The following is a 57113-nucleotide window of genomic DNA, read 5'->3' on the forward strand; positions in this document are numbered from 1 at the left end:
CGCGTTGGATGAGGCGATTGCCCTGCCGACAGATTTCTCGGCGCGCATCGCGCGAAACACACAACTCTATCTGCAGGATGAAACGGGTATTTGCAACGTCGTGGATCCATGGGCTGGATCTTATTATGTGGAGTCTTTAACGGCTGAGCTTGTTCGCAGGGCGTGGAAGCATATTCAAGAAGTTGAATCGCTCGGCGGGATGGCGAAGGCGATCGAAACAGGTTTGCCAAAGATGAGAATCGAAGAGGCGGCTGCCCGTCGTCAGGCTCATATTGACTCGGGAAAGGAAGCAATCATCGGTGTCAATAAATTCCGTTTGGAAAAAGAAGATCCGCTGGACATTCTCGAGGTTGATAACTCAGCGGTGCGCGAGGCGCAAATCAAGCGATTAAAGGAGCTTCGTGCGAACAGAGATAAGGCAAGAGTTCAGGCAGCCTTACATGCGATCACCAAATCAGCGGAAACGGGAGAAGGCAACCTGTTGGAACTTGCGGTTGAGGCAGCCCGGGCCAGAGCCTCCCTTGGCGAGATATCTGATGCTTATGAGAAGGCCGTTGGTCGCCATAAAGCCATGATTCGTTCGATCATTGGCGTGTATAGTTCGGAATATGGAGACGAAGAAGAAGTGGCAGCCGTGCGCAAAATGGCCGATGACTTCGAGAAATGGGAGGGTCGTCGCCCGCGCATCATGATCGCCAAGATGGGACAGGACGGACATGACCGTGGGGCCAAAGTCATCGCCACCGCCTTTGCCGATTTGGGCTTTGATGTTGATATTGGACCGCTTTTCCAAACTCCGGAAGAAACCGCCCTGCAGGCCGTCGAAAATGATGTTCACGTCATCGGGATGAGTTCCCTTGCAGCCGGACATAAAACTCTGCTGCCACAGCTGGTAGAAGAGCTGAAAAAACTCGGTCGCGAGGATATTATCGTCGTGGTTGGCGGAGTCATTCCGGCACAGGATTATCAGTTTTTAAAGCAAAACGGAGCTGCAGCGATCTTTGGGCCCGGAACGGTGATTCCTGTAGCGGCACAAAAAGTAATCCAAGAGATTATACGCCGCTTAGAGGGTGTCAATTAAATGAAGGATCGGGATCAAGAGAAAGAAAAGCAGCGACCGGAATGGGTACCGAACGGGGTTCGTCGACCCCGACTTTCTGTAGATGAATATGTGCAAGGGGTGCTTCAAAATAACCGTACGATCCTGGCCCAGACGATCACCCTGATCGAGAGCCATTCTCCTATCCATATGGAGGTTGCCCAAGAGGTTCTCAAGAAGCTGCTGCCTTATACGGGCCAATCGATTCGTGTCGGGATCACGGGGGTTCCCGGAGCCGGGAAAAGTACGACCATTGAAGCGTTAGGGAATATGCTCTGTGAAAAAGGTCATCGGGTTGCGGTGTTGGCGGTGGATCCAAGCAGTACGGTGACTAGAGGCAGTATCTTGGGAGACAAAACACGGATGGAACTCCTTTCCCGGAATCCGCAAGCCTTCATCCGCCCGTCCGCTTCTGGAGGAACCTTAGGCGGAGTCAGCAGAAAAACCCGGGAGACGATGCTGGTCTGTGAAGCCGCCGGGTATGATGTCATTCTTGTGGAGACGGTTGGCGTCGGACAAAGTGAGATTGCGGTCCGCTCGATGGTTGATTTCTTTTTATTGCTGATGTTAACGGGAGCAGGAGATGAGCTTCAGGGAATCAAGAAGGGGGTCATCGAAATTGCAGACGCGCTTCTGATTAACAAAGCGGAAGGCGACAACAAACACCGAGCGATGGCCGCGAAGGCCGAGTTTAATCGCATTTTGCATTACCTTCAACCTGCCACTGAGGGATGGGAGACAAAAGCATACACCTGCTCGGCCCTTACTGGAGAAGGGATAGAAGAGATTTGGTCGGTTGTTGAGAAATTCCGTCAGATCACGACGCAATCCGGAGTTCTGCAAGACCGTCGGCGAACCCAAACGTTGGAATGGGTCTATAACATGGTCCAAGATTATCTCCGTACGAGCTTCTTCTGCCATCCAGGCGTGGTTCAGATCATGCCGCAAATTGAGAAAGAAGTTGTCAGTGGACAGCTTTCCCCTGCCATGGCTGTCCAGCAATTGCTCCAATCGTATGAAGCGGGAACGAGATAGGAATAGGGAGAGAAACATTAATGAATATATACGATAAAATTAATGATTTAATGGATCGGAAATTTAAGATTCAGTTGGGCGGGGGAGACGAACGGATTGATGCCCAACATGATCGCGGAAAGCTGACCGCAAGAGAACGAATCGATTTGCTTCTGGATAAAGACACATTTGTGGAATTAAATACCTTCATCGAACACCGTTCAACCCATTTTGGTATGGATGAGATGGAGGCGCCTGGCGAGGGTGTGGTAACCGGTTACGGAAAAATACATGGTCGCCTCGTATATGTGTTTGCCCAGGATTTCACCGTATTTGGCGGTGCACTCGGGGAAATGCATGCCTTAAAGATTGCTAAGATTATGGATCTGGCTGCCAAAAATGGCGCTCCGGTTATTGGATTAAATGATTCAGGTGGCGCCCGCATTCAAGAAGGAGTCAGTTCTCTTGACGGTTACGGGACGATCTTCTATCGCAACGCGATTTATTCCGGTGTGATCCCGCAGATTTCTGTTATTCTTGGGCCTTGTGCCGGTGGAGCTGTGTATTCTCCGGCAATTACGGATTTTGTTTTCATGGCAGAATATACGAGCCAAATGTTTATAACCGGACCAAAGGTGATTGAGACGGTAACAGGGGAGAAAATTAGTGCAGAAAACCTGGGCGGGGCGAAGGTTCATTCCGGGATTAGCGGAAACGCTCACTTTACCGCGGAATCAGAACAGCAAGTGCTGGAAGATGTAAGAAGATTATTAAGTTTTCTGCCGCAGAACAACATGGAAAAACCACCTGTGTATGAAACGGAAAGGGATGACGGCTGGCGGGATGAACTCATCGAGTTGGTTCCGGTAGAAAGCACCAGGGTTTATGATGTACGCAAGGTCATTGAAAGCATTGTCGATCATGGCGACTTCATGGAGGTACAACCCAATTTTGCAAAAAACATTGTGATCGGGTTTGCCCGGATGGATGGTCATAGCGTGGGGATCATCGCAAATCAACCAAAAGTGATGGCCGGAGGCTTGGATATTAATTCTTCCGATAAACTGGCTCGTTTCATTCGATTCTGCGATTGCTTTAATATCCCCCTCCTGACCTTCGAGGATGTGTCAGGCTTCTTCCCGGGTGTTAATCAAGAGCATGGTGGAATCATTCGCCATGGAGCCAAGATTCTGTATGCCTACTCCGAGGCTACCGTACCGAAAATAACGGTGATTTTGCGCAAAGCCTACGGTGGCGCCTACGTTGCCTTGAACTCCAAATCCATCGGTGCCGATGTCGTTTTTGCTTGGCCGAATGCGGAAATTGCAGTGATGGGACCCGAGGGGGCGGCAAATATCATTTTCGCCAAGGAAATTGAGCAAAGTGAGGACCCCGCAGCAACGAGAGCGCAAAAGATTGCGGAATATCGTGAAAAGTTTGCAAATCCCTATGTTGCTGCAGGTAAAGGAATGGTTGATGATGTCATTGATCCAAGAGAAACTCGAAAAAAACTACTTGAGTCTTTAGAAATGCTGCGTAATAAGAAAGAAAGCCGTCCTTTTAAAAAACATGGAAATATACCTTTATAAGAGGTGAGAAACTTGAAGAATCAAAATAATGAAATCTTGATGTTAGACCCTCAAGCCAATTTAACAGATTATGATAAAATCTATCAAACCTTTGATTGGAAAGAAGTCGAGCAGGTATTCAGCTGGAGCAAAACAGGCAAAATCAATATGGTCTATGAGACGATCGATCGGCATGTCGAGGAAGGACGTGGCGAAAATGTCGCCCTGCTCTATACGGACGGAGAAAGAACAGAAAGCTACACTTTTGCCGCTCTATCCACTCTATCCAATCGTTTTGCCCAGGGACTTGTCTCACTTGGAGTGACAAAGGGGGAGCGCGTTTTTATCTTCATGCCCAGAAGTCCGGAACTTATTGTGGCTATGCTTGGGATTATCCGGATTGGGGCTATCGCCGGTCCTTTATTTGAGGCGTTTATGGAGGAAGCGGTCAAAGATCGTCTCGCTGACAGTGGAGCGGTTGCGGTCGTGACGACTCCGCACTTGCTTTCCCGTATCCCGGTTTCGTCACTGCCTGAGCTTAAGCATGTGATCCTCGTCGGCGCTAATGAGTCACACGGGCTTAAGCCGGGTGAGGCTCGCTACGAGACATTGATGGATCAATCAAATGAACCGATTATCGAGTGGGTAGAGCGTGACCATGGCATGCTTCTCCACTATACTTCCGGTTCCACCGGGAAACCAAAAGGTGTTCTTCAGGTTCATGAGGCAATGATTCATCAATATGTGTCGGGGAAATACGTGTATGATTTAAAACCTGGTGATATTTACTGGTGTACAGCCGATCCAGGGTGGGTTACAGGCACTTCTGCCGGAATGTGGGCACCGTGGCTAAATGGGGTGACGATTGTTATGAGAGGAGGAAGATTTAAGCCTGCGGATTGGTTTAAAACGTTGGAGCAATTTAAGGTCAATGTATGGTTTAGTGCACCAACCGCTTTCCGTATGCTTATGGGCGAAGGCAACCAGCTTCCCAAGCAATTCGACCTTTCCTCCGTCCGACACGTGCTTTCGGCAGGTGAACCGTTAAATCCTGAGGTCATTCGTTGGGGATTGGAAGTACTCGGCCTGCGAATTCATGACAACTGGTGGATGACGGAAACGGGTTCGACCATCTGTGCCAATTATCGTTCGCTTCCCATTCGACCAGGCTCCATGGGCAAGCCGCTTCCTGGTATTGGATTAGCAATTGTCGATGATGAAGGAAATGAACTGCCTGCCAATACGATGGGAAATTTGGCGATTCGTGCCCCTTGGCCGGCGATGATGCGTCAAATTTGGAAGAATCCAACCAAGTATCAGGAATATTTTAAAAATGGTTGGTACATCTCTGGAGACAGCGCTTATAAAGATGAAGACGGATACTTTTGGTTTGAGGGCCGTGTCGATGATGTGATTAATACGGCCGGAGAACGCGTCGGTCCGTTTGAGGTGGAAAGCAAGCTGCTGGAGCATCCGGCTGTAGCTGAAGCAGGTGTTATTGGGGTCCCTGATCCGGTCCGTGGACAAATTATTAAAGCCTTTATTACTTTGCGTGCAGGGTATGAGCCTAGCGAGGAACTGATTGAGGATATCAAGTTTTATGTTAAACAGAAGCTTGCTGCTCATGCTGCACCTCGTCTGGTCGAGTTCAGAGATAAAATACCGAAAACAAGAAGCGGGAAAATTATGCGCCGTGTCTTAAAAGCTTGGGAATTGGGACTCCCAACCGGTGATTTATCCACAATGGAAGATTAAAGGAGTGAACTTCCCATGAAAATTCTTGATATACGGGAAATGATTAAGCTGGTCAATCAATATTCGGTTGACGAACTGGAGTGGGAATATGAAGAAACCAGGATTTTTATTAAAAAATTTGCGCCTGTCGATTCCGTTCCAGCAGAGTTTTCCGCTCCCGTTTTTGAAATAGAAAGAGGCTCTCAACAGGCAGCCGTTGCTTTAATTGAGGAACAGACAAGAAAGTCGGTTGAAACCGTCACGGACGTTAAAGATCAAAGTGTCTCAGAGACCCGACATATAATCGCTTCCCCCACGGTGGGCCTGTTTCAGTCCGTTCTGAAGCAAGATGAACAAGTCAAATCAGGTTATATCATAGGGAACTGCGTGGTAGAATCTTTACAAATTTCCCACGAGATCAGATCCGAAGTCGAAGGGAAGATCGTCGAGGTTCTTGCCGAAGATGGACAGTTGGTTGGATATGGAGAACCTCTGTTTATAATCAAAACTATGTAAAGGGGAGCCCGAAATGTTTAAAAAAATACTTATTGCCAATAGAGGGGAAATCGCCGTACGAGTGATTCGCGCTTGTCGGGAATTGGGCATATCAACAGTCGCTGTTTATTCGGAGGCAGATAAGGACGCTTTGCATGTCAAAATGGCAGATGAAGCCTATTGTGTCGGACCAACCGCCTCGAAGGAAAGCTATTTAAATATGGTTCATTTAATGAGTGTCGCCGTTCTTACCAAATCCGATGCCATCCATCCTGGATATGGATTTTTGGCTGAAAACACATCGTTTGCCCAATTATGTCGAGATTGCAATATTACCTTCATCGGTCCGGACCCGGAAGCCATTCGAAAAATGGGCGACAAGTCGGTGGCGAAGAATACCATGAAGCAGGCAAATGTACCAACGGTTCCTGGTACTGAAGGATTAATAGAAAATGTTGAGGAAGCTCTGATCGTTGCGAAGAATATCGGGTATCCAGTTATTGTAAAGGCAACCGCAGGCGGCGGCGGAAAGGGAATGAGGGTTGCGATTGATGATCAGGAATTAATCAAGGCGATTCGACAAGCTCAAAAGGAAGCGGAGACGGCGTTTGGAAATGCCGGAGTCTACCTGGAGAAATATTTAGAAGAGCCACGCCACGTGGAAATTCAGATTATCGGGGATAAGCACGGAAATGTGGTGCATCTGGGAGAACGCGATTGCTCTATCCAGCGGCGCCACCAAAAGTTGGTCGAGGAAGCCCCATCACCAGCCCTTGACGCTGCTTTGCGCGAAAAAATGGGGGATGCAGCAGTGGCAGCAGCAAAAGCCGTAGACTATCATGGTGCCGGTACGGTGGAATTTCTTTTGGATAAGCATGGACAGTTCTATTTCATGGAGATGAATACACGGATTCAAGTGGAGCATCCGGTGTCCGAAATGATCACGGGAATTGACCTGATTAAGGAACAGATTTCTGTTGCGGCCGGTTACCCGCTTTCATTTTCGCAGGATGATGTTCAAATCAATGGCTGGTCCATTGAGTGCCGAATCAACGCCGAGAACCCGGCGAATAACTTCATGCCGTCCCCAGGGAAGGTGGATAGTTACTTTCCTCCAGGTGGCTTTGGGGTTCGAGTAGACAGTGCAGTATATCCCGGCTATCAAATTTCTCCTTTTTATGACTCAATGGTTGCCAAGCTCATCGTTTGGGGTAAAGACCGGGGGGAAGCGATTGACCGGATGAAACGCGCCCTAAGCGAATTTGTGATTAGCGGAATAAACACAACCATTCCGTTCCATCTTAAACTTCTTGAGCATCCCTCCTTTGTTGAAGGGAATTTTAATACGAAGTTTTTAGAAACAAACACATTAGAAATAAAATAAATCTGAGCGCATTTATTGGCGGGACAGTCCCTAATGGGATGCGGCGCAACCCCGCCATCTAAGAAGTCGTCTTCCGTCTTCGCCGTTTCGGGCGTTCCGGAACTGCGGTTGCCCCCGCATCCGGCTCGGTCCCCGTGGCAGCAACCGCAACCGGTTCCCCCTCATTGGCGGCAGCCGGTTCCGGCTGTTTCTCCGGCCGTTTTTCTTTGGTGGCATTGAGGCTTCGCTTGAGAGCTTCCATCAGGTCTACTACATTATCGGCGCGTGGAGCAGCGGCCGGCTGTTCCACTTCCTCATTTTGCACCTTCGCTTCGATAAGCTCTTTGAGTGCAGCCTCATAATTGCTTCTGTAATCGTCCCGGAAAGCTCCGCTGATCTCTTGAATCAATTTGGTCGCCATCTGCAGCTCCGCATCACTGACTTGAATAGCCGCAACACCTTCAAGGCCCGGAACTCCTTCTACAGCTCTGACCTCGGCCGGATAGTGGATCATGTTCATCACCAGGCATCTGTCATGCAAGCGGATGATTGCCAAATGCTCGCTTGTGCGAAAAGCCACCTTTGCTACTGCTACCTTGCCCGTTTGATTCATCGCTTCATGCAACAGCTTGTAGGGCTTGCCTCCATATTCTCCCGGCCCCAAGTAATACGCTTTCTCGTAATAGATCGGATCAATGCTGTCTTTATCAGTAAAGTGAAGAATTTCAATGGTTCGCAGAGTTGGCAGGGGAAGATTGTCGAGATCATCATCTGTGATGATGATATAGTTCCCTGGAGCATACTCATATCCTCGAATGATCTCTTTCTGCTCCACTTCCCGGTTGCAGACGGGACACCATTTTTTATATTGGATCGGATGCTTGCAATCTTCATGCAAACTGCGAAAGCTCGTCTTATGATCTTCAGTTGCTTTATACAGGCTGACAGGAATATTCACCAATCCGAAACTGATACTTCCCTTCCACATTGAACGCATCGGTTGAACTCCTTTGCTGTTTTTTCTTATAGTTTCCCAAAATGGCATGATATACTGTTGAAAATAGACCCTGTCTGGCAAGGGGAGAGTACATGAGCGAGATCAATCGAATGGAACGGTTGGAAAAACTGGTGGAGGAGCAAGGCGAGGAAATCCGGTTGTTGCGGCAGCAAGTCGAGTTATTGCAACAAAGTTTGAATCCGGTACCCACTATAAAGCGCGATGTGCAGCAACCAGCCGTTAGAGAAGTTCCTGTAAAACCTGCCCGGGTGCAACAAGAACCAAACAAAGAGGTAGAGCCAAAAAAAGAACCGGAGAAGGTTGATTGGGAACACTTCATTGGAAGAGTTTGGCTTCCCCGTATTTTTATTCTTGTTCTTCTGCTAGGGGTGATCTGGGGATTTAAGGCCGCGATTAACGCAGGGCTGTTAACTGAACCGGTGCGATGTGGTATGGGTCTTGCAGCTTCAATTGTGCTGCTCTATCTCGGAGAAAGACAAATGCGGCTTAACCGGGATGCTCTGGGGCAGGTCCTGTTGGGCGGGGCCGTATCTTTACTCATGCTTACCACTTTTGCGGCTCATATTTTATACGGGTTAATTCCGGCAGTACCGGCTTTTCTATTAAATGTTGGATTCATCGCGGGCGGAATCTTCCTTTCTGTTCGTCACCGGTCCGAGGCTTTGGCGATACTTTCAAGCATTGGCGGCTATATGGTGCCGTTCCTGATTAAAAGCACAGCGCCCAGTACAGTCTTCTTCGTTGGCTACGAGGTGCTCCTTTCAGCAACGTTTCTTGTTTTGTCAGTCCGGAAAGGATATGAGAAACTGTATTACGCTTCGCTCGGATTGTTTCACTTGACTCTGCTTGTATTCGCAGGTTTTGTCCACATCGCGGACGAACACGTTCTTGCGATAGGAGTGTTGGCTCAACATGTGGTGATACTGGCACTGCTGTTTCTAAGATGGAAAATGGGAGAGACCCAGTCGATCACTTTATTCACGAGTGCTGCAGTCACAACCGCATGGTGGTATGGATTGCTGGGAAATACTGACTCCCGTTTTTACGAAGGCTTCCTGCTTGTCCTTGCCATTTTTTATGGTGGTGTTGCGTTATGGCGGCGGAAAGACTCAGAGGACCAAGTGGCTGCCTATGTTTCGATCTCCGCCTTTTCCTTGATGATTTACCTGATCCACGTTTTTCAGGGTTCCAGTGAGGCTGTGGCATTGCTTGCTGAGGGAACCGGTGTCTTGATCTTGGCTTTGCTCGTCCGATCCGGCTTGCAGTTGGCGACCGGTACGGTGGTCTATCTTTTGGGATTGCTGCTGACTCTGAAAGAACCGATTGGAAAAATTGTCTCCGGTCCCACGCTGGCTTGGGTGGTTTTGTTGGGGACATTGACGCTGTTATTCCGGCAAATTCGCAAAAGTACCGAAGGAGAAAACGAGTTGCAGATCCCACTGCAGCTGCCGAAAGGGATTGCTCTGTCCGGAGCGGTGCTGCTGTTGGTTTTCCTAACCCAAATAACAGATGTACTCGCGGAGCCGCTTAGCCGCGATGGAAAGCACATGGCAATCTCGTTCACGTGGGCGTTCTCTGCAATCGCGGTCATCCTATTCGGAATCATCAAGAGGATCAAACTGGCACGCTTGTTTGGAGTGATCCTGCTCTTCGTAACATTGCTAAAGCTGATCCTTATTGATCTTCCGAGTGTTTCTGTGCTCGTTCGGGCTGTTTTGTTTATCGGATTAGGTGCGATAGGGGTCGCGATTTCCCGTTTCTTCTATCAAAAGAAAGAGTGAGTTCTATCAATTTGGGCCTTCTACCCTTGTGGGAGAGGGCTTCTTTATCGTATACCTGAAGAGAAGTCATCTATGATGAGCATCAAAGGGAGAGGTTGAGTTGAGGAAGACGGCATTAGGCATTTTGCTTCTAAGCAGTATGTTGTCATCAGGATGCAGCGAACTAACGAAGCCCACTCAGGGTTCCAGTCAAATGTCAACGGGCCGTACGCTTTCTGAAAGTATTTATTTTACGCAGGCAGACGAACATCCGGAAAGAGCGATACGATCCGTGATTCAAAACGCAAAGTCGACACTGGATATTGCGATCTATTCCATCACGGAAGACAGCATAGTGAAAGAGATTGTGAATGCGAAAAGAAGAGGGGTTAAAGTTCGGGTCATTACCGATGACCAGCAAGTACAAAATAAATACCAAAATGAAGATATTCGTAAACTTTTGTCCGAGGGGATCCCCGTGAAGGTCAACTCTCATAGCGGACTGATGCATTTAAAAATGACCGTGGCCGACCGCCAAGTCTTTGCTGTTGGATCTTTTAACTATACCAAGGCGGCCAGCACAACCAATGATGAGGTGCTGATTGTACTTAATGATCCACAAGGCGCGGAAAAATGCGGACGGGAATTTGAACGGATGTGGAATGATTCAAAAGAGTTTCGGGATTTTCGTTAAAGCGATGCCCGACACAATAAAAAGCCTTGAACTCTTTAGTTTAAGGCTTTTTTACTTGCCCGATTTATTCGACAGAGATATCGCTTTTGTCTTTGCTGTGTTCCAGCCATTCGTCAAGCACTTGTTTGTCGAGCACTCCATTCGTAATCATGGACAGCTGCTCAAGAAAACTAACAGAAAAAATATATTGACTCAAAAATGATATTGATAATATACTAATTACAATAACAACGTGAAAATAACGTTATATAAAAATAATGTTATACGTTTGCGCGGTTCTCACGTTGAACTTGTGATAAAAGGGAGGATCCTAATATGGTCAAATTGGTGGCAATCTATCGCAAACCGGAAAATGTGGAAGAGTTCGATCAGCATTATAACAACGTCCATGCACCACTCGCGGCAAAGATGCCAGGTCTCATCAAGCTGGAGGTCAATAAAATCTACGGAGCTCCAATGGGAGAAAGCGATCTTCATTTAATCGCAGAAATGTATTTCGAAAATAAAGAAGATTTGACCAACTCCCTCTCTTCCCCAGAAGGACGTGCTGCAGGGAAAGATTTGATGGGGTTTGCCGGTAAACTGGTATCCATGCACTTTGCGGAAGTACTGTAGGTGACCATAGTGAAGAGTCCCCTCGATGATGAAACCGTTCACAAACAATACTTTGAACAAATCTATGAAAAATTGAAGCAGGATCGATTCAGCCAATTTCTCGGAATGACATTGGTTGAAGTCGGTGAGGGAACGGCGACTGCCGAATTGGAAGTGACGGAGGATATGTTGAATGCCCATGGCACTACGCATGGTGCCGTTATCTTCGCATTGGCCGATTTTGTCTTCGCGGTTGCCTGTAACTCCTATGGAAAAACGTCGGTTGCTTTGTCCATGAATATCGGGTACCTGGCCGCAAGTCAAAAAGGAACCCGTTTACGAGCGACCGCTATTGAGGAAAACCGGACGAACCGAACTGCATGGTATCGCATTCGGGTGGAGAACGAGCAGGGAACTGTTGCGATTCTTGATGCTTTGGCATATCGGAAGAATGACTATTTTGTTCCGATCGAATAATGAGCTTGAAAACGCTTCCTAATAAGGGGATGCGTATGGAAAGTGCAGGTGGTAACGTGATGAACTATGAGACAAAGAATCGCTTCAATCACTACCTTGGGATTGAGATCGAGCGAATTGATGATGAAGGTTGCCGGGCAACATTGAAGATTCGCCCGGAATTCTATAACAGCATCGATGGAGTGGTACATGGCGGGGTAACCGGCACATTAGCCGATGTTGCAATGGGGCATGCGGCTGCTCCCCATATAAATGGAGTACAGCAGTCGGTAACGGTGGAAAGCAAGGTCAGTTATCTCTCGCCGGCCAAAGGGGATTTGTTGATTGCAGAGTCAAAGGTTGTAAAAAGGGGTTCCAAAATAATTGTAATGGAAGCCCGAATAACAACAGGTGAGGGCAAACTGGTGGCAGTGGCTTTAGGAACCTATGCACGTGTGAAACCTAAGGAATTCTGACAGATACTAGTAACCGAGGAGCAAAAACAGCATGGAACGAGAGACAGTATTGTTGGAACGGCAGGGTTATTTAGGAATTATCAAGTTAAACAGACCTGATGAACTGAATGCATTGAATTACCCGACACTCGTCCGATTGGGTGAAATCATTGATGAACTGCAGCAGGACATAAAGGGAACGAGAGCGGTAATCGTAACGGCTTCAGGCAAGGCGTTCTGTGCGGGGGCTGATTTGAAAGAGCGAAGAACGCTCAATGAGCAGCAGGTGCGACGCAACGTGCGAAAAATCAGGGACGTATTTTCTGCTTTGGAGAGACTCCCCCAACCAACGATTGCAGCAATCAACGGGTATGCATTCGGAGGAGGATTTGAATTGGCTCTTGCGTGCGATTTCAGATTTGCTGTTCAGGAAGCCAAACTGGGTCTTACCGAAGTAAGCTTGGGCATTATTCCGGGAGCAGGCGGCACCCAACGTCTGCCGAGGCTGATTGGCCCTTCTAAAGCAAAGGAATTGATAATGACGGCCAGGAAGATTTCGGCGGAAGAAGCTAAGGCGTATGGAATTCTAAACGGCGTGGCAGGAAATGTACTGCATTTATCCGATATGTGTCATTCCTTGGCTGACGAAATTGTTTCCAATGCTCCACTAGCTGTTTATCAGGCTAAATACGCAATCGACAGGGGATTCGGTTCCGATCTGCAAACCGGATTGGATCTGGAATCAAAAGCATACGAGGTGATTATTCCAACGAAAGATCGCCTTGAAGCACTCGAAGCATTTCGTGAAAAAAGGAAGCCCGTTTTTCTTGGGGAGTAACAGGTAGGCTCGTAAAAAAGGGGGTACGAGAAGTGGTATTCAATATTGAAATGGAAACCATGTCACGCGAAGAGATCCAAAAAATCCAACTCGCACGACTGAAAGAGACTGTAAAGCGTTGTTATGAGAATGTTCCTTTTCATAAACAAAATTTTGATGATGCTGGAATTAAGCCGGAGGATATCCAGAGCTTAGAAGATTTGCAGCGTCTTCCGTTCATGAAGAAAACAGATCTGCGTGAGAACTATCCGTTTAACCTGTTTGCAGTCGACATGAAAGAAGTAGTTCGGATTCACGGTTCTTCCGGAACGAAAGGGAAACCAACTGTTGTAGGGTATACGAAAAAGGATATTGAAAATTGGTCTGAGATTGTTGCCAGAGCGATCTGTTGTGCAGGCGGTCGACCGGGAGATATTTTCCATAACGCGTACGGTTATGGATTATTCACAGGTGGACTTGGATTGCATTATGGAATCGAATATCTCGGAGCTGCAGCAGTTCCTATTTCCGGAGGGAATACACCCCGGCAAATCACCTTGATTGAGGATTTTAAACCCCGCGGGATAGCAGCTACTCCATCTTATGTCCTTAACATTGTCGAAGAGATGGAACGGATGGGGATAGACCCAAGACAAACGAGCCTGGAATATGGAATTTTTGGAGCCGAGCCTTGGTCAGAAGAAATGCGCGAACAACTGGAAGAAAAGCTCAGTATTAAAGCAGTTGATATTTACGGTTTGAGCGAAGTGATGGGACCAGGGGTGTCCATTGAATGTTATGAAGCACAAGATGGGCTTCATATCGCGGAAGATCATTTCCTGGCAGAGATTATTGATCCGAATACCAGCGAAGTTCTTCCATACGGAGCAGAAGGGGAACTTGTATTTACTTCCTTAACCAAAGAAGCATTCCCGGTGATCCGATACCGGACAGGCGACATTGCGTCTCTTAATCCGGAAAAGTGTAAATGCGGACGCACTACCATTCGAATGTCACGTATCAAAGGGCGCGCCGATGATATGTTGATTATTCGCGGTGTAAATGTATTTCCGACAGAAATTGAGTCCGTTCTGCTGAGCTTTAAACAATTGGCTCCCTACTATCAGGTAGTGGTGGAACGGGATGGTGCATTGGACCGTTTTGAAGTGCACTGCGAATTGACGTCAGAGTTTATGCACAAGATACAAGATCTTGAGAACAGCGAAGATGTGCTTAAATTGGTGAAAGATATCGGTCAAGCGATGAAGAATGCGCTGGGTGTCTCTGTTTTATTGAGAATCAACCAGCCAAATACGATTCCTCGCAGCGAAGGCAAGGCGATTCGGATCGTTGATAACCGAAATAAAGTGTTAATGGGCAAATAGGATCATACAGCCGAAAGTGAGGAAAGCAGATGGGATACGAGTTCATTCAAGTTTCGGCAGATCAATCAGTGGGGATTCTTACTCTGCACCGCCCAGCGGTTCTGAATGCATTAAATCTGAAGATGGTAGATGAAATTGTTGAAGAATTGGAGCGGATGGATCGGGATGATTCGATTCGAGCCATTGTGCTTACCGGGAATGACAAAGCGTTTGCGGCCGGAGCGGACATTGATGAGATGGCGGACGAATCGGTGATCCCGATGTTACTGAAAGATCAGTTTGCGGTATGGGATCGGATTGCCAAAGTTTCGAAGCCGATCATTGCGGCAGTAAGCGGATTTGTCCTTGGCGGCGGTTGCGAACTGATGATGAATTGTGACATCATCATTGCTTCTGAAACAACCAAGATTGGCCAGCCGGAAGTTAAACTGGGTGTGATGCCGGGGGCCGGGGGCACCCAACGTTTGACAAAAGCGGTGGGGAAAGTCAAGGCAATGGAGATGTTGCTGAGCGGCGAACCGATTACAGCGGACGAAGCGCTCCGTTACGGCTTGATTAACAAGGTAGTTCCGGTAGAGCTGTATTTGCATGAAGCGGTCAAACTCGCCAAGCAAATCGCGGCTCAGCCGCCGGTGGCCGTACGCTTGATCAAGAAATCTGTTCTCAAAGCAATCGACATCCCGTTGGATGAAGGACTGGATTATGAACGCAATTGTTTTTATCTGTTGTTTGCCAGTGAAGACAAAGCCGAAGGAATGAGGGCTTTTATAGAGAAACGCAAACCGGACTTCACGGGGCGATAGGGGATGATAGGAATGTACGAAACAATTTTATATGAAGTACTTGAAGGTATCGGGCGGATTACACTGAACCGCCCGGAGAAATTCAACGCTTTCACAGAGCAGATGCATCGGGAAATCATTGAGGCACTAAAGCGTGCGGACAGGGATCCGGAGGTTCGCTGCATCGTGTTGACAGGTGCGGGAAAAGCGTTTAACGCGGGTCAAGATTTAGGCGATGTTCAGGGAACAGAAATCGATTTTGGCGAATTTCTGCGCAAGCGCTACAATCCAATGATCACCCAAATGCAAAAAACGGAGAAACCGATTATAGCCGCAGTGAACGGAGTGGCCGCAGGGGCCGGAATGAGTTTGGCTTTAGCGTGTGATATTCGGCTCGCGTCCGAGAAGGCGTCTTTTGTGAATGTATTTGTTAACATCGGATTGATCCCGGATTCCGGCGGGTGTTATTTCTTGCCGCGGGTTGTGGGGATCGGGAAGGCATTGGAACTGGCCATTACCGGTGACAAGGTATCGGCGGAAGAAGCGTATCGCATCGGATTGGTCAGTCAAGTGTACCCCGCCGAAACGTTCGAGTCTGATGTCATGGAATATGCCCGTAAGTTGGCGAAACTGCCGACCAAAGGAATCGGTTTGATTAAACGGGCCATGTACAAGGGGCTTCACATGAGTTTGGAAGAAACTTTGGAATATGAAGCATTCACACAGGCAATTGCAGGGAGTACGGAGGATCATAAGGAAGGCGTAGCCGCATTTTTTGAGAAACGTCAGCCGGTATTTAAAGGGAAATAGGCTTATGACAGAGGAGGAAAGCTCGTGGCTGCTTATCAGATCGGCGTGATTGGGGCCGGAACAATGGGGGCGGGAATAGCCCTGGTCTGTGGAAGAAAAGGGCACAGTGTTCTGTTGCTGGATTCCAATCAAGCCATATTAGAGAAAGCTCAATCCTATCTGCTGTCGACTTTGGCCAAGGATGTGGAGAAAGGCAGGATCAGCGAACGGGAAAAAGAGGCTGTCTACCAGTCAGTAAAACCGGTACAAGACATCCAACAGCTCGCCGGTTGCGACATTGTGATTGAAGCAGTTTCGGAGCGGATGGATCTGAAAAAATCAATCTTCAAATCCTTAACGGAGATCTGCCGATCAGATGCACTGCTTTTGACGAACACCTCTTCTCTTTCCATCACTGAAATTGCAGGAGGATTGGACAATCCGGAACGGATTCTGGGAATGCATTTCTTCAATCCGGCTCCTGTCATGCCGCTGGTAGAAGTGATCCGAGGAAAGAAATCAGGTGCCGAGCAGGCGGAGTTTGTCTATCAATTTGCACAGGATCTCGGGAAGGTACCGGTTTATGCGAACGATACTCCAGGATTTATCGTCAATCGTGTAGCCCGGCCGTATTATAACGAATCCCTGCGGATTCTGGGAGACCGGGTTGCCAGTGTCGAGCAAATTGATCAGATTCTCACACAAGCGGGGGGATTTAAAATGGGCCCGTTCGAACTCCAAGATTTGATTGGAATCGATGTGAACTTTGCGGTGACTGAGTCAGTTTATGAAAACTTTTTCCATGAAGGTCGATTTAAGCCAAGTCGTATTCAGCAGCGGATGGTTCAGGCAGGAACTTTAGGCAGAAAGTCCGGTGAGGGATACTATGACTACAACAAATAAGTGGATTTTGCTGGCTGGCAAGGGCCCTCTGTTTACCGAATTAAAAGAGCTCTTTGAGAGCAAGAGCTATGGAGTAGTGTCCCAGGAAAGAATAGAGGAATATCCGAACAGCATTCAATTCGCGGTAGAAGTATCAAATTATGACCTCGATGTGAAGAAGGCTGTGGTACAAAGCCTGGATCATGTCTTGGCTCCGGATATTCCAATCATCACCACTTCCCTAGCGATTACGGCTACTGAAGTTGCCTCATGGACACGCCATCCGGAACGAATCTGTGGTTTTGGCACATTCGTTCCGGTAGCTGAGCGAAACGTATTGGAGATTGCTCCAGCTTTGCAGACGTCGATTGAAACGCTCGAACAGACAGAGAAGTTCTTTCAATCTCTCGGCAAAAACACAGCTGTGGTAGAGGATGAGGTTGGATTAGTGTTTCCGAGAGTACTGTCGCTCATTATCAATGAAGCTGTTTTTACCGTGATGGAGGGAACCGCTACACCCGAGGATATTGATATTGCAATGAAGAAAGGCACCAACTACCCCTATGGTCCGCTCGAATGGGCCGATCAAGTCGGATTGGACGAAGTATATTCGGTGATCCGCGGGCTGCATCGCGATTTGGCTGAGGAACGATACAGACCGGCCCCGTTGCTCCGCAAGATGGTGTTGGCAGGCAGGCTGGGAAGTCGCAGCGGCCAGGGTTTTTATTCCTATCAAAATGAACTGGCAACCAGCAAATAAGGGGGATGGCAGAGATGAGAACACCGGTTATTGTTGATGCGGTAAGAACCGCCGTGGGCCGATACGGCGGTGCCTTAAAAGACGTCCGTCCTGATGACTTAGGCGCGGTTGTAATTCGCAAACTGTTGGAACGCAATCCAATTGACCCTGAATTCATTGACGACGTGATTTATGGGTGTGCCAATCAGGCTGGTGAAGACAACAGAGATGTAGCGAGAATGTCAGTGTTGTTGGCGGGACTGCCTGTAACGGTTCCTGGTGTAACCGTGAATCGTTTGTGCGGTTCCGGTCTTGAAGCTGTCAATCAGTGTGCGAATGCAATCGAGGCGGGCCGCGGGAACGTGTATATCGCCGGAGGCACGGAAAGCATGACACGAGCTCCGTTTGTCATGCTGAAATCCGAAAGTGCATATGCGCGCGGGAATCAACAGATGTTTGACACTACGATTGGCTGGCGATTTATTAATGAAAAGTTGGCAGCAATGCACTACCCTTACAGCATGGGTGAAACGGCTGAAAATGTGGCCGAACAATACGGCATTAGCCGGGAAGATCAGGACCAATTTGCTTTATCCAGCCAGCAGAAGTATGCAAAAGCACTGGCCGAAGGCAAATTCAAGAATGAGATTGTTCCTGTTGAAATTACCGGACGTAAGGGTGAGATTACAATTTTTGATCAGGATGAACATCCTCGTCCAAACACAACGATTGAACAACTTGCCAAGTTGAAACCTGCCTTCCGTCAAGGGGGAACAGTAACCGCGGGCAACTCTTCAGGTGTAAATGATGGTGCAGCCGCTCTGTTGTTGATGGAACAAGAAACGGCAGCTCAATTGGGTCTAAAACCAAGAGCGCGTGTTGCAGCTTCTGCCGTTGCAGGCGTAGAACCGTCGATTATGGGAATCGGCCCTGTTCCGGCCACTCGCAAAGCTCTGAAACAGGCAGGGTTGACCATCGATGATATTGATCTGATCGAAATAAATGAAGCTTTTGCGGCTCAATCTTTGGCCTGTATTCGAGAGTTGAATGTGAATACGGAACGGCTGAATGTGAACGGTGGTGCAATTGCGATCGGGCATCCGCTGGGATGCAGCGGTGCGCGCATCCTGACAACATTACTGAATGAAATGGAGCGGCGGGATGCTCGCTATGGATTAGCCACCATGTGTATTGGAGTCGGACAGGGGATTGCCACGATTATCGAACGTGATCGTCCCTGATTCGAGAATTTTTTGACATGTAATGGCTCTCGTTCACTCCGTTCTACATTCGATATATTTGCTGGTATAATAAGCGAGTATATAAAAGAAGTTCGAAATTGTTGAATGGAGTTGAACCAAGTTGAAACCACAATCGATGCTTTTCACCATATATGGCGAATATGTTCGCCATCACGGGGGTGAAATCTGGGTAGGCAGCTTAACCCGTTTAATGGGCGAGTTCGGAATGTCTGAACAGGCTGTGCGTGTGGCAATTTCCCGTACTGTTAGCCAAGGATGGCTGAAAGCTCGCAAAATCGGCAACCGATCCTATTATTCCATGACTCCGCGAGGCAAGAAACGGCTTGACGAGGCTGGAGCCCGGATTTATAAACAAACGTCCGCAAAATGGGATGGCAAGTGGTGCATAACCACCTATAACATTCCGGAAAAGCAGCGAGCGATGCGGGATCAATTCAGGAAGGAACTGTCGTGGATGGGGTTTGGTATGCTGGCCAACAGTGTGTGGATCAGTCCGAATGATTTGGCTGATCGAGTAAAAGAAATCGCTGAATCCTACAATATCACCGACTGCATCGAGATTTTCACGTCCGAGCATATAGGAATAAGCACGGATAAGCAGTTGGTGGAGAAGTGCTGGAATCTCGACGAGATTAATAAAGCCTACCAAGAATTCATCGACCAGTACCGGCCGCAATATGAAAAACTGCGGGAGCAGGTGGAGAAGAAACAGGAGATTTCGGACGGCGAATGTTTCGTCGAGAAGACCAAGTTGGTTCACGAGTACCGCAAGTTTCTGTTTATTGATCCGAGCCTTCCGGAAGAGCTGTTGCCCAATTTTTGGGTAGGACGGGATGCGGATGATTTATTCCGTAACTACTACGCGTTACTGGATCCCGGTGCTGTCCGTTTCTTTCTCAGTGTATTTGAAAGCGCACCTGATAAAGATTTAGCTCTTTCTTAAGCACAGCATAGGAGGTCGATCCCAAGCGATTCCCTAACGGCCTCCTTCTCATTTTTCAAAAATAGAACATCGAAGAGGAACAGGAGGGGGTTTTTGTGACTGAATTTTTGCAATATATAGCCAACGGTCTGGTTATCGGGGGAGTCTATGCAATTGTCGCTGTTGGATTTGTCATGATTTACAACGTCAGCAAAGTGATCAATCTGGCTCAAGGCGAGTTCCTGATGCTGGGCAGCATGCTGACTGTTTCGTTGATCAGCATGGATATTCCTTACGCAGCGGCAATCGTGCTGGCGATTCTGCTCGTCACGGGGATCGGAGTCCTGATGCAGAAATACATTATCGGATTGGCCAAAAAAGCGACGCCGTTAAGTCTGATCATCTTGACGATTGGTGTATCCATTTTGATTCGCGGGATCGCAAGTCAGATCTGGGGAAAAGACTCTTATACTCTTAAGCCGTTGACCGGCAATGATCCGATATCGGCGGCCGGAGTCAGTGTTGCAAAGCAAAGTGTTTGGGTTGTGGCGGCCGTACTGATTATCTTGATCGCACTGTGGTACCTCATGGAAAAAACCGTAACCGGGAAAAAGATTAAAGCTTGCTCAGTCAACACACTGGCCGCCAGGTTAATGGGTGTAAGTCCGTCGAAGATGGCCATGTTAGCATTTGGAATCAGTGCAGCTGCAGGCGCCATAGCAGGGATTGTGATCGCTCCCTTAAATGTGACTTCCTATGATGTCGGTACCCTGCTTGGAATTAAAGGTTTCTCCGCGGCGATTTTGGGCGGATTGGGAAGTCCGTTAGGAGCCACGGTTGCAGGGTTGCTGCTTGGTTTATTGGAATCTTTGGGTGCCGGTTTGATCAGTTCAGGTGTCAAAGATGCAATTGCATTCTTGGTTTTGATTGCGGTTCTGTTGATAAAGCCAACAGGACTGTTCGGAGAGCGAAGTGTCGGGAAAGGAGGCTTATAACATGCTGCCAAAAGTCAAAACATTGCGAAAAGGGGTTGTGGTCTACCTCTTGCTCGTCATTCTTTTCCCACTCTTGTTAGCAGATAGCTACTATCACTCAGTTGGTGTAATTGTCGGGTTGCATGCGATTGTAGCCATAGGTTTGGGCCTCGTAATGGGGTTGGCTGGGCAGATCTCACTCGGTCAAGCGGGTTTCTGGGGAATCGGAGCTTATACATCGGCCGTATTGGCTGCAAAATACGGAGTGCCCCCTGTACTCGGAGTAATGATTGGTGCCATAGTTCCTGGGATCGTTGCTTTTATCGTGGCCCGTGCGATTGCCGGACTCCAGGGATATTATCTTGCAATGGCCACTCTGGCTTTCGGTTATATCGTACAGATTGGGATTGCCGAGTGGGAATCGGTTACAGGCGGTGCCAATGGGATGATCAGCATTCCGCCACTCGACATCTTCGGGATTGGTTCAAGTGAAGTCAGCATGTATTACCTGGTCTGGGGAGTCGTGACTCTGGTTCTGCTGTTTTCCCTAAACATTATGAACTCACGTGTGGGCCGTGCATACCGTGCGATACACAAGAGTGAGATTGCCGCTACCTCAATGGGAGTCGACGTTGCCCAATTCAAATTGAGCGCCTTTGTCGTAAGCGGAATGTTTGCCGGTTTATCCGGAGCTCTGTACGCCCATTACATGGGAATTCTTGATCCGCAGCCTTTTGGGCTGCACGAATCGATCAAGTTTCTGACCATAGTTGTGGTGGGAGGGATGACGAGTATTTGGGGAGCGTTGATTGGTGCCGTGGTGATCAATGCAATAGGTGAGATTCTGATTGTACTGGGTGAGCATTTGCCATGGTTAAAAGGGGATATCGACACAATTGTGTTTGGCGCGATCCTCGTCGCGATCATCATGTTCATGCCGGAAGGTCTGGTGCCTCGTGTAAGATCTTGGTTGATGAAATCCAAAGGAGACACCCGGAGCGAAATTCGATCTGAAAAAGTGGAAATGGAGACGGTGTCATGATGGACAGATTGCTGCATGTCAATACAATTTCAAAGTCGTTTGGCGGAGTGCAAGCGGTCAATAACGTCGAGTTTCATGTGCATGCAGGGGAAATTGTCGCTTTGATCGGGCCGAATGGGGCCGGTAAGAGTACCGTGTTGAATATGGTATCCGGGGTATTCCCGCCTTCGAGCGGTGAAATCCGCTTCGACAATCGATTCATGTCTACGGTTAGGGGACACCAGTATGCGGCGGCAGGAATCTCGCGGACATTTCAAAACCTGCAAGTTTTTGATGATATGACCGTTCTTGAAAATGTGATGGTGGGATTTCATTCGAGAACAAGGTCCGGTTTGTTCGGATGCGGTTTGGGAAGCGGGAGATCCCGGAGAGAAGAGAAATTCATGCGCGAGCAATCATATCGATTGTTGAAACAGGTTGGGATTGCTGAATTGGCTGAAAAAACAGCAGGCAATCTGCCTTACGGCAAACTGCGGTTATTGGAAATTGCGAGAGCGATGGCGGTGGAGCCGAAGTTATTGCTGCTTGATGAACCGGCAGCCGGACTGAACCATACCGAAACGGCCGAACTGAGCCTATTGTTTAAGCGGATTCAGGCAGCCGGTACCGCGATTCTGCTAGTCGAACATGATATGGATATGGTGATGAACGTTGCCGATCGGATTGTCGTCCTCGATCAAGGAGAAAAAATTGCGGAAGGCATACCGGAGGAGATTCAGCAAAATCCGAAAGTGATTGCCGCTTATCTGGGTCAAGAAGAAGTAGCTGTATAGTTTAGGGGGTGAGCCGATGGGCAAGACAATCTTGAAAGTTCAGGATCTAACTGCTCGCTATGGACCGATTCAGGTGCTCCATGGTATAAACCTGCAAGTATCGGAAGGCGAGATTGTTTCCCTCCTGGGTGCCAACGGGGCCGGCAAAACCACACTGCTCAACTGCATCTGCGGTCTGCACAGTGCAAAAGAGGGTACAGTGGAATTTGACGGCCAAGAGATAACCCGCATACCAGCGGAAAAAGTGGTGCGGCAAGGAATGGCCCACGTACCGGAGCGAAGGCAGATTTTCTCCACACTTTCAGTGGAAGACAATCTCTGGCTGGGTGCATCCCATCGGATGCGGGAGGCCGGCAAACAGGTGATTTTACAGGAGATTGATCAAATTTATCAACGTTTTCCGATTTTACGTGAACGGAAACGGCAAATGGGCGGCACGCTGTCAGGAGGGCAGCAGCAGATGTTGGCGATCGGGCGTGCTTTGTTGTCAAAACCGAAACTTCTCTTGTTAGATGAACCTTCGCTTGGATTGGCGCCGTTAATCGCGAAGGAAATCCTGCAGATTGTTCAGGAGATCCGGGACCAATGGGGGACTACTGTCCTGCTCGTTGAACAGAATGCGATTGGGGCTTTGGCGGTTTCGGATAGAGCCTATGTGTTACAAACGGGAACCGTTATGTTGGAGGGAACCGCAAAGGAAATTGTCAGTGATTCACGGGTTCAATCCGCTTATTTAGGGAAGGCCCATGCATAACAAATCCAAGGGGGTTTTACCAATGAAAAAACAGACAAGAAACTGGTTTACCGGCTTGATCGCATCATCGCTCCTGATCCTCACCGCGTGTGGAGGCGGTGGAGGGCAACCGGCGGCTAAACAAACCAAGGATCCGATTAAAGTAGGGGCCGTTTTTTCACTTACGGGTCCTAACAGCCCGCTTGGTGTTCCGGAAAAACAAGCTGTGGAAATGATGCTCAAGAAAATCAACGACGGTGGAGGCGTGAACGGCCGTCCGTTGGAAATTGTGTTTGAAGATGACAAGTCGGACAACACAGAAGCTGTCAAAGCTGTCAAAAAGCTTATTTCAAAAGATAAAGTGATTGCGGTATTGGGTTCCTCCGGCAGCGGTCCATCGTTAGGTATGGCCGAAGTCGCTTCCAGCGAAAAGATTACTATGATCTCAATGGCAGCCGCCAATCAGATTACAGATCCGGTTCGGGCGGGAATTTACAAGACTCCGCATACGGATATTCATGGCACAAAACGGATTTATAACTATCTTAAAGAGAAAGGAATCACGAAGATCGGAATTCTGTATGACAGCAATCCGTATGGCAGCGGCTGGGCAGAACAATTAAAGAAATTTGCCCCTGAGTACGGTATCACTATCGTTGCTGATGAAAAGTATGGAACGAAAGATACTTCGATGAGTACTCAGTTAACAAAAATCAAATCTACTGATGCCAAAGCAATTATTGTTGCGGGTACCAATCCTGGCCCGTCCACAATCGTGAAGGAAGCCAAACAGTTGGGGATCAGCATTCCGATTATTAGTAGCCATGGCAGTGCAAACAGCAAGTTCCTCGAGTTGGCGGGGGATTCGGCGAATGGCGTGTTGCTGGTTGCCGGCAAGTTACTGGTTCCTGAACTTGTAGAGGCGAATGACCCACAGGCTCCGGTCATCAAAGAGTTTGTGAAATCGTATAGTGCAGCCTACAACAATGCTCCAGACGGATTTGCAGGGTATGCGTATGACGGCTTGAACCTGTTGGTGGAAGGGTTGAAGTTGTCTGGCGGAGATCCTGCCAAATTGGGGCAGGCACTCGAAAATGTAAAATATGTCGGGGTCACTGGTGAGTTTAAGTTCAGTTCATCAGATCATAATGGTCTGACCGAGGACAGTATGATCATGGTGGAAGTGAGAAACGGAAAGTTCCAGATAGTGAAATAAAGAGATTTAACATAAGAAGAATTGGGCTGAGGGGGCAATAGCCCCCCTGTTTTGTTATTGAGGCACGACATATCTTGGATCCTCGCCCAAGCGATTGTCACTTCGTGGGCGAGATTGTCCCTGGGCGGGCTATGAAAGGAGAAGCGGAAAATGTCGGAGATTATTAAGAGCTTATTAATGGTGGCACCGATTTTGAGCAAGGGACTTATAAACGATTGCATGATCGGGATAACCAATACGGAAAAATTCTTGGCCTATTACCCGGCAAAAACGTTAGATCTAAAAATTAAAGCGGATGATCCCTTGCGTCCCGGAAGCATTAACTATACGGCAGTAAACGAGAGAAGGCAAGTAATCCGTTCGGTAGCGAGGGAAGTATACGGTATTCCTTATATAGCTTCTGGCTATCCCATTATTGAAAATGGCCAGGTGGTAGGGTGTTTGTCAGTCGGTATGTCAACGGATCGTGAGGATCGGATACAACGTATGGCGGATGAACTGGCGGAGGCTGTCGGAAATATCGTGGATAGCGCGGGGATGCTGGCAAAGAACTCGGCAGAATTGGCTGAAGCCAGTCAAGAAGTAAACGCGTCCGCCAATTTGGTCCAAGAAAAAATAGAAGAAACCTCAAAAATTAGCGAGCTGATTAAAAATATTTCAAGCCAGATTAATATTCTTGGCATAAATGCAGCGATTGAAGCCGCCCGTGCAGGGGTGCATGGCCGGGGTTTTTCAATAGTTGCGGAAGAAATTCGTCGCCTGTCCGATACTACCGCTGAATCGACCAAGAATATCGCCCGTCAACTCCATGAAATGAATCAGGAGATTGCCGTAGTCGGTAAGGAGATAGAAAAAACGATGAATTATACGGTTGAACAATCAACTGGATTACAGGAACTTTCTTCTGTGATTCAAGTACTGAAGAACATGGTGTTGGAATTGAGTGAGATTGCAAGAATGAACATCCGCCACGAATAGTGATACCTGCATCAGATTGTACTTTCTTATTACGAAAAAATTTAAAAATCGTATTGAACGTAATATAACATTATGATAATATATCGTTAGATAAACGTTATATAGAAAGGTAGTGATAGGAATGTATATCTTTGAGGATCGGATGTTTATGGCAAACCAAGTAACATTAAATAAACAAACAGAGAGCGAAAAGCTTCAGGAGTTCTTGGATCGTATTGATCGGGGCGACAAAATAGAAGCGGATGACTGGATGCCGGATGATTATCGTCAACAATTAATCAAATTGATTGCGATGCACGGGATGAGCGAAATCATGGGGGCTTTGCCGGAAAAGGAATGGGTACCTAAAGCACCCACTTTACGGCGCAAATTAGCGATTATGGCCAAAGTTCAGGACGAGATGGGGCATGGTCAATTATTATTGCGTGTGGCAGAGGATTTACTTGCTCCACTCGGCAAAACCCGTGAAGACTTAATCGATGACTTATTCACTGGAAAATTGAAATTTCATAATGTGTTCCATATGGCTGCACCTACGTGGGCAGATGCCGGAGTGATCGGTTGGTTGGTGGATGGCGCAGCCATCATTACCCAAACGATGTCACTGGATACATCTTATGCCCCCTATTCCCGTGCATTACACCGGATCTGTGCAGAAGAGAAATTTCATGCCCAACATGGTGAAAGTATCGTTTTAACTCTCGCAGAAGGTACAGCGATGCAGCGTCAAATGCTGCAAGAGGCTGTAAATCGTTGGTGGCCTGCACTGCTCATGTTCTTTGGTCCGCCTGAAAACGGACAAATCTCAAGTAATCAAGAATTGAACATAAGATATAAAATTCGTTCCCAGACCAATGAAGAATTAAGACAAGAGTTTTTTAACAAATATGTTCCGCGAATTTTCCATCTTGGATTGACACTGCCTGATGAAACAATTCATTACAACAAAGAAGAGGGACAATGGTATTATCAGCAACCGGATTGGAATGAATTCAAACAAATCGTACAGGGGAACGGACCACGTTCAGCGCAACGATTGCAATTAAGAAAAATCTCTTATGAAGAGGCACAATGGGTACGTGATGCCTTACTGGCCAATCAACGAAACGCAGTTTAAGGGGGGAAGAGAATGAACAGTCAAGGCAAAGACAACAAAACTTTCGCTGTGTTTGAGGTGTTTAGTCGAAAAACTCCTACATCAAATTTTGTGCACCAGTTTAGCTTGTTGGCACCAAATCATGAGGTAGCTATGTCGATGGCACGGGAAAATTTTCTCCGCCGTGAATCTTGTGTCAACTTGTGGGTTGTGAAACGAGATGACATTTATGCGCTACCTCCTGAAGAACGCCAGTATTTAGAGAAACTGGACAACAAAAGTTATCGTGAAACAAAAGGATATGGTGATTTGCAATCGAAATGGCGTTACCACAAAGAACAATATGAGAAAAACGCTTCAATGAAGTAAAAGGAGGGATAAATGGTGAGCAGTCTCCGCATAGAATCTGCTGAACAAGCCATGCAGAATCCGGAATATTTAACAGCATTAAAGGAATTGCTTTTTCAAGTGGCAGATGATGATTTCATTCTAGCTCATCGTGGTTCGGAATGGCTGGGACTTGCACCTCATATTGAAGAAGACGTGGCTTTCTCGTCCATGTCGCAGGATATGATGGGGCATGCGGTGATGTTTTATGAAATGTTGGAAGCACTGGGAGCAGGAAAGGCTGATGACCTGGCGCAACTTAGGAAACCGGAAGATTTTCGGAATGCTGTACTGGTGGAGCGTATGAACGGAACAGGCGATTACATTGAAGAGCCACATTATGATTGGGCTTACGCCATTGCACGTTGTTACTTCTATGGATTGTTTAAGGAGGTACGTTCAGAATCTTTAGCTAATTCTTCCTATCTTCCTTTGGCTCAGGTATCCAGAAAAACGATGACGGAGCATCGTTATCATATGATTCATTGGCAAGTGTGGATGAGCCAGTTAGCCAACAGTACGGAGGAAGCCCGTAACCGCCTTGCCAATGCATTGGGGAAGGTATGGGATGATATTGGCGGATTGTTTATCCTTGGTCCTTTGGCAGCTTCCATTGTGAAGCACGGTCTGATTGAAGGGGAAGAACTGTTAACACAACGGTGGCTTGAGAAGGCGAAAAAGGCTTTTGATACGTTCGGATTAACCTGGATCGGCAAGCCGAAAACTCCGGAATTGAATGGTCGTGCGGGTCAGCATACACAAGAACTTGCTGATGCCATCGATACTCTGTCTGAGGTTTACAGGCTGGATCCTGCTGCGAACTGGTAAAGGAGTGGATCTGAATGGCGTTGCAAGAAGGATTGCTGCAGGAGGATGTTTTTTGGAACCTCCTAGAAGAAGTCAAGGATCCCGAAATTCCGGCTGTCAGTATGGTTGAAATGGGGATGATCAATAAGGTTAGTGTAGAAGACGATGTTGTATCGGTTGAAGTTTTGCCCACCTTTGTCGGTTGCCCCGCCTTGGAAATTATGAAGAGTGCCATTGTAAAGAAACTCGGTACTGTGGAAGGGGTACGGGAAGTCCAGGTAAACTTTGTGTTTGAGCCAGCATGGTCATCCGACCGGATAAGCGATTCGGGGCGGGAAAAATTGCGTGAATTTGGTATTGCTTCGCCCCCATGCAAGCACCGAATAGAAGAACCATGGGAAGTAAAATGTCCATATTGCGGTTCTTCTCATACAACCATGGAAAACCTGTTTGGTCCAACAGCCTGTCGAAGCATTTTATATTGCAAGCACTGCAAAAATCCATTTGAAGCAATGAAACCTATCTAAAGTCGGTACATTTTATAGGGGGTCTTTTCTAAAATGGCAGATCAAAAAAAGATGTTCATAAATGGAGAATGGGTACAGGCAGAAAACGGAGAGACGCTGGAAGTAATAAATCCTGCTACGGGAGAATGTGTAGGTGTTGTAAGCTACGGTGATGGTCGTGACGCAGCAAAAGCCGTCGAGGCGGCTAGTGAAGCATTCAAGAGTTGGTCCAAATTAACCGCGAGAGAAAGGTCCAAGTATTTGTACAACCTCTACGAATTGGTTCGCAATCATCGTGATGAGTTAGCCGGTATTATTTCTGCCGAGATGGGGAAACCTTTGCGTGAAGCAAAGGGAGAAGTGCTGGGTGCAGCGGATAACTTTATGTGGTACGCAGAAGAAGCAAAACGGGTTTACGGTGAAACCATTCCAAGTTCCGTACCCAACAAGCGAATTATGGTGATCCGTCAGCCGGTAGGAGTGGTAGCAGCTATCACACCCTGGAATTTCCCTGTTAACATGGTAGCCCGAAAGATTGCACCCGCACTGGCAGCAGGTTGTACCGTTGTGCTGAAACCGGCTGAAAGCACACCTCTAAGTGCCATCCGTTTGTTCGAATTGATCGAACAAGCCGGATTCCCCAAAGGGGTTGCAAATCTGGTTGTTGGGAAACCGGAACTAGTGGGCCAAGAGTTTATCGATAATCCAAAAGTCCGTAAAATTGCGTTTACCGGATCTACACGAGTCGGGAAACTGCTTATGGAAGGTGTGGCCAAACATGTGAAACGGGTAAGTCTGGAGTTAGGCGGTCATGCTCCGTTTATCGTATTTGACGATGCGAATCTGGATGCTGCCGTTGAAGGATTGTTTGAAAGTAAATTCCGCACTTCGGGGCAAATGTGTATTTGTACGAATCGTCTTTACGTACATGAGTCGATCCTGGAATCGTTTAGCAACAAACTGGTAGAGAGATTAAAGAAGACAAAGGTAGGAGACGGAAGACATAAAGATACAGAGATCGGTCCATTAATCAACGAAAATGGTCTCAATAAAGTATTAGAGCACATCCAAGATGCCAAAGCAAAGGGCGGACGTATTCTTTATGGCGGCAATCGATTGACCGAGGGAGATCTCGGAAAAGGGTTTTTTATCGAGCCTACGGTTATTGTCGATGTGACACCAGAAATGAAAATTTCTTATGAAGAAACCTTTGGTCCAGTAGTACCGATCATTCCATTTGAGGATGAAGCCTCTGTAGTGGCAATGGCGAACGATTCAAACTATGGGTTAGCCGCTTATGTATACACCGAGAACAATAGTCGCTGTCTCCGTATGGCCGAATCCTTGGAATACGGAATTGTCGGAATTAACGACGGTGCCCCAACCCAAACGCAAGCACCTTTTGGCGGATTCAAGGAAAGCGGAATCGGTCGCGAAGGCGGGTACTATGCAATGGAAGAGTTTCTGGAGACCAAATTTGTTTCGTTTGGTATTTAATGTCGATACCGGAAAAGGCCGTGTCAAGAGAAACTATTGACACGGCCTTTCATTTCTGTATCAACCAATTCTTATTTCCCTTACCAAGCAGCCACTTGGCCATCCGTACGGGGTTCTGTTCCTCCAACAAGTACTCCGTTCTCTTGTCTCCAAATAATTTGTCCTCGACCGAAGCCGCCGGATCCTAAAGCCCATTTTACGTCATGGCCTTTTCGGGCAAGGGAATCCACAATATGTACAGGCGTGGAATGCTCCACTTCTACCGTTTTTCCTTGGATCCACTGCCACCTTGGCGCATCGAGTGCCGATTGTGGATTGAGTTGGAAATCCACCGTATTCATGACCACTTGCACATGTCCCTGCGGTTGCATAAAGGCGCCCATGACGCCGAATGGTCCAACGGGTTTACCGTCTTTAGTCAAGAAACCGGGGATAATCGTGTGATACGGTTTTTTGCCGGGTTCGAGCCGATTGTCATGTGTCTCATCCAAAGTAAAGTTGCGACCCCGATTGTGAAGGGCGATCCCTGTTCCCGGTACTACCAAGCCCGAGCCGAATCCCAGATAGTTGCTTTGGATGTAAGACACCATGTTTCCTTCCCCATCTGCCGTACACAGATAAACGGTACCTCCCCGTGCAGGCTGTCCGGGCTCCGGTTGAAGGGCCTCTTTTCCGATGAGGCGGCGACGTTCTTCCGCGTATGCATCAGACAATAAGTCTTCAACACCTACAGACATCTTACGGGGGTCGGCAATATACTTCTTCCCGTCAGCATACGCGAGTTTCATTGCTTCAATTTGTTTATGATACGTGTCTACCGTGTCACGTTCCGAAAAGTCGAATCCTTTTAAAATGTTCAATGTCATGAGAGCGACAAGCCCATGTCCATTAGGCGGGATTTCCCACACATCATACCCTCGGTAATTCACATTAATAGGAGTAACCCACTCGGGTTTAAAGGCCGAAAGGTCTTCCGCGGTCAGATAGCCGCCATATTGCTTCGAAAATTGGCCAATTTTTTCGGCCAAGTCACCGCGGTAGAACGAGTCCGCTTTAGTCTCAGCAATCGATTGCAAAGTTCTGGCATGATCGGGCGAACGCCAAATCTCACCCGGTCGAGGTGACCTAGCCGCCGGAGTGAACGTGTCGAACCAACTTTTGAATTCGTCACCTTTCAGGATCTCTGCATATGTCGTTGCCGTCTGTTCCCAGTAATATGCAAGTACCGGCGTAAGCGGGTACCCGTTCTCCGCATATTCAATTGCGGGACGTACTACCTCAGTCAGCGGAAGTTTCCCGAATTTACCGGACAGTTCGGCCCAGGCAGCCGGTGCTCCCGGAACGGTTACCGGAATAAAACCATGCTCGGGAATCTCTTCATGCCCGGATTTTTTCAATGATTCGATCGATATGCTTTGCGGAGCCGGACCGCTGGAATTCAAACCATGCAGTTTTCCGTTTGTCCAAACTAAAGCAAATGCATCGCCGCCGATCCCGTTTGACGTAGGTTCAACCACCGTCAATGTTGCCGCCGTTGCAATTGCTGCATCAATTGCATTGCCGCCTTTTCTCAGGATCTCAAGTCCCGCTTGTGCGGCCAGGGGCTGCGAAGTGGCCACCATTCCGTTTTTGGCGTATACGACAGAACGACGGGACGAATACTGATAACTCAACGAATCAAAGTTCAATGTGACCTCTCCTCTCAGGCTGGTTAAACGCCTCTTGTATACTGCCGAAGTTCGACAGTTGTGGCTTTATGCACACTAAAAGCCTTAAACCGTGTAATTGGTTCAAGGCTTTATGATTGCCGCCAAGTTTATTCGACAGGGAGATCGCTTTCGCTGTGTTCCAGCCATTCGTCCAATACTTGTTTGTCGAGCACTCGATTTGTAATCATGGCCAACTGCTTAAAGGTAAACAAATCACGCCAGTTAGCACCCGCGCTGTCTGCTATGCGAATCGTAGTCAAGAGGCTCGCCCACGCCGCGTGGCGTTTATACCAAAAGAACGACTGGTTCTCGATCATATAGGGGTAAAGATCGTCAAATGAAGTGTGCTTACAGGCAACCGTTCGGTCAAACTCTTCTTTCGCTTCCCGTACAAAAGCTAATATATCCAAAGACATGGGCACTTCCCTCCTTTACTTCCATCATACATGACAGAAGTGGGTTTCGGGAAGAGTTGTCTTTTACCAATCAAGAACGTAAGATTCGTTAAGAAAAGGGGATCACAATCCGCGACCCCCTCGTTCTGACGGTGAGTTACTGAATGATTTGTCCAAGGTCTCGTGCAATGTCCTGCTGCACTTGCTGCGGGTTAGTTCCGGCAAATCCGGGCGAGAGGATGGACTGTGCGCCACCTGCTGCTGCCCCACCGAGATCACGCGAAATGTCTTGGCGAACTTGTTGCGGATTCGTTCCGTAACCAGGTTGGAACATCGATTGTGCTCCATATCCGGCTTGTTGTGCCATTCCTGCTTGTTGTGTCATCCCTGCTTGTGCACCCCAGCCGGTTTGACCTGCTTGACCGCCGAGATCACGGGAAATATCCTGGCGAACTTGTTGAGCGTCAGTTCCGAAGCCCGGCTGGAACATTGTTTGTGCCCCAAAACCGCCAGCTTGCTGTGCCATTCCAGCTTGTGCTCCATAGCCAGCTTGTGCTCCATAGCCAGCTTGTGGAGCAGCCCAACCAGCTTGACCGCCCAGATCGCGGGAAATCTCTTGGCGAACTTGCTGCGGGTTAGTTCCGGCAAATCCCGGTTGGAACATGGATTGTACTCCATAGCCAGCTTGTGCTCCATAGCCAGCTTGTGCTCCATAGTCAGCTTGTGGAGCAGCCCAACCAGCTTGACCGCCCAGATCGCGGGAAATCTCTTGGCGAACTTGCTGCGGGTTAGTTCCGGCAAATCCCGGTTGGAACATGGATTGTACTCCAAAGCCAGCTTGTTGAGCCATTCCTGCTTGTGCTCCATAGCCAGCTTGTGGAGCAGCCCAACCAGCTTGACCGCCCAGATCGCGGGAAATCTCTTGGCGAACTTGCTGCGGGTTAGTACCAAAGCCGGGTTGGAACATGGCTTGTGCCCCATAGCCAGGTTGTGGTGCACCCCAACCTGCTTGACCAGCCTGACCGAATTGTTGTCTCACTTGTTGAGGATTGGTGCCGGCAAAGCCCGGTTGGAACATCGCTTGTGCTCCGCCTTGAAGCGTTTGCGCGATTTGTTGAATTTGCTGCAGCGACTGCTGAGCCTGCTGTGCTGCTTGTTGAATTCTTCTCGGCATTCTGATTCCTCCTTGATTTTTTGTAACCAACAAGAAGTAGTGTGCCCGTTATGATCAAGGGTATGCCGAACTTTTTTTGAGAAAATTTTTAAGAGATGTCAACACCTCGTGTTTGCTTGCCCTCAAAGGCTTCTTGAATTGTCACAAAGCAGTTTTTGCAGCTTTGATTGCCGCTTCTTCATTGAAACGGCGGGTTTGTTGATCGCAAACGCCTGTATCAATCGATGGCACCACACTGATGATGCGAACGGTTCCTCTCGAATTCTCAAGGGTCACAGGCGACAGATCGTTGGCCAATACGGTAAAGTTTGGCGCTTCATCTCCTACTTTCACTTCATTGCCTAACAATGTCACCGGTTTTTCTTTAAATGTCACTTGAGCCACAATGAATCCCTCCTAAGCTGAAGTATGTACGAAGTAATCATACAGTCCTTTTTGGCAGCAGGCAAGAATTATGTTATAATAACAATAACTTTTGGTTATATAATGACTCAGACAAAGGGGATGTATGAGAATGGTGACGCTGACAGAATCGGCCGCAAATAAAGTGAAATCGTTACTTTCCGATAAGGAAGAAGGATTATCTCTGCGAGTGTTTATCAAATCAGGAGGCTGCAGCGGATTTTCTTATGGAATGGCGCTTGATAACGCGAAAAACGACGATTGCGTCCTGGAGGAAAAGGGGGTTCAGGTTGTGATCGATCCTGAAAGTGCCAGGTTCTTACCGGGCGCAGAAGTGGATTATGTAGATTCGATGATGGGGGCGGGATTTAAAATCACAAATCCGAACGCAGTGTCCAGCTGCGGCTGTGGAAGCTCTTTCCGTACCGCGACGGAAGAGGGAAAACCGGGATCCTGCTCCTGAGTCTTGAACCATACGGTTCAAGACTTTTTTAACAGCGAATCTTTCCAAACTTCTAACTATTGAGCACGAGGCGAAAATGGGCGCCTTCCTGGTCATGAGCCCGAACCTTTTACTGAAGTTGATGATAAACTGATAGAAAAGTATGAGAACATGCGTCACACTCAATTTTTAGGAGGGAGTGGGTTAATGGCCATTCTTATTTGTAACGATCCCGGCCATGGCGGAACCGATCCGGGGACACAAGGAAATGGACTTGTCGAAAAATCGCTGACTTTGGAATTCGCCCTCAGGACCAACGAAAGATTGAAAGAGCATGGCTTTCAGACAATAATGACGAGAACCGACGATCGATTTGTGGGTCTGTCAGAACGTGCCGATATCGCAAATAATGCCAAAGCAAATTATTTTATATCTTACCATATTAACGCGGGTGGAGGGACAGGTTTTGAATCCTATGTCATGCAGGGGTATGACAACGGGGACACCGCCCGCATTCGCGGGATCATTCACAATCATGTGACCGCTCATTTCGCGAATTACGGTTTACCCGATCGTGGAAAAAAACAAGCGGATTTTGCGGTTCTCAGGGAGACCAATATGCCCGCTGTCCTGCTGGAATTCGGTTTCCTCGACAATCCTGCAGATGCTGCAAAGCTCAAGGATGAGGGTTTCAAGAGTGGAATTGTGGAAGCTGTGGTCAAAGGTGTCTGTGAAGCCTACGGAGTTGCGTATTCCCCTACGAGACCTGTATACCGGGTGATTGAAAACGGTGTACAAACGGGGGCGTACAGCGATCCTAAGAATATCCTGGCGGTTGTGGAAAGAGCGATTGCTGCCGGGGTGGCGGATATCCTGGTAAAAAAGGTGTAAGCCCACGACGGGTCGGAGTTGTTCCGGCTCGTTTTCTTTTCTGAGCTGGACGGAGCTTCAGGGGCAGAAGCCGTTTCTTGCAGCTGGCAAATGACATACGATATTCCACCAGCAACAAGGGAGGTCTCACCATGAAAACAAATAGCAAGAAAGCGCAAACCAAACAGTCGACCGCGTGTATTATTTTTTGCACCAATTTATGCCGCAACTTTTTTCCGTTTCGCAGGTGTTTTACCCAATGTACCGCATGTTTGGCCGGGAGAAGTGTTGGAACCGGAGGGCCGTTTCGTTTAGGAAGCCGTTCCAGAAGCTGCAGCTGCACAAAAAGTAAAAGCAGTGGCAAGGGTTGCTCCTGCAGATAATAAGGTTTGCGCGGACGTGGGGTCCTTTTATTTTTGAATTCCCTGTTCTTAGACAGCTTGGTCTCATCATAAAACTATAAAACACTACACATTCCGAGAGGTGGGATTTTTGAAGGGACGGATTCTGGCGGTGTTTGTGATATCTGCGATGGTCTGGGTGGGATTGGTGTTTATTTCCCAATAGAAAAATCGTTACAATTTATGAAAGAGATTTGGCTATCCAAAGGTGTGTTGGATAGAGGGCTCCTGAAAGAACAGCAAGCGAGTTTGCTTTCTGAAAAAGAAGAACTGATTAAAGAGATTACAAAACGAACCAACTTGCCCGACACGGAGGTACGGGATCTTGTAAAACGCTTAGCGAAAAAAGAGGTGGAATTAGAACTTGTCAAAGCGGAAAGGTTCTTCGAAATATTGTTTGACCTTGTGTCCGTAACCGATATTATCGAGGCGGATCGAAAGACACTGGAAGCAAAATTCAAAAGCCGTGTAAAAAGCTTGCCTGGAGCAGAATTGGAGTTTCTTTTCGAAAATGGGCTCATCACCAACGATTGGACACTTTCCGAAGATGCACACGGCTTGATAAATCAATTAAAAGCCCGGTTGATGATGGAAAGTGAAGAAGAAATACTTGTGGGGTAAAACGGCTGCCTTTTAATTGATGGATCCGGAAGTAATGATATGCTCGATTATGAGACGTGTTTCAAGGGCGTCATAGTGCTGTTCGGAAAACACCCCAACCAGGATGCCCGAGCCGCATTGGCATTGATAGAACGTTTTGCCGTCAACGCGACCCATACGTTTCCAGTAAATTGAACCCAGCTTTTCTTTTTGCCCGCAAGATGGGCAGGTTTTAACCTGTTTGAACAAAGTTTTCATCTTGTCTCCCCCTTAGCGTTTTGAAGGTAAATGTAAGGGATCATTATGTTCTTTCCATTATCGATTTGTAAAACAAATGTTTCCGATTTGTTATTTTCTTGTGAAACGGATTGGGAGTTTACAAGTTGTGAAACATTTGGTATAGTTGTTTTACAAGTTCATATTCGGAATGTTTTTGGAGGAGCCTGTCACTGACGGGCTCTTTTTATCTTTTTTCATAATATTGCTTCAGATGATTGAAAGTAAGTAGTGGAATCAGAACGAGGAGGACGAAGATGGAACAACAAGCGATTTTGGCAATTGGAATCTTTTTAATCACGTACGCAATGATTATCTCCGAAAAAATTCACCGTACCGTAGTCGCCATGATTGGTGGTATCCTTATGGTGATCTTCGGTATTGTCGATCAGGAAACGGCGATCCACCATGTGGATTTTAACACGTTGGGTCTTTTAACCGGAATGATGATCATCGTATCGATTACCGCGGAGACAGGGCTTTTCAAGTACATAGCGATTTGGTCCGCCAAAAAGGCGAAGGGCGATCCGCTTCGAATTCTTGTGGCCTTAGGGATGATCACTGCGGTTGCATCCGCTTTACTCGATAACGTCACAACCGTACTCCTGATGGTGCCTGTGACGTTCAGCATCACCCGGCAATTGCGGGTATCCCCTATGCCTTATTTGATTACTGAAATATTGGCGTCGAACATCGGGGGAACTGCGACGCTTATCGGTGATCCGCCGAATATTATGATTGGAAGCGCGGTCAAAGAATTGTCTTTCATGTCTTTCATCAACAATCTGGCTGCGATTTCTTTCTTTATCCTGATCGTGACCATGGCGATTCTCACGGCTTGGTATCGGAAGCAGCTCAAAACATCCGAGGAATTGAAAGCAGGGATCATGGACTTGGATGAAACAGACGAAATTAAAGACAAAGGACTTTTGAAGAAATGCTTGTTTGTTCTCGCTTTCACAATTGGCGGCTTTTTCATTCATCAAATCGTGCACGTTGAATCAGCGACCGTTGCTCTTGCGGGTGCGTTCCTCCTGCTCCTTTTGTCGGGAGAGCATTATCTGGAGGACGCGCTGGCGAAAGTGGAGTGGACCACCATTTTCTTTTTCATCGGATTGTTTGTGCTGGTTTCGGGCCTGGTGGAAACAGGGGTGATATCGAAACTGGCTGCGCAGGCAATCGATCTCACTGGTGGGGATTTGACCGCCACCGCCATGCTGATTCTTTGGATGAGCGCCATTGCCTCGGCTTTCGTTGATAACATCCCGTTTGTTGCAACGATGATTCCGATGATCCAAGAGATGGGGAATATGGGACTGCCGAATTTGGAGCCTCTCTGGTGGAGTCTTGCGTTAGGGGCATGTTTGGGGGGAAACGGTACCCTGATTGGAGCCAGTGCCAACGTGATCGTTGCGGGATTGGCCGCCAAGGAAGGGCACCACATCTCCTTCCTTAGATTCCTTTGGATCGCTTTCCCGTTAATGATTTTGTCCATCGTAATTGCTTCGGTATATGTCTATTTACGATATCTGATGTAAAGGGAGGAGGATTCAAAATGGTTCTGTACAAGTACGACCACGACGCTCTTGAGATCACAGAGCAAAGGAACGGTGACGACTTTGAGTTTTGGATCAAAGCCAAAAACGATGAGTCTTTACGCGGCCTGCACCAAGTTCGATCATTCTTCGATCACAACAGGATTCACACAGATGTTTTGTTTTACACGCATCATGAACATGAGTTTCAAGTCATTGTCCGCAAAGATTTCCATATCGACTTTCTTCTTAGTCTTTTCAAACACTGTCTGTTAAAGAGTCTGACCTGGGAATAAAATAGAAGTCCCTTCTTCGGAAGGGACTTCGAACGTTTTTTCAGGATTCATCCTTGTACTTCTCGATGACTTTGCCGGTCAGGGAGTGAACGAAAATTTTCCAATTCCCCATCTCTGGTTCTTGAAAGCGCAGCGTTACCACATAAATCAGTGGTGTTCCGTTACGTGTGGGCAAATAGTAGGGTTCGACTGTGGGCTCTTTTGCAGCAGTTCCTTTAGTGTCAAAGGATGACCTCGCTTTTTCGATTGCCACTTGCGGTGAGAATGCAGCCTTCATTGGGCGATTGAAAAGCCTGTCTTCCAGATTTGGGGAAAATCGTCCGTTTACAGAACGAATAATGCCCGCCTGGTCAATGGTGACGACCAGTTCGTCCCCCCACACCGGGGTATTGAACACCAGGTGCTGCATGTGGACCTGGCTTCCATTTTCGTCCCGGTTGATTTTCAGGATTTTCATGGTCCTGTTCGGGTTTTTCATTCCATACAAGGATTTCACATGATCCAGAAATTCATAGGCGATCCATTCGGGAGAGTGCTTGGACGGTTGAGAAAGTTGGCCCGATAAATAGGACGGGGTGTTGGTCTCCTCATTCCACTTGATCTGAAGGTTCCCCCCGCTTTCGCTGGCGAGTTTTTGTAAAACAGCGCGTTCTTTCCCCGTTAATTCCTTCGCCACAGCAAACTGAGAACACCATCCCAGGAAAATCAACGCAGAAAGAAAACCCATAACGATCGATTTCCGCATTACCATGCCCCCTAAAGAGTTCTATAGTCTATTGTTTGTACAAAAAGAGCCGTTTTAGACATTTTTTGTAACCTTCTCAATTGGACAATAGGTGGGGACAGTCGAATAGTCGGGGGCGAGTCAATGGAATATTATAGTTAATATCTATCACGACAATCGTTTTTATATCTTTGAAGTATAAGTGGGAAATGTGGTACAACTAGGGTAGTTCATTGCAGAGTATCGGACTGGGGAGGAAGCAACAATGGCGGAAACGAAACGCATAGCAATTCTGGGTGGAGACGGCATTGGTCCGGAAGTGGTGGCCGAAGCCGAAAAAGTGTTGAAAAAGACGGAAGAGCTGTTCGGGGTTCAATTTGAGACTGAACACGCTCTGTTCGGGGGCGTTGCCATCGATCAAAAGGGTACACCGCTGCCTGAGGAAACGCTGGAATTGTGCAAGAGCGCAGATGCGGTGCTGTTAGGTGCGGTCGGCGGACCGAAATGGGATAACAACCCAAAGGAACTGCGCCCGGAGACAGGTCTGCTTGGTATTCGCAAGCAGTTGGGACTGTTCTCGAACATTCGTCCGGCGGTCATTTTCGACTGCCTCAAGGAGGCATCGACATTAAAGCCGGAAGTGTTGGAAGGTACGGATCTGATCGTGGTGCGTGAGCTCACAGGCGGGATCTATTTCGGTGAGAAATTCCGCCGCGACACGGAGAACGGTCAGGAAGCGGTGGACACCTGCGCATACAATGAAAAGGAAGTGGAGCGGATCGTCCGTCAGGCATGCGAAGTGGCGCGTAAACGCCGCAAGAAACTGACGTCAGTGGACAAGGCGAATGTACTGGAGACGTCCCGCCTGTGGCGGGAGACCGTAAACAGGATCGCCGCAGATTATCAGGACGTCGAACTCGAGCATGTACTGGTCGACAACTGCGCGATGCAGCTTCTGCGCCGTCCGGCGAGCTTCGATGTCATTGTAACGGAGAACATGTTCGGCGACATTTTGAGCGATGAGGCTGCGATGCTGACCGGATCGATCGGAATGCTTGCGTCTGCGTCCCTCGGGGAAGGAAGCCTCGGGCTGTATGAACCCGTGCACGGTTCTGCTCCGGACATCGCCGGCCAAGGAGTCGCAAATCCAATTGCAACCATTCTCTCGGTTGCGCTTATGTACAAACTGTCGTTCAACTGGCAGGAAGCGGGCGATGTGATCGAGAATGCCGTGAAGAAGGTGCTCGATGCCGGACACCGTACGGCTGACATCGCCGTTGACAAGAGCAAAGCGGTTGGCACTTCAAAAATGGGCGATCTGATCGTCGAAGCGATGGTGCGATAAGAGTTTTTCAGCAACCCGGTCCCGTTTGAGGCCGGGTTTTTTATCTTACGATGGAATAAGCTTATTTGCTATGGCGTCATGGGAATGTATAGGCTTGCTTTTCCAAAAGGACAATAGGAGGGAAGTGAGAATCCAAACGGAAAAGGAGCCAAAAATGGAGAAACAAGAAAAACAATATGTCCACAACCCTATCACGGGAGAAATGATGGAAGCTAACACATTCTCGGGAAAAGAATTTTTTTGGAGGCAGGGCTCCCCTGACGAAAAAAACAACGAGAATGCGCCGAGCGGAGTTGAAAAAGGAGGTACTCTCTTTGAAAAGAATTAAAGGTGAGTATGTGATCTTGGTTCCGGAGAACATCTCCTTTGAAGAATACCAGTCCCGATTTTCCGACTGGATTGAGGCCAACGGGTTTCGTTTTTTTGGACATCATGAAGAGCTTCCGCAAAGTGATGGTACTTCTGTTTGGGAAACAATTCTCAAGTCTGATGCCCCGCCCGATTCCGTTTGGGCGTTTGATGTGTTCTGATGAGGGACAGTCAAAGTGATTGAAGAACGGAGGGATCAATCCAACACAATAGTACCTGTTGAGCGCGAATAATGTAAAAGGCTTGGGTTTTCCAAGCCTTTTCGTTCGCAATGTTAACATTTTCGTTGTTCGGTTTTGCGAAGCTTTTCAAATTCATCGTTAAAAATCTTGAAGTGCCCCAAAAATTGTCTTTCGGCTTCCGTTAAGGGCTCCTCGATCCTTTCCGCCAACTCGTTTGCCAAAATCGCAGAAGCCTCTAAAAATTGGTTCATTTCCTCCGTTAGTTGGTCGGCGTGTTTAACCGACAAAAACGCTTTTTCCATGTCACTCATCTCCGATTCCCTCGTTATTCTTTCAAAGTCCAAGAATTTTTAGCCGTTCTGCAGCCGTAGAAACGAAAAGGCTGAAGGAGAAATTTGATTATTTCGGTAAAAATGTGTATAATGTTTTTAATCACTGGTCCGTATGTCGTGATGTGGTGAAGATATTTTAGCTTCGGAGGAATCCTTATGGCCTTGGACATTCATAATCCGATCCCTTTACATGTTCAATTAAAAAATATATTAGAGGATCAAATAAAACAGGGATATTATAAAGAAAAAATTCCGAGCGAGAGAGAACTCATGGAAATGTATTCGGTTAGCAGAAGTACTGTGAGAGAAGCGGTTTCCATATTAGTGCATGAAGGGATTCTGGAAAAGAAGCATGGTAAGGGAACTTTTGTGTCTCTCAAACCAGTACAAGAGTGGCTAAGAATGACTAGTTTTACGGAAACGATTAAAAAAATGGGTATTAAATTATTGGATCATGGTATTGTTTCTACTCCTGAGAATTTAAGCGATGTTACCGGTTTTGATGATCAGTGTTATTATATTAAAAGATTACGATTAAAAGAGAATGTTCCCATCGCAATTGAAAACCAGTATTATCCTTTAGAACTTGGCCAGAAATTAGCTCAATATGATTTAAATACCGCAGTTTTATATGATATTCTTGAGGGTGACCTTGCTATTAATTTTTGGGAAGCAGAACAAATCATTACATGTGGTCATCCAACCAAAGAAGATGCATCCTATTTAGGAGTATCAGAAACCACGTGCTTGTTAATAACAGAACGTATGATTAATGATCCGGATGGAAATCTGGTAGAGTATTATAAAGGTTTCTTTCGATCCGATATGTACTCATTTGTAATGAAAATGTCTCGGAAATCCAATGCTTGAAACATACATCATTCTAATGTATGTTTTTTATCTTAAAACTGGTACGGACATAGCAATGAGTCAAATGAATGAATTGCAGCCGCCAGCATGGTGTTGGGTGTAATAGCAGTAGTAATGGGATAATAACAGAAGTCCAAATATTTAAAAGGAATTGACTTGTTTGGAATAGACGATGTATACTAAGGTTGAAAACTGGTACGGACGTCACGACATCACGTGGTCCGGAGAAAGGGGAAGGAACGTTGAAAATCTCGGGCAAAATCGTCAAAAAACGTACCTATATTGACAATGAGGATCGAAATATCAATTGTATCACCTTTCTTGAGCTTGATAAGGGAATTACGGTCAATGGAGACAGAATCAAAATTATTCCTTTATTAAGCGAAGAGACAATGGTTCCCCAAAATGTTGGTGACAACATCGAGGTAGATGGTGAAATCATATTTAAAAAGATTTTTACCATGTTCGGAAATTTGAGTTCGTCTCCTATTCCTACTCTGATGAACAGAGTAAATAGGGATAGGTTAGGTTAGGAACACCATAGGTGATTATTAAACAGGACGTTCGGATCGGAATGTCAATGTACAATTTGCAGGAGGTGGATACTATGTTGAAAATCGGGCCTTATGAATTTCGTTCCCGATTGATGCTTGGAACAGGAAAGTTTCCCGACTTTAAAGTTCAAAAGGAAGCGATTGATATTTCAGAAACCGAAATTTTGACTTTTGCTGTGAGAAGGATGAATCTTTTTGAAGCCAGTCAACCGAACTTTCTAGAAATGTTAGATTTGAAAAAGTATACCTTGCTTCCTAATACAGCAGGGGCAAAAACAGCGGAAGAGGCGGTTCGTATCGCTAAGCTATCAAAAGCCTCCGGTCTTTGTGACATGATAAAGGTAGAAGTGATCGGGGATGAAAAAACGCTTCTTCCTGATCCGGTTGAAACATTAAAAGCATCAGAGATTTTACTTGAAGAAGGTTTTATTGTCTTACCTTATACTTCAGATGATGTTCTTTTGGCTAAAAGATTACAAGATGTAGGGGTTCATGCGATCATGCCGGGTGCTTCACCGATCGGCTCCGGCCAAGGGATTGTGAATCCATTAAATTTAAGCTTCATTATTGAACAGGCAAAGGTGCCGGTGATCGTGGATGCTGGTATTGGTTCTCCTTCCGATGCAGCGATAGCAATGGAAATGGGATCTGATGGTGTACTGCTGAATACGGCTGTTTCTGGAGCTAAAGATCCTGTGAAGATGGCTCTTGCCATGAAGCTGGCCATTAATGCCGGGCGGTTAGGCTATGAAGCTGGCCGAATACCGAAAAAACGTTATGCCGCTGCAAGCAGCCCAATGGAAGGGATGAGTATTGTTTAAGGGAGATGATTCTAATGCCATCACCTAAGATGGACTTTGCTGAAAATGTTATGGATCCGCGTCCTCAGACGTTGACCAAATTGGACCTATCGAGTAAATGGAATAAATGGGCCGGTTTTATCAAAGGTACAGGTCTTACGCTTATCCTAGCGATACTTGCAGGAAATCTAGCCGTTCTTCCCGTTTTTTCTATAATGGGAATTATGATTATTTCGATTATTCTTGGTGTCGGATGGAAAGGACTTATGGAAGTGCCATCAGATGCTGAAATCGGGATTGCCTTTAGCAGCAAAATTTTGTTGAGAGCAGGAATAATCCTGTTGGGATTACGGTTGAATTTTTCGCAAATCATAGAAGCTGGTTTCTCTATGATCCTGATCGATGTCATTGTAATCGCTTTCACTCTTGGGGTAATGATCTATTTAGGAAAACTGTTTGCTATTGATAAACATTTATCTGCTCTCATTGCGGTAGGTACAGCTGTTTGTGGAGCTGCCGCTATAGTAGCCGTTGCTCCATTAATTGGTGCTCGAAAAGAATATACGGCTGTTTCCGTGGCTTGTATTGCGATTCTAGGAACGATCGGAACGATTATTTATACTTTTCTCTATCCCATGTTAGGATTAGATCCCTATCTATACGGAGTTTTAGTAGGTTCGACCTTGCATGAATTAGCACACGTTATTGCTGCTGCCAGTCCCGGAGGAAATGTGAGCGGGGATATTGCTCTTCTGGTTAAACTTGGAAGAGTAGCCTTACTCATTCCTGTCGCTTTGCTGTTAGGTTATTTATATCGAGCAAAGGATCCCGATATAAAAACGGGTAAAGGCATCAAAAAGTTACCTGTTCCATGGTTTATTTTTGGTTTTCTGGCTTGCAGTTTGATAAATACACTCGGATTCATTCCTCAAATACTGAATCAGAAGATGATATCGGTTAGTGTATTTCTGTTAGCGATGGCTATGGCCGGGCTTGGCTTAGGAATCAAATTAGGAGACTTTAAAAAAGTAGGAATAAGGGCTATTTTGGTTGGGGTTTTAGGTTTTGCAGCTTTGACTGCCTTGGGACCTATTCTGCTTAAGTTCGTATAACAAAAAATACTCTGAATTATCAATTTGATGTATTGACTATCGATAGCACAAATTGTACTATATGAATAACAACTGGTACGTACGTCATGACGTTGTTATAACTAAACTGCTTAACAAGGAGGTGGTTTTAATGAAGTTAGATTAGAAGAATGATAGGTAGGTCTATTATTAAGTTATAATTGATACGAACAACCTGATGTTCGTACCAATTATAACTAGATTGTACTCATAACTATCACTTAAAGGAGGATTTTGATCATGGCAAAAGTTGAAACCCAAAATGTAAAAGGCACGAAAGTAAAAATGACGCCCAGTGAAGCGATCGTTGAGACCTTAGTTGCAGAAGGGGTCACCCATATAAACGGGATTTTGGGTTCGGCCTTTATGGATCTGCTGGATCTGTTGCCCAGTGCAGGCATTCGCTTTATCGGTGTGCGTCATGAACAGAGCGGAGCTCACATGGCAGATGCTTATACTCGGGTTTCTGGAGTTGCAGGGGTCGTCATCGGGCAGAACGGTCCCGGAATCACCAATATGGTGACCTCTGTAGCCGCAGCTTATCAAGCGCATACGCCTATGGTTGTGATTTCGCCTTCAGCAGGCACTCCGACCATTGGATGGGACGGTTTCCAAGAATGTGATCAGGTGTCTGTATTTAAAGCCATCACAAAAGAAACGGTTAGAGTAACGCATCCAAGTCGGGTAGCCGACTGCCTGAGAACAGCGTTTCGGATTGCTTACGCTGAACGGGGGCCTGTCCTTTATGATATTCCTCGTGACTATTTTTACGGTGAACTGGAAGATCAAATTCTTGAACCCCATCAATATCGTGTAGACGCTCGCGGTTGCGGTTCGACTGAATCTTTAGACAGAGCTGCCAAAATATTAGCTGAAGCCAAATATCCGGTGATTATTTCGGGGAGGGGTACCGTTGACTCCGATGGGATTGAGGCGGTAACAGCGATTGCGGAATATTTAACAGCCCCTGCTGCTGTTTCTTATATGCATAATGATGCGTTCCCGGCTAATCATCCTTTAGCAGTGGGTCCGATTGGATACATGGGATCCAAAGCGGCGATGAACACACTAAAGAAAGCGGATGTCGTTTTAGCGATCGGTACCAGATTGTCGGTATTTGGAACATTGCCGTGCTACGATATTGATTACTTCCCGAAGACGGCTCAGATCATTCAGATTGATATCAATCCGAGAAATATCGCACGTACCCATCCTATTGAAGTAGGTATTATCGGTGATGCACGTGAAGCCAGCCTCGAAATCATGAAACGTTTACAAGCATTAAAGCCTGGAATGAAACCCAATCAGGAACGTTTGTTGGAAGTTGCAACGGAAAAGCAAAAGTGGGAAGAAGAACTGGTTGAACTGGCGATGGTAGATGGCAATCCGATTAACCCGCGCAGGGCTTTATTGGAACTGACGAGGGTATTGCCTGAAGATGCAATTGTATCAACAGACATTGGTAATGTTTCTTCCACAGCTAACGCCTATCTGAAGTTTAACCAACCTCGGAAGCATATAGCCGCTCTGACGTTTGGCAACACGGGCTTTGCTTATCCTGCCGCACTTGGTGCCAAAATTGCCCGACCCGATTGTCCGGTGATTGCAATTGTAGGTGATGGAGCATGGGGAATGAGTTTGCATGAAGTCAGTACAGCTGTAGAACAAAACATTCCTGTGATTGCTTGTGTATTTAACAATGGAGCATGGTGTGCAGAGAAGAAGAACCAGGTTGACTATTACAACAACCGTTTTGTAGGTGCGGATATTCAAAATCCTGACTTCGCCGAAGTAGCCAGATCAATGGGGGCTGTTGGCATACGAGTGGAAGATGCGAATGAATTGGGTCCCGTCATCGAAAAGGCGATTCAATCGAACAAACCGACAGTAATTGATATCCAGATTGATGGCACGCAATTGGCTCCGCCGTTCAGAAGAGATGCTTTGAAAATGCCGGTTCGTCTGCTGGAGAAATATGCCCACTTGGATCATAGAAACTGGTAAAAAGCAATGAGCACCATTAAGGAAATCTTGGAACCAAATCGAGTCAAATCACTCATTCATGAAGGTGGAGTGAAAACAATTCCTGTTGGTGTTTCAGCAAGGCATGTACACCTTTCTCCGGAGCATGTAGAAGTTTTGTTTGGGACTGGGTATCAGTTGCAAATTCATAAACTATTGTCTCAGCCTGGCCAGTTTGCAGCCAAAGAAACAGTGATGCTTGCCGGACCTAAAGGTGTAATAGATAAAGTCAGAATATTGGGGCCAGCCCGCGGAAAGACACAAGTAGAAGTATCTTTAACGGATGCTCACCGTTTAGGAGTGTCTCCTCCGGTTAGAGATTCAGGGGATCTTGCTGGAAGCAGTCCGATTACTCTGGTTGGACCAAATGGATCAATCTATTTGCACGAAGGATTAATTATTGCAAGTAGACATATTCACATGTCCCAAGAAGATGCATTAGATTTTCAGGTTGATGATGGCGACAATGTATTCGTAATCTGTCAATCGGAAAGACAAATTATATTCAGCAATGTAAAAATCAGGGTTAGTCCCAATTATCGTCTGGAGTTTCATATTGATACCGACGAGGCAAATGCTGCGAAACTCACAAATGATGACAATGTTGTGATTTTAAAAACTACTTGAGTGAGTGTATCTTGAGGTTTATCGGTGGACGTGATCACTTTCACTTTACAGGTTCCTGGATTGATCTGATGTTGCAGTATCACGTCCTTCTTCTTTCAACAAAGTTGAAAAACTAGGGGAAAAGGGTGGATTCCATGATTATAGGCGTTCCGAAAGAGATAAAAAACAATGAAAACCGGGTAGGTATGACTCCTGCAAGTGTGATCGCATTCAAAAATAATGGACATGAAGTTTGGATTGAGACGGGTGCTGGATTAGGCAGTGGATTTACTGACGGTGATTATGAAACTGCCGGAGCCAAAATCGTTGCTACAGCTGAAGAAGCTTGGTCTGCTGAAATGGTCATTAAAGTGAAGGAGCCCCTTGTTGAGGAATACCAGTTTTTTCGAGAAGGATTAATTCTTTACACTTATCTCCATTTAGCTCCAGAGCCTGAATTAACTCAAGCGCTCGTTGAGAATAAAGTAGTGGCAATTGCCTATGAAACCATTCAATTGGATAATGGATCTCTTCCATTGTTGACCCCGATGAGTGAAGTGGCTGGGCGTATGTCAATTCAGATCGGCGCTCAATTTTTGGAAAAATCGAAGGGCGGCAAAGGAGTATTACTTGGTGGTGTACCAGGAGTGTCGCCGGCTGAAGTCGTTATTATTGGCGGAGGTATTGTAGGAACCAATGCAGCAAAAATGGCACTCGGACTCGGGGCTAGTGTTACCATAATTGACGTGAATCCCGATCGACTCCGTCAATTGGATGATCAATTTCAAGGACGTTTAAAGACCCTCATGTCAAATAGCTACAATATAGCTGAAGCTGTTAAGAAAGCAGATTTACTCATAGGGGCGGTGCTGATTCCGGGAGCTCGTGCGCCGCGTTTAGTCACCGAAGAAATGGTCAAAACAATGCAAACGGGTTCGGTTATCGTTGACGTCGCGATTGACCAAGGGGGTTCTATTGAGACGATTGACCGGATTACAACTCACAGCCATCCAACGTATGAAAAACACGGCGTTCTCCATTATGCGGTAGCAAACATGCCGGGGGCTGTCGCCCGCACATCTACAATTGCCTTGACCAATGTAACAATTCCGTATGGGGTGCAAATTGCCAATAAAGGATACAAGCAAGCGGCGTTGGATAATAAGGCATTGGCTAAAGGATTTAACGTTATCGATGGAAAAGTGACCTATAAAGCGGTCGCAGATGCTCATGGCTTCGAGTACCATTCGCTTGATTCCGTTCTGAGCAATAGTCCGGTTATGGTTTAGTTTTCAATATTTCCCAAAAAATATTTTTAAAATAAATGATATTATATAAGGGAGGTTAAACTATGCAACTGGAACTTGAAACAAAAGACCTTGTTCAAAAAGATAAAGATCATTTGTGGCATGCGATGTACCGGTATAATGAAAAAGCCAGTCCGACGATTGCAACACGAGGAGAAGGTGCCTGGTTCTTCGACACAAACGGAGATAAATATATGGATGGAGTCTCCGGATTGTGGTGTTTAAATCTGGGACATGGACGCAAAGAAATTGCAGATGCGGCTTATGAACAGATGGTAAATTTGTCTTATTTCCCTCTGACTATGAGTCACGTACCGGCTATTGAATTGTCTGCAAAAATCAGCGAACTGCTTCAGGGATCGTATACTACGTTTTTCTCCAATAGCGGGTCTGAAGCGAATGAAACGGCATTCAAAATAGCCCGTCAATATCATATCCAAAATGGCAATCCGGGAAAATTCAAATTCATTTCCAGATATCGTGCTTATCATGGTTCAACGCTGGGCGCAATGAGTGCAACCGCCCAGGCAAATCGGAGAATGAAATATGATCCGGCAGCCCCAGGGTTCCTTCATGTCCCGCCGCCATACAGCTATCGTTCACCGTTTGGTGAAGACGTTCCTGATAGTGATAGGGTAGCGGCAGAGCTTATTGATCAGGTGATTAACTGGGAAGGTGCGGACAGCGTAGCAGGGGTGATTATGGAGCCGTTTATATCTGGGGGCGGAGTAATCATCCCATCAAAGGAATATTTGCGTCGTGTAGCAGAGATTTGTAAGAAACACGATGTTCTGTTGATTATTGATGAAGTGGTTTCGGGCTTTGGCCGTACCGGTAAGATGTTTGGTTTCATGCATTCAGAAGGGGTTCAACCGGATATTGTGACCATGGCCAAAGGGTTGACAAGCGGGTACCTTCCATTAGGAGCTACCGCGGTGAGTTCGAAAATCTATGCAAAATTTAAGGAAAACGGCACACACAATCATTTAAGGCATATTTCCACTTATGGAGGGCACCCGGCTTCTTGTGCAGTCGCCCTTAAAAATATCGAAATCATTGAAAACGAAAGAATAGTGGATCGAGTAGCCGAATTAAGCGAATCCATCTTAAGCGAATTGTATGATTTGATCGCTTTAGACAAGGTTGGAGAAGTTCGTGGAGTTGGATTTTTATATGGAATTGAATTAGTCGAAGATAAAAAATCAAAAGCTCCAGCGTCCGAAGAATTGATGGGAAGCATCATAGCAGCTTGTAAAAAGAAAGGCCTGATCATTGGGCGAAACGGCGATACCGTTCCCGGTTACAACAATGTATTGATCATTGCTCCACCGCTGTCTTCAACTGAAGATGATTTGCGTTTCGTTGTGGAGACCGTGAAAACTGTTTTATCTGATTTGTGTTAAGTGGAAAGGTTTATATCATCACAGATAGATGGGCATGATAATCCAATTAAAGCAGCCTCTTCGATACCATCGACAACACGTGCCCATCTTCTTACCGTTCAAGATTCAAAATAAGTAAAATGCATTCTTGTAAGCGCTTACAATCTTATCCAGTTCTGTGTTGTCCTAAAGCAGGTGATTTTCTTTTATTGGTAATTCACGAAAAATTAAAACGTGTTGGATAGCTTAATACAAAACTCTCAGGCACAGAGGAGGACGAGCGTTATGTCGATGGTTGAAAGAGAAAGAGGCCTTCAGGAAACAACATCAGAAGGACTTAACCGAAGCTTGTCAAATCGCCAAATTCAAATGTTGGCAATTGGAGGGGTTATTGGGGTCGGATTGTTCTACGGGGCTTCAACGGCTGTGAGATTAGCCGGTCCGGGGGTCTTGGTTGCCTTTATCATTACGGGTATACTCGCTGCAATCGTAATGAGAGCCCTGGGTGAAATGACGGTAGAAAAGCCTGTTGCAGGATCTTTCAGTCACTATGCCGGTGAACTTCTTGGTCATCAAATGGGGTTTTTGACATCCGGCATGTGGTGGTTTTACTGGGTAGCCACTGTGATGTCCGAACTCGCAGCTATCGGGAAGTTAGTGCAATATTGGTACCCCTCTTTTCCCGCTTGGATTCCCGGATTGATCGCCTTAATTCTATTTACTCTCTCAAATCTGCTTGCCGTAAAGATTTTTGGTGAAATCGAGTACTGGTTCGCTCTTTTAAAAATTCTCGCCATAGTTGTATTTATGATCTTCGGGGGACTGATCATACTCACGGGTATTTTCAATAACGGTGAGGTTGTTGGTATAACAAACCTTTGGGTAAATGGCGGATTCGTGCCGAATGGTTGGCTGGGAGTTTTTGCAGTCATTTCACTGGTTGTACAAGCCTATAGTGGTATCGAAACGCTGGCTGTTGAAGCGGGCGAATCCCATAATCCCGCAAATTCGATGCGTAAAGCATTCCGGTCGGTAACCATGCGGATTTTGGTATTTTATATCGGTTCCATTCTGATTATGTTGTGTGTGTTTCCATGGAACTATTTGATACAGAGTGCCACAAGCCCGTACGTTCTTCTATTTACAAAAATCGGGATTCCAGTTGCTGCGGGACTCGTAAACTTAATCATTATTCTTTCCGCACTTTCCTCTTGCAACACGGGTGTTTACGGTGGCAGCCGAATGCTTTTCAGTATGTCCCACAAGGGATTATATTCTCCACAGTTTACTAAGCTGAATCGGAATCAGGTACCTCATATCGCTGTCTGGGCTACTGCGGCCATGATTTCCATCGGAATCGTTATCACCTATTTGGCACCTGATAACGTATATGTTTGGATTACCAGTGCGTCGGCATTTGCTTCACTGTTCACATGGGGAGTCATCTTGGTTTGCGAATTGGTTTTCAGACGTCGCTGCCTAAAAGAGAAGAAAACACTTCAATTCCCAGTTCCGTTTTGGCCTGTTTTACCAGTGATCGGTTTACTGTTGCTGATTGGTGCTATGGTAGCGATTGCAACATCTCCCTTAACCAAGGAATCTGTTTATTCAGGATTAGCCTGGTTGATTCTTCTGATGGTGTATTACCAGGTACGGGTGAAAGAAAGGGTCAAATCGACTGATTGGAATCAGCTTGGTACAAATCAAGCTGCCATTCCAAATAAGGTGGAACCCTAAAAAATGAAGATTCCTCATTTGAGGGAGTGTCAGACTGTCGGGAAACCTCGCTCGGCAGTCTTTTTTGTTACATAAAGGAGACTGGTCTAATCATGTGGATACGAGACAGCATAGCCAAAAAGCTTTCCCTGGCAATATTTATTATCATTACGATTGTATTTGCCTTAACGGGATATGTGAATTACGTAAACACAAAGAATCTGTTATTACAAGACATAGAGGATACCCTTTCCGTTAAAAGCAAGGCCATTGCCAATCAAATCAACGCTTTGTTTAGTGAAAAAGGAACACTTGTCAGGCAGATCAGTACAAATCAAGACATTGTAAACTACTTAAAAACTGTTAAATCACGAGATGAAGCGTTGACCAACCCTCATTATAACGCTGTCAGACGATCACTGGATGCTATAATACAAACTGATAAAACTTTATCTCTGGTATGGATTGCAAGTGAAAAAGGCAGTTTTTTAGTTGGGAATAATTCCTATTTATCAACTCCGGATTGGAATATCCAGAATCGTCCATGGCATGAACGAGCATTAGCCGCAGAAGATATTTCTTTTACTGACCCTTATGTTGATGCGGTAACAGGGAAATTGGTGATTAGTGTCCTTAAACAGGTGAAAGATGGTTCAAGTACGGTAGGATTTGTTGCCATCGATTTGTTTTTGGATACTTTGCCTCAAATTATGAAGTCCTATGAGTTTGGTCAGACCGGATATACTTTTTTGTTGGCAAGGGATGGAACCGTGATGTACCATCCAGACAAAGAAAAAGTAATGAAAGAAAAACTGTCGGAACTCCCAGGAGAAGTAGGTTCCATTGGACAAAGGATGATTGCGGGAGAAAATGGGCTGAAGCTCGTTCAAGTTAACAACCGAATGGAGTATGTAGGATATTCACCGGTACCCATCACTGCTTGGTCAGTTGGCACGGCAATGCCGCACGAGGAAGCGTTATCACAGATTGCTTCGTTTACGAGAACAACACTCATGTATATAACCGTGTCCATTTTGGTTCTTGTTGGATTGGTTTACTTTTCCCTAAGCTATATGTTAAGGGAAATCCCATCAATCCTTGATAGAATCAAATCTTTGGCTAATGGTGACCTGACTGTACGGATTCAAAGTAACTCTAATGATGAAGTCGGTCAACTGGCACAGGCATTGAACACCATGATAATGAATCTAAGGAATTTAATTTTTCAAGTCGGTTCCAGTGCTGAGCAAGTAGCCGCTTCTGCAGAACAATTAACGTCAAGTGCGGAGCAAACAAGCAAAGCAACGGAACATATTTCTTTCAACATTCTGGCAGTAGCGTCCGGTTCAGAAAACCAAGTCCGTAGTGTAGAGGAAAGTTCCAAAACAATGATCGGAATGGCAGCAAGTGTACAGCTGATTGCATCAAGTGCCCAACATGTTTCCTTTACTGCAAATCTAACTTCAGAAAAAGTAATGGAAGGTAACCAAGCGATTGAATTAGCTGTTCAACAGATGAATTCGATTCACAATACGGTCAATGCTTTGGCACAACTGGTGAAACGATTGGGAGAGCGCTCAAACGAAATCAGTCAAATAACAGAAGTGATTACAGGAATTGCCGCACAAACGAATCTGTTATCTTTAAATGCAGCGATTGAAGCTGCCAGGGCAGGTGAACATGGTCGCGGGTTTGCCGTCGTAGCGGATGAAGTCCGTAAATTGGCGGAACAATCGGCAGGAGCCGCTCAACAAATTTCCAGCTTAATATCTGTCATCCAAAACGAGACAAAGCAAGCGGTTCAATCTATGGAAACTGCAACCAAAGAAGTGACTGAAGGTATTCATGTAGTAAACACAGCAGGACAATCATTTAAACAGATTGAGCTTTCCATGAGTGAGGTTACCAATCAGATTCAAGGAGTATCAACAGCCTCTCAACAATTGTTTGCCAGTACAGAACAGGTCGTTCACTCCATTCATTTAATATCTGCCATTGCGAAAGAATCATCGGCAGAAACACAGAGCGTATCGGCATCTGCCGAAGAACAATTGGCATCCATAGATGAGATCTCTGCTTCCGCCGCCGCTTTGGCGCAAATGGCAGAAGACTTACAGAGGCTAATTCGAAAGTTTAAAGTTACAAACGGATAAACTTGTTAACAAAACCACCGAAGAGTCTGCCTTTCCGCAAATGATTGTTTCCTGAACCCGCGTAACTGATATCTCGCACCTATTGTTCTAACAAATAAAAATATTGCAACGATTTAAAAAGTGGATTATATTTATGTTACAGTGGTACGGATGTAATGACGTGCAGACGTACCGATGTACTAATGTGTTGCGGGAGGGATGGATTTGGAATGAGCACGAATATCTCCAGCGTGGAAAAGGAAGTAAAAAAATCACTGAGTTCTGTACGAAAAAGGGGGATTGTATCGAAAGAAATCTACATTACCTTTATATCAGCTGTCTTTTTCTTGTTGTTGTGGTTTACCATCACAAAGCTGAAAATTGTACCCGAAGTTTTCTTTCCTTCTCCAGAGCGGACTTGGGTAACGTTTGTAGATCTTTTACAGTCAGGTTACAAAGGGAATAGTTTGTTCTATCATTTGGCAGACAGTTTGCTCCGCATGTTTATTGCTTTTTTCCTGGCTTTACTCACAGCTGTTCCGTTAGGCCTGCTGAGTGGTTATTCTTCAAAAATTAGAGCTGCTTTTGACCCGTTGATTGAATTTTATCGACCACTGCCCCCACTTTCCTACTACACATTGCTTGTTTTATGGTTTGGAATCGGCAATGAATCAAAAATCGCCTTGCTCTACCTTGCTGCTTTCGCTCCTATGTATATTGCCGCTATGTCAGGAGTCAAGGGGGTTTATGAAGATCGAATTCATTCTGCAGAATCACTAGGAGCGAATAAGTGGCAAGTTTTTCGTTATATCATATTCCCCTCTTGTTTACCTGAAATTTTTACCGGAATGCGCACAGCGATGGGTTTTACCTATACTACGTTGGTTGCAGCTGAAATGGTTGCGGCTATTTCCGGAATCGGCTGGATGGTGTTGGATGCAAGTAAATTTTTGCGCAGCGATGTCATGTTTGTCGGGGTTATTGTAATGGGAGTAACCGGTATTCTACTTGATCGTTTATTACGGGGAATTGAAAGTAAAGTGATTCCTTGGAAAGGAAAAGGGTAATCAAATTTCCAATTAAAGAGATTTCAAGGACGGGGGTTAAACAAATGAAACTAATTATTCGAAAATGGTGGGCAAGTGTGGTTTTGATTTTTAGCATGGTCATTCTATCTGCTTGTGGATCTTCCAGTTCAACAAAGCAATCAAACAGTTCACCGGGAACGGGCGATCAACCGACAGAAATTCGCATTGGTTACCAGGTCATACCAAATGCTGAATTGCTGGCAAAAGCAATCGGTATCTATGAAAAGAAATTTGAAGGAGTGAAAGTGAACTGGCGACAATTTGATTCTGCCAGAGACGTGAATACAGCCATTACGTCAGGCAGTATTGATTTCGGTCTGATCGGCTCGAGCTCTGTGGCAACCGGTGTAGCACAAAACCTGCCCTATCAAGTAATTTGGTTACATGATGTGATAGGTGATAACGAGGCGCTTGTGGTGAAAAAAGGAAGCGGTATTAATACGTTTTCTGATGTAGTCGGCAAGAAGATCGCGGTTCCTTTTGGTTCCACCACTCACTACAGCTTTCTGTCTGCTTTGAAATTGAACGGAATTGATCAATCGAAAGTCACTCTGTTGGACATGCAGCCGCAAGACATGTTAGCCGCCTGGAAACAAGGACAGATTGATGGAGGGTATGTTTGGTACCCCATTCTAGGAAAAATGATTGATGATGGTGGCAAGGTTCTTTTAACCAGCCGTGATTTGTCAAAGAAAGGAATTGTCACAGCTGATGTGTGCGTGGCCAGCAAATCGTTTATTCAAAAGTATCCGGCCATGGTAACAAAATATATTGAAGCATTGGATGAGGCGGTTAAGTTTTACCGTTCCAACAAAGGAGAAGCAGTGAAAGCCATGGCCAAGGAATTGAATGTATCAGAGTCGGATGCCGGATTATTTATGGATCAATTAATCTGGTTGGATGCTTCCGAGCAGGCCGGATCGAATCATTTAGGGACTACCAATAACAAAGGAGCATTTGCTCAAGCATTAAAAGATACAGGAGAATTCATGGTAACGCAAAAGTCAATTCCGTCTGCACCTGCACTGGATGTTTATCAACAGGCGATCCAGTCGCAATTCGTATCGAAAGTGAAAGAGAGCAAAAGCGGGAAATAGTAACATGGACCCGAAAAATAGAAGGGAAGTCTCCAATGAAGGTAACCGTTAATAAAACGAAGGTTATAGAAATGAAACATGTGGAATTGACTTACGAAACAGATTCCCGACAAGTATATGCTTTGCAGAATATTAATTTGGAAATTGAAGAGGGGAGTTTTGTATGCGTACTTGGACCTTCCGGGTGCGGTAAAACCTCTCTGCTGCGAATCATCGCCGGTTTTCAACAACCAACAAGCGGTGATGTATTGCTTGATGGAAAATCGATGTCACCCAAGCCCGACAGACACCGAGGGGTGGTTTTCCAACAGCATACACTGTATCCTTGGTTAAATATTAAAGAAAACGTGGAGTTTGGTTTAAAGATGCGAAAAGTGTCTGCCGAAGAACGAAATCAAACTGTAAAACACTATCTCGATATGGTGGGTCTTTCGCAATTCAGCCAATCAGCTCCCTATGAACTGTCCGGTGGTATGAAGCAGCGGGCTTCCATTGCACGTGTATTGGCCAATGATCCAAGGATTGTTTTGATGGATGAGCCGTTTGGGGCATTGGATGCAATCACAAAAGAACAGATGCAAGAAAATGTGCGGAAAATATGGAAGGAGACACATAAAACCTTTTTCTTCATTACACACGATGTGGAAGAGGCGCTTTTATTAGGAACACATATTGTTGTGATGTCTGCTCGACCCGGTCGAATCATCAAGGAGATGCATAGTCCCATTCCTTATGAAATTGAAGAAGGACAAAGTCGAAAATACCGTTCAAGCGAAACATTTATAGACTTGCGTGAAGAAATTATCAACCTGATTACACATTAATATTTCAGGCCACGCCTGTTTCCCTGTCAGAATGAGGTTACAAGCGGCCTAGTAAAAAGCCCTGAACCCGTATGGTTCAAGGCTTTTTAACATGTGGCGCAAGCCTTCCGTTTTTAACGGAGCGTCCACCTTGTATTGTTGATCGACGAACGATCATAATAGGTCGACCTGATGGAATCGATTAACACTTGCCGATCTGCGGCCATCTTTACTTTCTCCTTACATTCTGGGCGAATGAGATGCGCTAAAGGCTGTTCCACTTGATTAAAATATCTGAATGCATCGAGAGCCTTCTGATCCCATTCCTCATAGAAGCGAAGAAGATCATCCGGCATCACACATGTTCGATCCGTCCCTTCTTCAGGAAAACAATCAAACGGCTCATCGAGATTTAAAGAGCCATAATCGTTTGTTATCTCCTCACCCGGGTAAATGTCCCGCACGGCAATTTCAAAGTCGTATGCAGTACCGACGCTATTCGCATGAAAGCTGTGGTTCACAAATCGACCAAGGTCCCAACAAAGAATATATTTCCCCTCTTGATTGCGATAGGAATATTTGGTAATCAATTTGCGTCTGTCCGGATCAAGAGAAGCGACATATGACGGATCCAGAATTTGGTCAAGCTCATCCAGCACCCAAGTAATGGTTCCCTTGGGAATGAATTTCGCAGCAAAAACGCCAAACCCGATTTTT

58 protein-coding genes and 1 pseudogene (2 of these 59 cut by a window edge) are annotated in these 57113 nt (G+C 46.2%); 50 read left to right on the forward strand and 9 right to left on the reverse strand.

What is annotated here, in order from left to right; all coding sequences use genetic code 11:
- The 6 genes in view from scpA to accC are tightly spaced (at most 39 nt apart) and all read left to right on the forward strand, a layout consistent with a single transcriptional unit that may run on beyond the window.
- A protein-coding gene (gene scpA, locus ACFO8Q_RS20400; RefSeq protein WP_380028521.1) for a methylmalonyl-CoA mutase crosses the window boundary here: on the forward strand, positions 1 to 1081 show its 3' end. Its footprint begins 1106 nt before the window's first position; only the last 1081 of its 2187 coding nucleotides appear in the window; its start codon lies off the left edge, out of view; its stop codon occupies positions 1079 to 1081.
- Entirely contained in the window at positions 1082 to 2134 is a 1053-nt protein-coding gene (meaB, locus tag ACFO8Q_RS20405; RefSeq protein ID WP_380028523.1) for a methylmalonyl Co-A mutase-associated GTPase MeaB, read from the forward strand.
- Positions 2135 to 2154: 20 nt separating this feature from the next.
- Positions 2155 to 3702 (forward strand): acyl-CoA carboxylase subunit beta, encoded by a 1548-nt coding sequence (locus ACFO8Q_RS20410; protein WP_380028525.1) that lies wholly within the window; start codon positions 2155 to 2157, stop codon positions 3700 to 3702.
- A 39-nt stretch (positions 3703 to 3741) separates the two neighbouring features.
- The gene (acsA, locus tag ACFO8Q_RS20415) at positions 3742 to 5436 is read left to right on the forward strand and encodes an acetate--CoA ligase (protein WP_380028659.1); all 1695 of its coding nucleotides are present in this window, start codon (positions 3742 to 3744) and stop codon (positions 5434 to 5436) included.
- Between the two features lie 15 nt (positions 5437 to 5451).
- Positions 5452 to 5931 carry a biotin/lipoyl-containing protein gene (locus tag ACFO8Q_RS20420; protein ID WP_380028527.1) on the forward strand — a complete coding sequence of 160 codons (480 nt, stop codon included), beginning with the start codon at positions 5452 to 5454 and terminating at the stop codon, positions 5929 to 5931.
- Positions 5932 to 5944: 13 nt separating this feature from the next.
- Entirely contained in the window at positions 5945 to 7294 is a 1350-nt protein-coding gene (gene accC / locus ACFO8Q_RS20425) for an acetyl-CoA carboxylase biotin carboxylase subunit (protein ID WP_380028529.1), read from the forward strand.
- 58 nt (positions 7295 to 7352) lie between these two features.
- On the opposite strand, the gene ku is transcribed toward accC, so the two are convergent.
- Positions 7353 to 8270, reverse strand: a complete 918-nt coding sequence (ku, locus tag ACFO8Q_RS20430; protein WP_380028531.1) for a non-homologous end joining protein Ku — start codon at positions 8268 to 8270, stop codon at positions 7353 to 7355.
- 92 nt (positions 8271 to 8362) lie between these two features.
- On the opposite strand from ku, the gene ACFO8Q_RS20435 reads away from it, so the two are divergent.
- The 24 genes from ACFO8Q_RS20435 to ACFO8Q_RS20550 all read left to right on the forward strand — a co-directional run bounded on the left by ACFO8Q_RS20435 (position 8363) and on the right by ACFO8Q_RS20550 (position 29837).
- Positions 8363 to 10072, forward strand: coding sequence for a DUF2339 domain-containing protein (locus ACFO8Q_RS20435; RefSeq protein WP_380028533.1), 1710 nt, complete (start codon positions 8363 to 8365; stop codon positions 10070 to 10072).
- Positions 10073 to 10172: 100 nt separating this feature from the next.
- Complete coding sequence (locus tag ACFO8Q_RS20440; protein ID WP_380028535.1) at positions 10173 to 10745, forward strand: phospholipase D-like domain-containing protein; 573 nt, start codon at positions 10173 to 10175, stop codon at positions 10743 to 10745.
- Positions 10746 to 11060: 315 nt separating this feature from the next.
- Positions 11061 to 11360, forward strand: coding sequence for an EthD family reductase (locus tag ACFO8Q_RS20445; protein WP_380028537.1), 300 nt, complete (start codon positions 11061 to 11063; stop codon positions 11358 to 11360).
- 9 nt (positions 11361 to 11369) lie between these two features.
- A complete protein-coding gene (locus ACFO8Q_RS20450) occupies positions 11370 to 11816 on the forward strand; it encodes a hotdog fold thioesterase (protein WP_380028661.1) in 447 nt (148 codons plus the stop codon).
- Between the two features lie 59 nt (positions 11817 to 11875).
- Positions 11876 to 12271 carry a PaaI family thioesterase gene (locus ACFO8Q_RS20455; RefSeq protein ID WP_380028539.1) on the forward strand — a complete coding sequence of 132 codons (396 nt, stop codon included), beginning with the start codon at positions 11876 to 11878 and terminating at the stop codon, positions 12269 to 12271.
- A gap of 31 nt (positions 12272 to 12302) precedes the next feature.
- Positions 12303 to 13088 carry an enoyl-CoA hydratase-related protein gene (locus ACFO8Q_RS20460; protein WP_380028542.1) on the forward strand — a complete coding sequence of 262 codons (786 nt, stop codon included), beginning with the start codon at positions 12303 to 12305 and terminating at the stop codon, positions 13086 to 13088.
- 32 nt (positions 13089 to 13120) lie between these two features.
- Positions 13121 to 14452 (forward strand): phenylacetate--CoA ligase PaaK, encoded by a 1332-nt coding sequence (gene paaK / locus ACFO8Q_RS20465; protein ID WP_380028544.1) that lies wholly within the window; start codon positions 13121 to 13123, stop codon positions 14450 to 14452.
- 29 nt (positions 14453 to 14481) lie between these two features.
- Entirely contained in the window at positions 14482 to 15255 is a 774-nt protein-coding gene (locus ACFO8Q_RS20470) for an enoyl-CoA hydratase-related protein (RefSeq protein WP_380028546.1), read from the forward strand.
- Between the two features lie 12 nt (positions 15256 to 15267).
- Positions 15268 to 16044: an enoyl-CoA hydratase-related protein gene (locus ACFO8Q_RS20475; protein WP_380028548.1), complete on the forward strand. Its 777-nt coding sequence runs from the start codon at positions 15268 to 15270 to the stop codon at positions 16042 to 16044.
- Positions 16045 to 16068: 24 nt separating this feature from the next.
- Positions 16069 to 16926, forward strand: coding sequence for a 3-hydroxyacyl-CoA dehydrogenase NAD-binding domain-containing protein (locus ACFO8Q_RS20480; RefSeq protein ID WP_380028550.1), 858 nt, complete (start codon positions 16069 to 16071; stop codon positions 16924 to 16926).
- Positions 16910 to 17665 carry a 3-hydroxyacyl-CoA dehydrogenase family protein gene (locus ACFO8Q_RS20485; RefSeq protein ID WP_380028552.1) on the forward strand — a complete coding sequence of 252 codons (756 nt, stop codon included), beginning with the start codon at positions 16910 to 16912 and terminating at the stop codon, positions 17663 to 17665. The genes ACFO8Q_RS20480 and ACFO8Q_RS20485 overlap by 17 nt, the downstream gene beginning before the upstream one ends.
- A 14-nt stretch (positions 17666 to 17679) precedes the next feature.
- Positions 17680 to 18885 carry a 3-oxoadipyl-CoA thiolase gene (gene pcaF / locus ACFO8Q_RS20490; protein ID WP_380028554.1) on the forward strand — a complete coding sequence of 402 codons (1206 nt, stop codon included), beginning with the start codon at positions 17680 to 17682 and terminating at the stop codon, positions 18883 to 18885.
- Between the two features lie 121 nt (positions 18886 to 19006).
- Positions 19007 to 19849 carry a phenylacetic acid degradation operon negative regulatory protein PaaX gene (gene paaX, locus ACFO8Q_RS20495; RefSeq protein WP_380028556.1) on the forward strand — a complete coding sequence of 281 codons (843 nt, stop codon included), beginning with the start codon at positions 19007 to 19009 and terminating at the stop codon, positions 19847 to 19849.
- 95 nt (positions 19850 to 19944) lie between these two features.
- Positions 19945 to 20823 (forward strand): branched-chain amino acid ABC transporter permease, encoded by an 879-nt coding sequence (locus ACFO8Q_RS20500; RefSeq protein WP_380028558.1) that lies wholly within the window; start codon positions 19945 to 19947, stop codon positions 20821 to 20823.
- Position 20824: 1 nt separating this feature from the next.
- The gene (locus ACFO8Q_RS20505; protein ID WP_380028560.1) at positions 20825 to 21844 is read left to right on the forward strand and encodes a branched-chain amino acid ABC transporter permease; all 1020 of its coding nucleotides are present in this window, start codon (positions 20825 to 20827) and stop codon (positions 21842 to 21844) included.
- Positions 21844 to 22617, forward strand: coding sequence for an ABC transporter ATP-binding protein (locus tag ACFO8Q_RS20510; RefSeq protein ID WP_380028663.1), 774 nt, complete (start codon positions 21844 to 21846; stop codon positions 22615 to 22617). Before ACFO8Q_RS20505 ends, ACFO8Q_RS20510 begins: the two co-directional genes overlap by 1 nt.
- 16 nt (positions 22618 to 22633) lie before the next feature.
- The gene (locus tag ACFO8Q_RS20515; protein ID WP_380028562.1) at positions 22634 to 23371 is read left to right on the forward strand and encodes an ABC transporter ATP-binding protein; all 738 of its coding nucleotides are present in this window, start codon (positions 22634 to 22636) and stop codon (positions 23369 to 23371) included.
- A 22-nt stretch (positions 23372 to 23393) separates the two neighbouring features.
- Entirely contained in the window at positions 23394 to 24566 is a 1173-nt protein-coding gene (locus tag ACFO8Q_RS20520) for an ABC transporter substrate-binding protein (RefSeq protein ID WP_380028564.1), read from the forward strand.
- Between the two features lie 150 nt (positions 24567 to 24716).
- Complete coding sequence (locus tag ACFO8Q_RS20525) at positions 24717 to 25544, forward strand: methyl-accepting chemotaxis protein (RefSeq protein WP_380028567.1); 828 nt, start codon at positions 24717 to 24719, stop codon at positions 25542 to 25544.
- 148 nt (positions 25545 to 25692) lie between these two features.
- Positions 25693 to 26661 carry a 1,2-phenylacetyl-CoA epoxidase subunit PaaA gene (gene paaA, locus ACFO8Q_RS20530; protein ID WP_380028665.1) on the forward strand — a complete coding sequence of 323 codons (969 nt, stop codon included), beginning with the start codon at positions 25693 to 25695 and terminating at the stop codon, positions 26659 to 26661.
- A 12-nt stretch (positions 26662 to 26673) separates the two neighbouring features.
- The gene (gene paaB / locus ACFO8Q_RS20535; RefSeq protein WP_380028569.1) at positions 26674 to 27009 is read left to right on the forward strand and encodes a 1,2-phenylacetyl-CoA epoxidase subunit PaaB; all 336 of its coding nucleotides are present in this window, start codon (positions 26674 to 26676) and stop codon (positions 27007 to 27009) included.
- A 12-nt stretch (positions 27010 to 27021) separates the two neighbouring features.
- The gene (gene paaC / locus ACFO8Q_RS20540; protein WP_380028571.1) at positions 27022 to 27855 is read left to right on the forward strand and encodes a 1,2-phenylacetyl-CoA epoxidase subunit PaaC; all 834 of its coding nucleotides are present in this window, start codon (positions 27022 to 27024) and stop codon (positions 27853 to 27855) included.
- Positions 27856 to 27869: 14 nt separating this feature from the next.
- Positions 27870 to 28361, forward strand: a complete 492-nt coding sequence (gene paaD / locus ACFO8Q_RS20545; protein ID WP_380028573.1) for a 1,2-phenylacetyl-CoA epoxidase subunit PaaD — start codon at positions 27870 to 27872, stop codon at positions 28359 to 28361.
- 33 nt (positions 28362 to 28394) lie between these two features.
- On the forward strand, positions 28395 to 29837 hold the full coding sequence (locus ACFO8Q_RS20550; protein ID WP_380028575.1) for an NAD-dependent succinate-semialdehyde dehydrogenase: 1443 nt from the start codon (positions 28395 to 28397) through the stop codon (positions 29835 to 29837).
- Positions 29838 to 29917: 80 nt separating this feature from the next.
- On the opposite strand, the gene ACFO8Q_RS20555 is transcribed toward ACFO8Q_RS20550, so the two are convergent.
- The 4 genes and pseudogenes from ACFO8Q_RS20555 to ACFO8Q_RS20570 form a co-directional block, all read right to left on the reverse strand.
- Positions 29918 to 31459 carry a gamma-glutamyltransferase family protein gene (locus ACFO8Q_RS20555; RefSeq protein WP_380028667.1) on the reverse strand — a complete coding sequence of 514 codons (1542 nt, stop codon included), beginning with the start codon at positions 31457 to 31459 and terminating at the stop codon, positions 29918 to 29920.
- 194 nt (positions 31460 to 31653) lie between these two features.
- Positions 31654 to 31962 carry a hypothetical protein gene (locus ACFO8Q_RS20560; protein WP_380028577.1) on the reverse strand — a complete coding sequence of 103 codons (309 nt, stop codon included), beginning with the start codon at positions 31960 to 31962 and terminating at the stop codon, positions 31654 to 31656.
- Between the two features lie 136 nt (positions 31963 to 32098).
- Entirely contained in the window at positions 32099 to 33115 is a 1017-nt protein-coding gene (locus tag ACFO8Q_RS20565) for a hypothetical protein (RefSeq protein WP_380028579.1), read from the reverse strand.
- A 168-nt stretch (positions 33116 to 33283) separates the two neighbouring features.
- Positions 33284 to 33499 (reverse strand): annotated as a pseudogene (locus ACFO8Q_RS20570) (redoxin family protein); the annotation flags it as partial.
- A 130-nt stretch (positions 33500 to 33629) separates the two neighbouring features.
- Here ACFO8Q_RS20570 and erpA point away from each other — a divergent pair.
- From erpA to ACFO8Q_RS20585, 3 genes are all read left to right on the forward strand, one after another.
- Entirely contained in the window at positions 33630 to 33980 is a 351-nt protein-coding gene (gene erpA / locus ACFO8Q_RS20575; RefSeq protein WP_380028581.1) for an iron-sulfur cluster insertion protein ErpA, read from the forward strand.
- Between the two features lie 186 nt (positions 33981 to 34166).
- Positions 34167 to 34850 (forward strand): N-acetylmuramoyl-L-alanine amidase family protein, encoded by a 684-nt coding sequence (locus tag ACFO8Q_RS20580; RefSeq protein WP_380028584.1) that lies wholly within the window; start codon positions 34167 to 34169, stop codon positions 34848 to 34850.
- 563 nt (positions 34851 to 35413) lie between these two features.
- Positions 35414 to 35851 carry a hypothetical protein gene (locus tag ACFO8Q_RS20585; RefSeq protein WP_380028586.1) on the forward strand — a complete coding sequence of 146 codons (438 nt, stop codon included), beginning with the start codon at positions 35414 to 35416 and terminating at the stop codon, positions 35849 to 35851.
- Between the two features lie 12 nt (positions 35852 to 35863).
- Here the strand turns inward: ACFO8Q_RS20585 and ACFO8Q_RS20590 are convergent, their stop codons facing one another.
- Positions 35864 to 36088: a hypothetical protein gene (locus tag ACFO8Q_RS20590; protein WP_380028589.1), complete on the reverse strand. Its 225-nt coding sequence runs from the start codon at positions 36086 to 36088 to the stop codon at positions 35864 to 35866.
- Between the two features lie 275 nt (positions 36089 to 36363).
- Here ACFO8Q_RS20590 and ACFO8Q_RS20595 point away from each other — a divergent pair, with 275 nt between their 5' ends.
- Positions 36364 to 37644 carry an ArsB/NhaD family transporter gene (locus tag ACFO8Q_RS20595; RefSeq protein WP_380028592.1) on the forward strand — a complete coding sequence of 427 codons (1281 nt, stop codon included), beginning with the start codon at positions 36364 to 36366 and terminating at the stop codon, positions 37642 to 37644.
- A gap of 17 nt (positions 37645 to 37661) precedes the next feature.
- Complete coding sequence (locus ACFO8Q_RS20600) at positions 37662 to 37937, forward strand: hypothetical protein (protein ID WP_380028594.1); 276 nt, start codon at positions 37662 to 37664, stop codon at positions 37935 to 37937.
- 40 nt (positions 37938 to 37977) lie between these two features.
- Here the strand turns inward: ACFO8Q_RS20600 and ACFO8Q_RS20605 are convergent, their stop codons facing one another.
- A complete protein-coding gene (locus ACFO8Q_RS20605) occupies positions 37978 to 38682 on the reverse strand; it encodes a hypothetical protein (RefSeq protein WP_380028596.1) in 705 nt (234 codons plus the stop codon).
- A 244-nt stretch (positions 38683 to 38926) separates the two neighbouring features.
- Here ACFO8Q_RS20605 and leuB point away from each other — a divergent pair, with 244 nt between their 5' ends.
- Together leuB and ACFO8Q_RS20615 are read left to right on the forward strand one after the other, a co-directional pair.
- Positions 38927 to 40006 carry a 3-isopropylmalate dehydrogenase gene (leuB, locus tag ACFO8Q_RS20610; RefSeq protein ID WP_380028598.1) on the forward strand — a complete coding sequence of 360 codons (1080 nt, stop codon included), beginning with the start codon at positions 38927 to 38929 and terminating at the stop codon, positions 40004 to 40006.
- Between the two features lie 314 nt (positions 40007 to 40320).
- Entirely contained in the window at positions 40321 to 40536 is a 216-nt protein-coding gene (locus ACFO8Q_RS20615; protein WP_380028600.1) for a hypothetical protein, read from the forward strand.
- Between the two features lie 113 nt (positions 40537 to 40649).
- Here the strand turns inward: ACFO8Q_RS20615 and ACFO8Q_RS20620 are convergent, their stop codons facing one another.
- Entirely contained in the window at positions 40650 to 40868 is a 219-nt protein-coding gene (locus tag ACFO8Q_RS20620; protein ID WP_380028602.1) for a hypothetical protein, read from the reverse strand.
- A gap of 177 nt (positions 40869 to 41045) precedes the next feature.
- Between ACFO8Q_RS20620 and ACFO8Q_RS20625 the strand changes: the two genes are divergently transcribed.
- The 13 genes from ACFO8Q_RS20625 to ACFO8Q_RS20685 all read left to right on the forward strand — a co-directional run bounded on the left by ACFO8Q_RS20625 (position 41046) and on the right by ACFO8Q_RS20685 (position 56417).
- Entirely contained in the window at positions 41046 to 41759 is a 714-nt protein-coding gene (locus ACFO8Q_RS20625) for a GntR family transcriptional regulator (RefSeq protein ID WP_380028605.1), read from the forward strand.
- A gap of 242 nt (positions 41760 to 42001) precedes the next feature.
- Entirely contained in the window at positions 42002 to 42292 is a 291-nt protein-coding gene (locus ACFO8Q_RS20630) for a hypothetical protein (protein WP_380028607.1), read from the forward strand.
- Positions 42293 to 42366: 74 nt separating this feature from the next.
- Positions 42367 to 43134, forward strand: coding sequence for a thiazole synthase (locus ACFO8Q_RS20635; RefSeq protein ID WP_380028609.1), 768 nt, complete (start codon positions 42367 to 42369; stop codon positions 43132 to 43134).
- A 50-nt stretch (positions 43135 to 43184) separates the two neighbouring features.
- Positions 43185 to 44225, forward strand: a complete 1041-nt coding sequence (locus ACFO8Q_RS20640; protein ID WP_380028669.1) for a YeiH family protein — start codon at positions 43185 to 43187, stop codon at positions 44223 to 44225.
- Positions 44226 to 44483: 258 nt separating this feature from the next.
- A complete protein-coding gene (gene xsc, locus ACFO8Q_RS20645) occupies positions 44484 to 46247 on the forward strand; it encodes a sulfoacetaldehyde acetyltransferase (RefSeq protein WP_380028611.1) in 1764 nt (587 codons plus the stop codon).
- 6 nt (positions 46248 to 46253) lie between these two features.
- Positions 46254 to 46892, forward strand: a complete 639-nt coding sequence (gene pduL, locus ACFO8Q_RS20650) for a phosphate propanoyltransferase (protein WP_380028613.1) — start codon at positions 46254 to 46256, stop codon at positions 46890 to 46892.
- Positions 46893 to 47026: 134 nt separating this feature from the next.
- A complete protein-coding gene (ald, locus tag ACFO8Q_RS20655) occupies positions 47027 to 48160 on the forward strand; it encodes an alanine dehydrogenase (protein ID WP_380028615.1) in 1134 nt (377 codons plus the stop codon).
- Positions 48161 to 48222: 62 nt separating this feature from the next.
- On the forward strand, positions 48223 to 49581 hold the full coding sequence (locus ACFO8Q_RS20660) for an aminotransferase (protein ID WP_380028617.1): 1359 nt from the start codon (positions 48223 to 48225) through the stop codon (positions 49579 to 49581).
- 264 nt (positions 49582 to 49845) lie between these two features.
- Positions 49846 to 51297, forward strand: coding sequence for an amino acid permease (locus ACFO8Q_RS20665; protein ID WP_380028619.1), 1452 nt, complete (start codon positions 49846 to 49848; stop codon positions 51295 to 51297).
- Between the two features lie 92 nt (positions 51298 to 51389).
- Complete coding sequence (locus tag ACFO8Q_RS20670) at positions 51390 to 53429, forward strand: methyl-accepting chemotaxis protein (protein WP_380028621.1); 2040 nt, start codon at positions 51390 to 51392, stop codon at positions 53427 to 53429.
- Between the two features lie 230 nt (positions 53430 to 53659).
- Positions 53660 to 54475 carry an ABC transporter permease gene (locus ACFO8Q_RS20675; RefSeq protein WP_380028623.1) on the forward strand — a complete coding sequence of 272 codons (816 nt, stop codon included), beginning with the start codon at positions 53660 to 53662 and terminating at the stop codon, positions 54473 to 54475.
- A gap of 44 nt (positions 54476 to 54519) precedes the next feature.
- Positions 54520 to 55593, forward strand: coding sequence for a taurine ABC transporter substrate-binding protein (locus ACFO8Q_RS20680; RefSeq protein ID WP_380028626.1), 1074 nt, complete (start codon positions 54520 to 54522; stop codon positions 55591 to 55593).
- A gap of 35 nt (positions 55594 to 55628) precedes the next feature.
- On the forward strand, positions 55629 to 56417 hold the full coding sequence (locus ACFO8Q_RS20685) for an ABC transporter ATP-binding protein (protein ID WP_380028628.1): 789 nt from the start codon (positions 55629 to 55631) through the stop codon (positions 56415 to 56417).
- A 113-nt stretch (positions 56418 to 56530) separates the two neighbouring features.
- On the opposite strand, the gene ACFO8Q_RS20690 is transcribed toward ACFO8Q_RS20685, so the two are convergent.
- Positions 56531 to 57113, reverse strand: the 3' portion of a protein-coding gene (locus tag ACFO8Q_RS20690; protein WP_380028630.1) for an SET domain-containing protein. Its footprint extends 38 nt past the window's final position; the window shows 583 of its 621 coding nt (coding positions 39-621); its start codon lies beyond the right edge, outside the window; it ends in the stop codon at positions 56531 to 56533.

The sequence above is a fragment of the Effusibacillus consociatus genome (genome assembly GCF_042652925.1).
GTDB lineage: Bacteria > Bacillota > Bacilli > Tumebacillales > Effusibacillaceae > Effusibacillus > Effusibacillus consociatus.

What these genes read in the sequence shown, in the direction of transcription:
- ACFO8Q_RS20460 (WP_380028542.1), top strand. Translation starts at nt 12,303, where the DNA reads ATGGAACGAGAGACAGTATTGTTGGAACGGCAGGGTTATTTAGGAATT.
- ACFO8Q_RS20420 (WP_380028527.1), top strand. Translation starts at nt 5,452, where the DNA reads ATGAAAATTCTTGATATACGGGAAATGATTAAGCTGGTCAATCAATAT.
- ACFO8Q_RS20595 (WP_380028592.1), top strand. Translation starts at nt 36,364, where the DNA reads ATGGAACAACAAGCGATTTTGGCAATTGGAATCTTTTTAATCACGTAC.
- accC (WP_380028529.1), top strand. Translation starts at nt 5,945, where the DNA reads ATGTTTAAAAAAATACTTATTGCCAATAGAGGGGAAATCGCCGTACGA.
- paaC (WP_380028571.1), top strand. Translation starts at nt 27,022, where the DNA reads ATGGTGAGCAGTCTCCGCATAGAATCTGCTGAACAAGCCATGCAGAAT.
- leuB (WP_380028598.1), top strand. Translation starts at nt 38,927, where the DNA reads ATGGCGGAAACGAAACGCATAGCAATTCTGGGTGGAGACGGCATTGGT.
- ACFO8Q_RS20620 (WP_380028602.1), bottom strand. Translation starts at nt 40,868, where the DNA reads ATGAGTGACATGGAAAAAGCGTTTTTGTCGGTTAAACACGCCGACCAA.
- ACFO8Q_RS20590 (WP_380028589.1), bottom strand. Translation starts at nt 36,088, where the DNA reads ATGAAAACTTTGTTCAAACAGGTTAAAACCTGCCCATCTTGCGGGCAA.
- ACFO8Q_RS20640 (WP_380028669.1), top strand. Translation starts at nt 43,185, where the DNA reads ATGGATCCGCGTCCTCAGACGTTGACCAAATTGGACCTATCGAGTAAA.
- ACFO8Q_RS20635 (WP_380028609.1), top strand. Translation starts at nt 42,367, where the DNA reads ATGTTGAAAATCGGGCCTTATGAATTTCGTTCCCGATTGATGCTTGGA.
- ACFO8Q_RS20485 (WP_380028552.1), top strand. Translation starts at nt 16,910, where the DNA reads ATGACTACAACAAATAAGTGGATTTTGCTGGCTGGCAAGGGCCCTCTG.
- meaB (WP_380028523.1), top strand. Translation starts at nt 1,082, where the DNA reads ATGAAGGATCGGGATCAAGAGAAAGAAAAGCAGCGACCGGAATGGGTA.
- ACFO8Q_RS20660 (WP_380028617.1), top strand. Translation starts at nt 48,223, where the DNA reads ATGCAACTGGAACTTGAAACAAAAGACCTTGTTCAAAAAGATAAAGAT.
- ACFO8Q_RS20605 (WP_380028596.1), bottom strand. Translation starts at nt 38,682, where the DNA reads ATGCGGAAATCGATCGTTATGGGTTTTCTTTCTGCGTTGATTTTCCTG.
- ACFO8Q_RS20670 (WP_380028621.1), top strand. Translation starts at nt 51,390, where the DNA reads ATGTGGATACGAGACAGCATAGCCAAAAAGCTTTCCCTGGCAATATTT.
- ACFO8Q_RS20505 (WP_380028560.1), top strand. Translation starts at nt 20,825, where the DNA reads ATGCTGCCAAAAGTCAAAACATTGCGAAAAGGGGTTGTGGTCTACCTC.
- ACFO8Q_RS20510 (WP_380028663.1), top strand. Translation starts at nt 21,844, where the DNA reads ATGGACAGATTGCTGCATGTCAATACAATTTCAAAGTCGTTTGGCGGA.
- ACFO8Q_RS20680 (WP_380028626.1), top strand. Translation starts at nt 54,520, where the DNA reads ATGAAACTAATTATTCGAAAATGGTGGGCAAGTGTGGTTTTGATTTTT.
- ACFO8Q_RS20525 (WP_380028567.1), top strand. Translation starts at nt 24,717, where the DNA reads ATGTCGGAGATTATTAAGAGCTTATTAATGGTGGCACCGATTTTGAGC.
- xsc (WP_380028611.1), top strand. Translation starts at nt 44,484, where the DNA reads ATGGCAAAAGTTGAAACCCAAAATGTAAAAGGCACGAAAGTAAAAATG.
- ACFO8Q_RS20685 (WP_380028628.1), top strand. Translation starts at nt 55,629, where the DNA reads ATGAAGGTAACCGTTAATAAAACGAAGGTTATAGAAATGAAACATGTG.
- ACFO8Q_RS20435 (WP_380028533.1), top strand. Translation starts at nt 8,363, where the DNA reads ATGAGCGAGATCAATCGAATGGAACGGTTGGAAAAACTGGTGGAGGAG.
- ACFO8Q_RS20625 (WP_380028605.1), top strand. Translation starts at nt 41,046, where the DNA reads ATGGCCTTGGACATTCATAATCCGATCCCTTTACATGTTCAATTAAAA.
- ACFO8Q_RS20600 (WP_380028594.1), top strand. Translation starts at nt 37,662, where the DNA reads ATGGTTCTGTACAAGTACGACCACGACGCTCTTGAGATCACAGAGCAA.
- ACFO8Q_RS20470 (WP_380028546.1), top strand. Translation starts at nt 14,482, where the DNA reads ATGGGATACGAGTTCATTCAAGTTTCGGCAGATCAATCAGTGGGGATT.
- ACFO8Q_RS20520 (WP_380028564.1), top strand. Translation starts at nt 23,394, where the DNA reads ATGAAAAAACAGACAAGAAACTGGTTTACCGGCTTGATCGCATCATCG.
- pcaF (WP_380028554.1), top strand. Translation starts at nt 17,680, where the DNA reads ATGAGAACACCGGTTATTGTTGATGCGGTAAGAACCGCCGTGGGCCGA.
- ACFO8Q_RS20560 (WP_380028577.1), bottom strand. Translation starts at nt 31,962, where the DNA reads ATGTCTTTGGATATATTAGCTTTTGTACGGGAAGCGAAAGAAGAGTTT.
- ACFO8Q_RS20445 (WP_380028537.1), top strand. Translation starts at nt 11,061, where the DNA reads ATGGTCAAATTGGTGGCAATCTATCGCAAACCGGAAAATGTGGAAGAG.
- ACFO8Q_RS20475 (WP_380028548.1), top strand. Translation starts at nt 15,268, where the DNA reads ATGTACGAAACAATTTTATATGAAGTACTTGAAGGTATCGGGCGGATT.
- ACFO8Q_RS20565 (WP_380028579.1), bottom strand. Translation starts at nt 33,115, where the DNA reads ATGCCGAGAAGAATTCAACAAGCAGCACAGCAGGCTCAGCAGTCGCTG.
- ACFO8Q_RS20585 (WP_380028586.1), top strand. Translation starts at nt 35,414, where the DNA reads ATGAAAGAGATTTGGCTATCCAAAGGTGTGTTGGATAGAGGGCTCCTG.
- paaD (WP_380028573.1), top strand. Translation starts at nt 27,870, where the DNA reads ATGGCGTTGCAAGAAGGATTGCTGCAGGAGGATGTTTTTTGGAACCTC.
- ACFO8Q_RS20455 (WP_380028539.1), top strand. Translation starts at nt 11,876, where the DNA reads ATGAACTATGAGACAAAGAATCGCTTCAATCACTACCTTGGGATTGAG.
- ACFO8Q_RS20515 (WP_380028562.1), top strand. Translation starts at nt 22,634, where the DNA reads ATGGGCAAGACAATCTTGAAAGTTCAGGATCTAACTGCTCGCTATGGA.
- ACFO8Q_RS20550 (WP_380028575.1), top strand. Translation starts at nt 28,395, where the DNA reads ATGGCAGATCAAAAAAAGATGTTCATAAATGGAGAATGGGTACAGGCA.
- pduL (WP_380028613.1), top strand. Translation starts at nt 46,254, where the DNA reads ATGAGCACCATTAAGGAAATCTTGGAACCAAATCGAGTCAAATCACTC.
- ACFO8Q_RS20580 (WP_380028584.1), top strand. Translation starts at nt 34,167, where the DNA reads ATGGCCATTCTTATTTGTAACGATCCCGGCCATGGCGGAACCGATCCG.
- ACFO8Q_RS20665 (WP_380028619.1), top strand. Translation starts at nt 49,846, where the DNA reads ATGTCGATGGTTGAAAGAGAAAGAGGCCTTCAGGAAACAACATCAGAA.
- ku (WP_380028531.1), bottom strand. Translation starts at nt 8,270, where the DNA reads ATGCGTTCAATGTGGAAGGGAAGTATCAGTTTCGGATTGGTGAATATT.
- ACFO8Q_RS20555 (WP_380028667.1), bottom strand. Translation starts at nt 31,459, where the DNA reads ATGGTGGCCACTTCGCAGCCCCTGGCCGCACAAGCGGGACTTGAGATC.
- paaA (WP_380028665.1), top strand. Translation starts at nt 25,693, where the DNA reads ATGGCAAACCAAGTAACATTAAATAAACAAACAGAGAGCGAAAAGCTT.
- ald (WP_380028615.1), top strand. Translation starts at nt 47,027, where the DNA reads ATGATTATAGGCGTTCCGAAAGAGATAAAAAACAATGAAAACCGGGTA.
- acsA (WP_380028659.1), top strand. Translation starts at nt 3,742, where the DNA reads ATGTTAGACCCTCAAGCCAATTTAACAGATTATGATAAAATCTATCAA.
- paaB (WP_380028569.1), top strand. Translation starts at nt 26,674, where the DNA reads ATGAACAGTCAAGGCAAAGACAACAAAACTTTCGCTGTGTTTGAGGTG.
- erpA (WP_380028581.1), top strand. Translation starts at nt 33,630, where the DNA reads ATGGTGACGCTGACAGAATCGGCCGCAAATAAAGTGAAATCGTTACTT.
- ACFO8Q_RS20410 (WP_380028525.1), top strand. Translation starts at nt 2,155, where the DNA reads ATGAATATATACGATAAAATTAATGATTTAATGGATCGGAAATTTAAG.